Source organism: Cyclobacterium sediminis (genome assembly GCF_054781075.1).
On the sequence record NZ_BAAGVC010000022.1, the window covers coordinates 230687 to 288357 of the forward strand.

Annotated in this window: 48 protein-coding genes (2 of these 48 running past the window's edge); 16 read left to right on the forward strand and 32 right to left on the reverse strand. The window is 39.3% G+C overall.

What is annotated here, in order from left to right:
- From ACYVHJ_RS19085 to ACYVHJ_RS19100, 4 genes are all read right to left on the reverse strand, one after another.
- A protein-coding gene (locus ACYVHJ_RS19085; protein WP_460518010.1) for a universal stress protein crosses the window boundary here: on the reverse strand, positions 1-504 show its 5' portion. Its footprint begins 324 nt before the window's first position; the window shows 504 of its 828 coding nt (coding positions 1-504); the start codon lies at positions 502-504; its stop codon lies off the left edge, out of view.
- A gap of 170 nt (positions 505-674) precedes the next feature.
- Positions 675-1271 carry a 3-keto-disaccharide hydrolase gene (locus ACYVHJ_RS19090; protein ID WP_460518013.1) on the reverse strand — a complete coding sequence of 199 codons (597 nt, stop codon included), beginning with the start codon at positions 1269-1271 and terminating at the stop codon, positions 675-677.
- Positions 1272-1359: 88 nt separating this feature from the next.
- Entirely contained in the window at positions 1360-2106 is a 747-nt protein-coding gene (gene ppgK, locus ACYVHJ_RS19095) for a polyphosphate--glucose phosphotransferase (protein WP_339905239.1), read from the reverse strand.
- Between the two features lie 490 nt (positions 2107-2596).
- On the reverse strand, positions 2597-3325 hold the full coding sequence (locus tag ACYVHJ_RS19100) for a hypothetical protein (RefSeq protein WP_460518017.1): 729 nt from the start codon (positions 3323-3325) through the stop codon (positions 2597-2599).
- A 287-nt stretch (positions 3326-3612) separates the two neighbouring features.
- On the opposite strand from ACYVHJ_RS19100, the gene rfbA reads away from it, so the two are divergent.
- Together rfbA and ACYVHJ_RS19110 are read left to right on the forward strand one after the other, a co-directional pair.
- Complete coding sequence (gene rfbA / locus ACYVHJ_RS19105; RefSeq protein ID WP_339905235.1) at positions 3613-4476, forward strand: glucose-1-phosphate thymidylyltransferase RfbA; 864 nt, start codon at positions 3613-3615, stop codon at positions 4474-4476.
- A 177-nt stretch (positions 4477-4653) separates the two neighbouring features.
- Positions 4654-5013, forward strand: a complete 360-nt coding sequence (locus tag ACYVHJ_RS19110) for a response regulator (RefSeq protein ID WP_460518021.1) — start codon at positions 4654-4656, stop codon at positions 5011-5013.
- 151 nt (positions 5014-5164) lie between these two features.
- Here the strand turns inward: ACYVHJ_RS19110 and ACYVHJ_RS19115 are convergent, their stop codons facing one another.
- From ACYVHJ_RS19115 to ACYVHJ_RS19125, 3 genes are read right to left on the reverse strand one after another with little or no spacing between them, the layout of a single operon-like run.
- Positions 5165-6697: a Ppx/GppA phosphatase family protein gene (locus ACYVHJ_RS19115; RefSeq protein ID WP_460518024.1), complete on the reverse strand. Its 1533-nt coding sequence runs from the start codon at positions 6695-6697 to the stop codon at positions 5165-5167.
- Positions 6694-7422 carry a succinate dehydrogenase/fumarate reductase iron-sulfur subunit gene (locus tag ACYVHJ_RS19120; RefSeq protein ID WP_460518027.1) on the reverse strand — a complete coding sequence of 243 codons (729 nt, stop codon included), beginning with the start codon at positions 7420-7422 and terminating at the stop codon, positions 6694-6696. The genes ACYVHJ_RS19115 and ACYVHJ_RS19120 overlap by 4 nt, the downstream gene beginning before the upstream one ends.
- On the reverse strand, positions 7422-9356 hold the full coding sequence (locus ACYVHJ_RS19125) for a fumarate reductase/succinate dehydrogenase flavoprotein subunit (RefSeq protein WP_460518030.1): 1935 nt from the start codon (positions 9354-9356) through the stop codon (positions 7422-7424). The genes ACYVHJ_RS19120 and ACYVHJ_RS19125 overlap by 1 nt, the downstream gene beginning before the upstream one ends.
- Before the next feature lie 283 nt (positions 9357-9639).
- Between ACYVHJ_RS19125 and ACYVHJ_RS19130 the strand changes: the two genes are divergently transcribed.
- Together ACYVHJ_RS19130 and ACYVHJ_RS19135 are read left to right on the forward strand one after the other, a co-directional pair.
- The gene (locus ACYVHJ_RS19130; RefSeq protein WP_460518033.1) at positions 9640-10521 is read left to right on the forward strand and encodes a sterol desaturase family protein; all 882 of its coding nucleotides are present in this window, start codon (positions 9640-9642) and stop codon (positions 10519-10521) included.
- A gap of 397 nt (positions 10522-10918) precedes the next feature.
- On the forward strand, positions 10919-11419 hold the full coding sequence (locus ACYVHJ_RS19135) for a GreA/GreB family elongation factor (RefSeq protein ID WP_460518036.1): 501 nt from the start codon (positions 10919-10921) through the stop codon (positions 11417-11419).
- Positions 11420-11467: 48 nt separating this feature from the next.
- On the opposite strand, the gene ACYVHJ_RS19140 is transcribed toward ACYVHJ_RS19135, so the two are convergent.
- From ACYVHJ_RS19140 to ACYVHJ_RS19155, 4 genes are all read right to left on the reverse strand, one after another.
- Positions 11468-12508 carry a DUF3500 domain-containing protein gene (locus ACYVHJ_RS19140; RefSeq protein ID WP_460518039.1) on the reverse strand — a complete coding sequence of 347 codons (1041 nt, stop codon included), beginning with the start codon at positions 12506-12508 and terminating at the stop codon, positions 11468-11470.
- Positions 12509-12550: 42 nt separating this feature from the next.
- Positions 12551-13720 (reverse strand): FG-GAP repeat domain-containing protein, encoded by a 1170-nt coding sequence (locus ACYVHJ_RS19145; RefSeq protein ID WP_460518042.1) that lies wholly within the window; start codon positions 13718-13720, stop codon positions 12551-12553.
- Positions 13721-13799: 79 nt separating this feature from the next.
- Entirely contained in the window at positions 13800-14465 is a 666-nt protein-coding gene (locus ACYVHJ_RS19150) for an SDR family oxidoreductase (RefSeq protein ID WP_460518046.1), read from the reverse strand.
- Between the two features lie 212 nt (positions 14466-14677).
- Positions 14678-15517, reverse strand: a complete 840-nt coding sequence (locus ACYVHJ_RS19155) for a purine-nucleoside phosphorylase (protein WP_460518049.1) — start codon at positions 15515-15517, stop codon at positions 14678-14680.
- Positions 15518-15792: 275 nt separating this feature from the next.
- Between ACYVHJ_RS19155 and ACYVHJ_RS19160 the strand changes: the two genes are divergently transcribed.
- Positions 15793-16317 carry an NADPH-dependent FMN reductase gene (locus tag ACYVHJ_RS19160; RefSeq protein WP_339901673.1) on the forward strand — a complete coding sequence of 175 codons (525 nt, stop codon included), beginning with the start codon at positions 15793-15795 and terminating at the stop codon, positions 16315-16317.
- A 3-nt stretch (positions 16318-16320) separates the two neighbouring features.
- On the opposite strand, the gene ftsZ is transcribed toward ACYVHJ_RS19160, so the two are convergent.
- The 14 genes from ftsZ to ACYVHJ_RS19230 form a co-directional block, all read right to left on the reverse strand.
- On the reverse strand, positions 16321-17928 hold the full coding sequence (gene ftsZ / locus ACYVHJ_RS19165; protein WP_460518052.1) for a cell division protein FtsZ: 1608 nt from the start codon (positions 17926-17928) through the stop codon (positions 16321-16323).
- A gap of 47 nt (positions 17929-17975) precedes the next feature.
- The gene (gene ftsA, locus ACYVHJ_RS19170; protein WP_460518055.1) at positions 17976-19292 is read right to left on the reverse strand and encodes a cell division protein FtsA; all 1317 of its coding nucleotides are present in this window, start codon (positions 19290-19292) and stop codon (positions 17976-17978) included.
- Positions 19293-19303: 11 nt separating this feature from the next.
- Positions 19304-20071 (reverse strand): cell division protein FtsQ/DivIB, encoded by a 768-nt coding sequence (locus ACYVHJ_RS19175; RefSeq protein ID WP_460518058.1) that lies wholly within the window; start codon positions 20069-20071, stop codon positions 19304-19306.
- Positions 20058-21458, reverse strand: coding sequence for a UDP-N-acetylmuramate--L-alanine ligase (gene murC / locus ACYVHJ_RS19180; protein WP_339901668.1), 1401 nt, complete (start codon positions 21456-21458; stop codon positions 20058-20060). Before murC ends, ACYVHJ_RS19175 begins: the two co-directional genes overlap by 14 nt.
- Entirely contained in the window at positions 21455-22567 is a 1113-nt protein-coding gene (gene murG, locus ACYVHJ_RS19185) for a UDP-N-acetylglucosamine--N-acetylmuramyl-(pentapeptide) pyrophosphoryl-undecaprenol N-acetylglucosamine transferase (RefSeq protein ID WP_460518062.1), read from the reverse strand. The genes murC and murG overlap by 4 nt, the downstream gene beginning before the upstream one ends.
- Before the next feature lie 4 nt (positions 22568-22571).
- Entirely contained in the window at positions 22572-23741 is a 1170-nt protein-coding gene (locus tag ACYVHJ_RS19190) for an FtsW/RodA/SpoVE family cell cycle protein (RefSeq protein WP_339901664.1), read from the reverse strand.
- Positions 23734-25086, reverse strand: coding sequence for a UDP-N-acetylmuramoyl-L-alanine--D-glutamate ligase (gene murD, locus ACYVHJ_RS19195; protein ID WP_339901662.1), 1353 nt, complete (start codon positions 25084-25086; stop codon positions 23734-23736). The genes ACYVHJ_RS19190 and murD overlap by 8 nt, the downstream gene beginning before the upstream one ends.
- Positions 25087-26298 (reverse strand): phospho-N-acetylmuramoyl-pentapeptide-transferase, encoded by a 1212-nt coding sequence (gene mraY, locus ACYVHJ_RS19200; RefSeq protein ID WP_460518067.1) that lies wholly within the window; start codon positions 26296-26298, stop codon positions 25087-25089.
- Between the two features lies 1 nt (position 26299).
- Positions 26300-27766 carry a UDP-N-acetylmuramoyl-L-alanyl-D-glutamate--2,6-diaminopimelate ligase gene (locus tag ACYVHJ_RS19205; protein ID WP_460518070.1) on the reverse strand — a complete coding sequence of 489 codons (1467 nt, stop codon included), beginning with the start codon at positions 27764-27766 and terminating at the stop codon, positions 26300-26302.
- Positions 27763-29871, reverse strand: coding sequence for a penicillin-binding protein (locus ACYVHJ_RS19210; protein ID WP_460518074.1), 2109 nt, complete (start codon positions 29869-29871; stop codon positions 27763-27765). The genes ACYVHJ_RS19205 and ACYVHJ_RS19210 overlap by 4 nt, the downstream gene beginning before the upstream one ends.
- On the reverse strand, positions 29868-30248 hold the full coding sequence (locus ACYVHJ_RS19215; protein WP_339901655.1) for an FtsL-like putative cell division protein: 381 nt from the start codon (positions 30246-30248) through the stop codon (positions 29868-29870). The genes ACYVHJ_RS19210 and ACYVHJ_RS19215 overlap by 4 nt, the downstream gene beginning before the upstream one ends.
- 2 nt (positions 30249-30250) lie before the next feature.
- Positions 30251-31156, reverse strand: coding sequence for a 16S rRNA (cytosine(1402)-N(4))-methyltransferase RsmH (gene rsmH, locus ACYVHJ_RS19220; protein WP_339901654.1), 906 nt, complete (start codon positions 31154-31156; stop codon positions 30251-30253).
- The gene (gene mraZ, locus ACYVHJ_RS19225) at positions 31149-31598 is read right to left on the reverse strand and encodes a division/cell wall cluster transcriptional repressor MraZ (protein ID WP_339901652.1); all 450 of its coding nucleotides are present in this window, start codon (positions 31596-31598) and stop codon (positions 31149-31151) included. Before mraZ ends, rsmH begins: the two co-directional genes overlap by 8 nt.
- A 327-nt stretch (positions 31599-31925) precedes the next feature.
- On the reverse strand, positions 31926-32900 hold the full coding sequence (locus ACYVHJ_RS19230; RefSeq protein ID WP_339901674.1) for a polyprenyl synthetase family protein: 975 nt from the start codon (positions 32898-32900) through the stop codon (positions 31926-31928).
- Between the two features lie 118 nt (positions 32901-33018).
- Here ACYVHJ_RS19230 and ACYVHJ_RS19235 point away from each other — a divergent pair, with 118 nt between their 5' ends.
- The 4 genes from ACYVHJ_RS19235 (at position 33019) to ACYVHJ_RS19250 (ending at position 37550) form a co-directional block, all read left to right on the forward strand.
- The gene (locus ACYVHJ_RS19235) at positions 33019-34713 is read left to right on the forward strand and encodes a 1-acyl-sn-glycerol-3-phosphate acyltransferase (RefSeq protein ID WP_460518079.1); all 1695 of its coding nucleotides are present in this window, start codon (positions 33019-33021) and stop codon (positions 34711-34713) included.
- The gene (locus ACYVHJ_RS19240; protein WP_339902512.1) at positions 34691-35752 is read left to right on the forward strand and encodes an NAD(P)H-dependent glycerol-3-phosphate dehydrogenase; all 1062 of its coding nucleotides are present in this window, start codon (positions 34691-34693) and stop codon (positions 35750-35752) included. Before ACYVHJ_RS19235 ends, ACYVHJ_RS19240 begins: the two co-directional genes overlap by 23 nt.
- Positions 35753-35858: 106 nt before the next feature.
- Entirely contained in the window at positions 35859-36668 is an 810-nt protein-coding gene (locus tag ACYVHJ_RS19245; RefSeq protein WP_460518083.1) for a metallophosphoesterase, read from the forward strand.
- Between the two features lie 87 nt (positions 36669-36755).
- Positions 36756-37550, forward strand: a complete 795-nt coding sequence (locus tag ACYVHJ_RS19250) for a hypothetical protein (protein WP_339902510.1) — start codon at positions 36756-36758, stop codon at positions 37548-37550.
- Between the two features lie 64 nt (positions 37551-37614).
- Here the strand turns inward: ACYVHJ_RS19250 and ACYVHJ_RS19255 are convergent, their stop codons facing one another.
- From ACYVHJ_RS19255 to ACYVHJ_RS19265, 3 genes are read right to left on the reverse strand one after another with little or no spacing between them, the layout of a single operon-like run.
- Positions 37615-38403, reverse strand: coding sequence for a phytanoyl-CoA dioxygenase family protein (locus ACYVHJ_RS19255; protein WP_339902509.1), 789 nt, complete (start codon positions 38401-38403; stop codon positions 37615-37617).
- Between the two features lie 46 nt (positions 38404-38449).
- Positions 38450-39679: a M48 family metallopeptidase gene (locus ACYVHJ_RS19260; RefSeq protein ID WP_460518088.1), complete on the reverse strand. Its 1230-nt coding sequence runs from the start codon at positions 39677-39679 to the stop codon at positions 38450-38452.
- Between the two features lie 12 nt (positions 39680-39691).
- Positions 39692-40741 carry a PorP/SprF family type IX secretion system membrane protein gene (locus ACYVHJ_RS19265; protein ID WP_339902507.1) on the reverse strand — a complete coding sequence of 350 codons (1050 nt, stop codon included), beginning with the start codon at positions 40739-40741 and terminating at the stop codon, positions 39692-39694.
- A gap of 80 nt (positions 40742-40821) precedes the next feature.
- On the opposite strand from ACYVHJ_RS19265, the gene ACYVHJ_RS19270 reads away from it, so the two are divergent.
- The 3 genes from ACYVHJ_RS19270 to wecB all read left to right on the forward strand — a co-directional run bounded on the left by ACYVHJ_RS19270 (position 40822) and on the right by wecB (position 47994).
- Positions 40822-45912: a T9SS type B sorting domain-containing protein gene (locus ACYVHJ_RS19270; RefSeq protein ID WP_460518093.1), complete on the forward strand. Its 5091-nt coding sequence runs from the start codon at positions 40822-40824 to the stop codon at positions 45910-45912.
- A gap of 3 nt (positions 45913-45915) precedes the next feature.
- Entirely contained in the window at positions 45916-46668 is a 753-nt protein-coding gene (gene yaaA, locus ACYVHJ_RS19275; RefSeq protein ID WP_460518096.1) for a YaaA family protein, read from the forward strand.
- A 228-nt stretch (positions 46669-46896) separates the two neighbouring features.
- Positions 46897-47994 carry a non-hydrolyzing UDP-N-acetylglucosamine 2-epimerase gene (wecB, locus tag ACYVHJ_RS19280; protein WP_339903800.1) on the forward strand — a complete coding sequence of 366 codons (1098 nt, stop codon included), beginning with the start codon at positions 46897-46899 and terminating at the stop codon, positions 47992-47994.
- Between the two features lie 29 nt (positions 47995-48023).
- Here wecB and ACYVHJ_RS19285 read toward each other — a convergent pair whose 3' ends face one another.
- Entirely contained in the window at positions 48024-48788 is a 765-nt protein-coding gene (locus tag ACYVHJ_RS19285; RefSeq protein ID WP_460518099.1) for a class I SAM-dependent methyltransferase, read from the reverse strand.
- A 197-nt stretch (positions 48789-48985) separates the two neighbouring features.
- On the opposite strand from ACYVHJ_RS19285, the gene ACYVHJ_RS19290 reads away from it, so the two are divergent.
- From ACYVHJ_RS19290 to ACYVHJ_RS19300, 3 genes are read left to right on the forward strand one after another with little or no spacing between them, the layout of a single operon-like run.
- On the forward strand, positions 48986-50299 hold the full coding sequence (locus tag ACYVHJ_RS19290) for an efflux RND transporter periplasmic adaptor subunit (protein WP_460518102.1): 1314 nt from the start codon (positions 48986-48988) through the stop codon (positions 50297-50299).
- A 50-nt stretch (positions 50300-50349) separates the two neighbouring features.
- Complete coding sequence (locus ACYVHJ_RS19295) at positions 50350-51663, forward strand: ABC transporter permease (RefSeq protein WP_339903797.1); 1314 nt, start codon at positions 50350-50352, stop codon at positions 51661-51663.
- On the forward strand, positions 51656-53146 hold the full coding sequence (locus ACYVHJ_RS19300; RefSeq protein WP_339903796.1) for a TolC family protein: 1491 nt from the start codon (positions 51656-51658) through the stop codon (positions 53144-53146). Before ACYVHJ_RS19295 ends, ACYVHJ_RS19300 begins: the two co-directional genes overlap by 8 nt.
- Before the next feature lie 235 nt (positions 53147-53381).
- On the opposite strand, the gene ACYVHJ_RS19305 is transcribed toward ACYVHJ_RS19300, so the two are convergent.
- From ACYVHJ_RS19305 to asnS, 3 genes are all read right to left on the reverse strand, one after another.
- A complete protein-coding gene (locus tag ACYVHJ_RS19305; RefSeq protein WP_339903795.1) occupies positions 53382-53834 on the reverse strand; it encodes a hypothetical protein in 453 nt (150 codons plus the stop codon).
- A gap of 126 nt (positions 53835-53960) precedes the next feature.
- Positions 53961-55478, reverse strand: coding sequence for a hypothetical protein (locus ACYVHJ_RS19310; RefSeq protein WP_460518107.1), 1518 nt, complete (start codon positions 55476-55478; stop codon positions 53961-53963).
- Between the two features lie 304 nt (positions 55479-55782).
- Positions 55783-57234, reverse strand: coding sequence for an asparagine--tRNA ligase (gene asnS / locus ACYVHJ_RS19315; protein ID WP_460518110.1), 1452 nt, complete (start codon positions 57232-57234; stop codon positions 55783-55785).
- Positions 57235-57412: 178 nt separating this feature from the next.
- Here asnS and rpoN point away from each other — a divergent pair, with 178 nt between their 5' ends.
- On the forward strand, positions 57413-57671 hold the start of the coding sequence (rpoN, locus tag ACYVHJ_RS19320; RefSeq protein ID WP_339905060.1) for an RNA polymerase factor sigma-54. Its footprint extends 1196 nt past the window's final position; the window shows 259 of its 1455 coding nt (coding positions 1-259); the start codon lies at positions 57413-57415; the stop codon falls past the right edge of the window.

Genomic DNA, 57671 nt, shown 5'->3' on the forward strand with positions numbered 1-57671 from the left:
AATAAATGCCGGTTTGCTACTTTCATTAAAAAGAGAAGCAAAAACCAGTTTTTTCATGGCCCTACCATCTACAATGTTTTTAACTGCCAAAACTGGGCAATGGGCATTCCTAAAAACTTTTTGGGTAGTAGATCCTACAAATTTTCCGGGCTCCCGGTTTTTGCCGTAAGCACCGATAACAATTAAATCAGCATTTTGCTTTAGAGCTATATCAACAAGGACCTGATAAGGAACACCTACTTCCACTACAGCTTCTACAGGAGTATTTTTGATTTTATGAGTAGATACAAATGCTTTTAATTTATCCTTGGCCTCAGCTTCCAAGTCTATTATTTCTTGGTTTTTAATCTTCTCTGATTCCGAGAGATTTGCCCAATCCAGATCAGACTGAATTACGTTCAAACAAGTAATCGTGGCATCACCTTTACTTGCGATTTTCGCAGCGCTATAGAAGGCGTTTTCTGAATAGCGTGAAAAGTCAATAGGTACAATAATACGTTTCATGGTTATTTTGTTCTAAATCCTACATATTTTGTGGCTGGTGGTAAATGCTACATTGTAAAGTGCAGCATTTACCGTTTACTCAAAATAAATAAATTATATTCAGACAAAACATGATAAATATCACCTCAGTACTTGAGGTTTATCAGTTTTAAACCATAAGATTTATGGTATTATAGTTTCCCTATTTTTATATCTTTGAAATCAATACTCATATCATTGCCAGGGTGCAATTGAAGTCCAATAGGTCCTTTCTCCGGCATGTTTTCTGACTGGTAAGTCACCACTTCTTTGCCATTTAGCCATACTATGTAGCTTTGCCCAACCACTTTTACTTTCATGGTATTCCAGTCGTCTTGCTTTAGCAGGTCTTTGACACCATTGGCTTCTTTAGGGTAAGATTTTCCGGGGATATAAGGAGATCCGGTCATGTCCCTTTTTAAGGATCCGGATATACCAATTTGTATCTGGTCTTTATCGGACCTTAAGAAAATGCCGGAGTCAACAGTTCCTTTGCCCATTAAAAAATCTAATTCTAAAATGAAGTCCCCATACTCCTTCTTTGTCCACAAGGTGGAACCTGTATTGGTAGGGTCGTTTTCAGTGTGAATTTTCCCATCTTTAACTTCCCACCAAATATTCTCTTCAGGATTTACTTCCCATCCTTTTAGGTTCTTTCCATTAAATATGGATTTCATTTTTGCGTCTTGGGCAATTCCTTGTGTGGAAATCAGACAAATAATAAACAGAAAAGGGAGTAAGTTTTTCATTTTTTTTTGGTTTGGTTTTGGTTTATTCTGACACTTTTAAAATCATTCTATTGTTTATCTGAATACTTATTAGCAAGTAAACAGTAAATCATTCTTTTCCTTTGAGTTGAGCAGCAACTGCTGCTCCAATAATTCCAGCCTCATTTTTATTTTCAGCCACAATTACGGGGACGTTTATAGTAATTTCGTCTTCAAATCGCTCCATTTTTTTACTTGCCCCACCTCCTAAAATAAATAAATCAGGAGAAATAATTCTTACTGTATGCTTAAGAAACTTATTGAAGCGCTTGCCCCATTCGCTGTAGCTTAGGTTTTCCTTTTTCCTGGCCGAATCTGCAGCAAAATACTCAATGATTTCGCCTGTTTTATAATAAATTCTTCCCAATTCAAAATTTGGTATTAATACACCATTGTGAAATACCCCGGTACCTAAGCCTGTCCCGATGGTAACCGTAACCACTAAACCTTTTTTACCTTGGCCCGCACCAAAGGTCATTTCTGCTAAACCTGCTGCATCAGCGTCGTTGATTACCGTTACAGGAAGGTCTACTTTTTTAGAAAACAATTGATCTATTTGAACTCCTACCCAGCTTTTATGAAGGTTACTTTTTGTCATGCACTTCCCGTTATTCACTACGGTCGGAAAACCACAACCAATAGGTCCTGTCCATTTGAAATGGTCAACTATTTCTTTTACGGCTATTGCAATGCTTTCGGGTTTGCTAGGTATTGGGGTTGGTACTCTGAATCTCTCGGCTGTTAATTGTCCGGTTTCTACGTTGACAGGTGCTCCTTTGATCCCAGAGCCACCAATATCCAATCCTAATATTTCCATTAAGTCAATTTTTTTTAAACGAATTGTAATAGGTTCATTTTTGTTTTGATAATTAAAGTTAGCTAAAAAAATATGGAATTCTAACACCTTCGCAAAAAGTAAGCTTGGGTAGCAGGTTATAGAAAAGGTTTAGTCGGTATTTTTGCCAAAAAAGCAAAAGTCAAATTAGGAAATAGCAACAGGAAATGAAAATTACTTCTCTCAGTCCAATTGTATAGGGAGGAATTGCCCTAGCCAGTATATGCTTGAATTATTGCATTTGAAAAAAATTTGTAAGATGTCAAGGAAACCAGAAAAAAACATTGATTGTCAAATCGCTCCTACTTTTTATTAATAGTAATTTAACTCGAAGGACTAAAAGAGGGTCACTAAATTTACAGATCAACTTAATGACTGGAAAAAATGGCTCATAGAAAATTTTAAAAAGTATTTGGCTAAACCCACCCCTATTTTTTAACTTTTATGTTATATGGGATGTTTTTTGAAGCCTTTATTGTGAAGTAAATGGTTTGAAAGGGTGCAGGTATCTTCTAATAATAATTTGGCCGAAAATCGGGATGTCATTTAGTCTGTTAAAACCTTCATTCCCATCTAAGGTGTCTGAAAAAGTCATCATTAAGGTCCCCTCCAAAGCAATATCGGTATACAGATTATAGCTGTAACTTAAGCCTGCTCTAAATGGGATGTAAGCCACGGCTTGCAAATCTTTACTGTCGATAACACCATTAAAAGTAACATTGGTGGTTTCTTTGAAATTTAAAAGCATCCCTATACCAGTTCCTCCGTATGCATTTATTCTGGATCTAAAGGCATGATTATCAGAACCGAATAGATAGAAATTTGGCGCCACGTCAATGTAAAGCAAATTGTTTTTGCTTACAAAGGCTTGATTGTTATTGAACCAAGGCTGTGTTACTGTGGCAGGATAATAATCGATATCTTGGCTGCGATACCTTTGGTATCCTACATTTGCCTTGATGTCAAAGTGTTTGTGTATCTTTCTTCCATAGCTAGCAGAAATTCCCGGTCTCAATTTAAAATCTAATAAACGTAGACTCCCTAAATTGTCAGCGTACAGCGTACCTAAGCCTATTCCGACTTGCAAAAAATTATCTCTGGAAATTTTTTCTTTATAAAAGTTTTGCCCATAAGCCACATTAGTGTTGAGTACCATTGCGATAAAAGCAATGGTTAAAGTGGAAATCAGGTGATTTTTCATAATTTTATTTTAGAATTGATCAAAGAAATTCATAATCAAGTAAATCAATAAACGAACAAAAGTACCAATTCTTACATATAACTAATTATATTGATGTAATTAAATTAAAGTAATCACAAATTGTTTGCAAAATATTAATTAACTTAGAAAGTTTAATGTTTGTTTTAAAAGGAAATTTATTAGTTCGAAACTAGTTTTTTTATTTGTTTTTTGAAGTTTAGAAGTAAAAATCTTCTTTTTTATTTCTTGTCAAATTTCACTAATAATAGCAGTAAATAACAGTCTTTATGAAAGGAATAATTTTAGCCGGAGGCTCCGGCACCCGTTTGTATCCATTGACTATCGCTGTAAGTAAGCAATTAATGCCTGTTTATGATAAGCCAATGATTTACTATCCTTTGTCCGTTTTGATGATGGCAGGAATTAACGAAATTTTGATTATAACAACCCCTGAGGATAATGATGCCTTTAAGAAATTGCTGGGTGATGGAAGTCAAGTAGGGTGTAAATTTACCTTTGCCATACAACCTAAACCCGAAGGTTTGGCGCAAGCCTTTATTATAGGGGAGGAGTTTATTGGTAATGATAAGGTAGCTCTTATATTGGGAGATAATATTTTTTACGGAACAGGTCTCCATAAAACATTAAAGGAACATACCGATCCTGAAGGCGGGGTGGTTTTTGCCTACCATGTAAATGATCCACAGCGTTATGGAGTTGTTCAGTTTGATGATGAAAATAATGTTTTGAGTATCGAAGAGAAACCAAGCACTCCAAAATCAAATTTTGCGGTGCCTGGATTGTATTTTTATGACAATGAAGTCGTGGAAATAGCGAAAAATATAAAACCTAGCAGTAGAGGTGAACTTGAAATTACGGATATCAATATTGCTTATTTGAAAAAAGAAAAATTGAAAGTAGGTATATTAAATAGGGGAACCGCTTGGCTGGATACGGGAACCCATCAATCTTTACTACAGGCCGGACAATTCGTGGAAGTAATTGAAGAACGGCAAGGTTTAAAAATTGGTTGTATAGAAGAAATTGCCTATAGAAATGGATTTATTAATGCCGACGAACTTTTAAAAGCATCAGAAAAGTTGGGTAAAAGTGGGTACGGTACTTATTTGAGAGCTTTGCTTGAAAAATAACAATAACAAAACCACCATTTTCAAGTTTTTAACCATTATTTTGTGGTTAAATGCAAAAAACATTATTTGAGTAACAAAAAAATGGCAATAAATCACTCCTAAATTTGGGAGTGATTTATTTTTTTTATATTTTTACACCAAGTTAAATGTTTTTTAATATAAAGTAATTGTATTTCGATGCTAAATATTGTGATTATTGATGATGATGATGTGAGTACTTTTGTTACGGAGCAATATATTAGGAGGTGTTTATCCGTTCCTTTCAAAATACATAAGTTCTCCTCTGCTGTCGGAGCTTCAAAGCAAATTGCTAATTTAAATCCTAATTATTTGTTTTTGGATTTAATGATGCCACAAATGACAGGCTGGGATTTTTTAGAAGAGATCAAAGAATCAGGGCTAACATCTGAAGTTTATATATTGAGTGGTTCTCTTGATATCGCAGATGTAGAAAAGGCCAGTAATAACCAAATCGTAAAGAAATTTCTTCCAAAGCTTTCCGTCAAAGAAAGCATACTTGATATTTTCAGAAATTAAAAATTTTTGTAGGGTTTAAGATTAATTATAATCGCAAATGCATAGGCTTCTAACTTTGTTGGAAGCCAATGTTTTTTTAAGATTCAATTTTATGAAACTACCTTGGTTTATTATTGAGGCCATAGCAAACTGATTCAGCTATAGATTAAGTTTAGCCGGGTATGATTACAATCTCTTTTTTTAAATATTTCGCCAAAGTGTCAGCATAGCGTTGAGCTTCCCATATTTCAAGATCCAGATTTTCTTCTCCAAATACTTTTATTTGTAATTGCTCCTCTTTGTTTATACAATAGACATTTTGAACCCATTGATTTTTAGTTTTATCCAAACCAACTGCAATTCTCAAAATACCTGCTAATAGACCTAAGCGTTTTTTTTGATGTTTTTCTAATTTTCTGAATTTTTTGTGTCTTTTGGAAGGTCCTTTTTTTCTATGGTACCTCGCCAAGTGCCCTAATAAAAACACCTCCTCGTTGGTAAACCCACGTAGTTGACTATTCTTAATAAGGTATCTTCCGTGTTTATGGAAATCTTGAAACGCTACAAAAGAACCGATATCATAGATAAGGGAAGCATAGCCAATCAGATCTCTTTCATAATTGTCTGCGCCATGAAGGTCTTTGAGCTGGTCAAATAATTGCAAAGCAATTCCCATGACATGCCGTTTCTCAGAAAGGTCAGTGTCGTACTTCATTGCCAACCTGATGCAGCTTTTTTCTTTTAGATTTTTGCCTAGGCTTACTTCTTCTATTTTTAAGCCATGTTTATCTATATGATTGATAATCATCCCATCACGTAGAGATGCATCAGATACAGTGATGGAAGTAGCCTCAAGTTGTTGTAATATTTCAACCAATAAAAGTGCTCCCAAATGTATGGCATCAGCTCTGTTTTCACTAATCCCCGGAATTTCACCTCTTTCTTGAGGGCTAGCCTTTAGCAAGCGGTCGCGTAGCTTTATAAGTTCTTTAATAGGAATGGTTTCAGCATTTACTACTTCGGGGGCAGGGTTGTCTGCTTTTATTAGGCATGCCTCAGCCAAAGCTCTGATTGTTCCAGATGTTCCAATAACCCGATCAAAACCGATTTTTTTGATTTTATCCAAGATTAAAGTAGATGCTTGTTTGATATGGGATTTCAATTCTTTCTGAGATTTGGCGTCAATTTTTTCATGCCCTCCAGTATAATCTAGCAGACGTAAGACTCCAAGTTTCATGGAATTACCAAAATGAATATGAGATTGGTCACCTACTATGGCTTCTGTACTGCCTCCCCCAATGTCTAATACAAGAATGTTCTCCTTTTTTATTGCGATGGCCTCCCTGACTGCAAGGAAAATTAATTTAGCCTCCTCTTTACCGGAAATCAACTGGGGCGAAACACTCGCTTCATGTATCAACCGGTCTAAAAATTCTCTACCATTTTTTGCTTCTCTAGTAGCACTTGTGGCAGAGACAATGATGTCATCTACTCCATATTGATCTGCAAGTTGTACGTATCTTTGGACGGTGGCCACACCCAGATCCATGGCTTCCTGACTAAGCTCCTTATTGGCAAAAACCCCCACCCCAAGCTTCACCATGCTTTTTTCTTGGATGAGAATGTCAAAGCTTGTTCTGGTTTGCACCTTAACAATGATCATGTGGATACTGTTCGTACCTATATCTATGGCGGCTATGTTCATTTAAAGAAGGATTTGTTCATAAATGCGATGTGGCTAATGGAAATTCCTTGCGGACACTCTATCTCGCAAGCCCCGGTATTGGAACAAGAACCAAACCCTAATTCATCCATCTTTTTTACCATTTGATTGGTTCTACTTTTATGCTCAATTTTGCCTTGAGGTAATTGGGCCAAATGGCTGATTTTTGCTGCGGTAAATAGGGAGGCACTGCTGTTTTTGCATGAGGCAACACAGGCACCACAACCAATACAAGCGGCAGCATCAAAAGCGGACTCTACAGTGTCGCTGCTTATAAGGGTTTGATTGGCTTCCGGGGCCTGTCCTGTGTTGACACTAATGAATCCTCCCGAAATGATGATTTGATCTAAGGCACTTCGGTCTATTTTCAAATCTTTCTTTACAGGAAATGCCGCAGCTCTGAAAGGCTCTATATAGATGGTTTCTCCATCTTGAAAAGACCTCATATGGAGTTGACAGGTGCTGGTATGTGCATTGGGTCCATGTGCTCGTCCATTGATAAAGAGACCACATTGTCCACAGATACCTTCTCTGCAATCTGAATCAAATGATACGGGGCTTTGCCCACTGAGTGTCAAATTTTCATTGAGTTGATCAAGCATCTCTAAGAAAGACATATCCGGAGAAATGTCCTTTACCTCATAGCTTATTATTTTTCCACTACTGGACGATTGTTCTTGTCTCCAGATTTTAAGTTTGAATTCCATTATTTATAACTCCTTTCCGTAGGTTTTGTAAATTCAAAATCAAGGGTTTCTTTGATTAATACATGGCCATGGTCTGATTTCTGCCAGCAGGATATAAAGTTAAAATCCTTATCATCCCGAATGGCTTCACCCTCATTGGTCTGGTGCTCTGTTCTAAAATGTGCCCCGCAAGACTCCTCCCTACTTAATGCATCAATACACATCAATTCAGCTATTTCGAGGTAATCGGCAACACGTCCGGCTTTCTCTAGTTCTTCATTAATTCCACCAGTATTTTTTGGAATTTTTAGGTCTCTGTAGAAAGATTTTCTTAAATTTTTAATGGCCTCAATGGCGGTTGTCAAACCTTTTTCTGACCGGCTAAGTCCGCATTTGTCATATAGAATTTTCCCAAGCTCTCGGTGGAAATAATCCACTGTTCTGTTTCCATTTATTTCGCCAAATTCTTCTAGTTGCTTTTTAACCCTAAGCTCACTTTCTATGAAAGCAGGGTTATCAGTATTGATGGGGTCAGGTTTACCCAATTGGGCAAGATAATGGGGCAGGGTCTGTGGTAAAATATAATAACCATCCACACAGGCTTGTAGTAAGGAATTGGCTCCAAGTCTATTGGCACCATGGTCAGCAAAATTGGCCTCACCTATCGCAAATAGCCCAGGTATATTGGTACTCAGTTCATAATCCACCCAGAGACCACCCATAGAAAAATGAGCTGCTGGGGAGATTTTCATCGGTTCATTATAGGCATTGATCCCGGTGATTTTTTGGTACATGTCAAATAAGTTCCCGTACTTCTTAGCAATGGTTTCTTTTCCTTGTCTTTCGATGGCATCTTTAAAATCAAGATAAACCGCATTTTTTAAAGTGCCGACACCATGGCCGGCATCCACCCTTTCTTTGGCTGCCCGAGAAGCAATGTCCCTAGGCGCTAAATTCCCAAAGGAAGGATACCGACGCTCAAGGTAATAATCACGGTCTTCTTCAGGGATGTCAGCGGCTTTTCTGTTATCATTTTTGCTCAAAGGGACCCAGATTCTGCCATCATTCCGCAGGGATTCTGACATTAGGGTGAGTTTGGACTGGTAGGTGCCTGACTGCGGCAAGCAGGTTGGGTGAATTTGAGTCCAACTGGGACTAGCGACCCATGCGCCTTTTTTATGAGCCCGCCAAATGGCTGATCCATTGCAACCCATAGCTAGGGTTGATAAATAATAAATTTTTCCAAAACCACCGGTAGCCAACACGACAGCATTGGCAGTATGTCTAGTGATTTCACCGGTATCGAGATTTCTTGCAATAATGCCTTTGGCCACACCATTAATTAATACAAGGTCAAGCATCTCATGTCTGGTATAACTCTTTATTTTCTTAGCTTTTACCTGACGCATTAAGGCCTGATAGGCACCCAACAGTAACTGCTGGCCTGTTTGTCCTCTTGCATAAAAAGTACGACTTACCTGTACACCCCCAAAAGAGCGGTTGCTCAAATAACCACTGTATTCCCGGGCAAAAGGAACTCCCTGTGCAACAGCTTGGTCAATTAGATGGGCTGAACATTCTGCCAGCCTGTAAACATTGGCTTCCCGGGCCCTAAAATCTCCTCCTTTCAGAGTATCATAAAACATCCTGTAAATACTGTCCCCATCATTTTTGTAATTTTTCATGGCATTTACACCTCCTTGGGCAGCTACAGAATGAGCTCTTCTGGGGGAGTCCTGAAAACAAAAAACAGATACATTGTAACCAAGCTCAGCTAAAGAGGCCGCAGCAGAAGCTCCCGAAAGACCGGTTCCGACAATGATCACATTGTAATTCTTCCGGTTATTAGGACTGATGAGCTTCGCCTGATCTTTGAATTTGGACCATTTATCTTTAAGCTCACCAGCTGGGATTTTTGATTTGGGTATTAGCTTTTCGTCAGTACTAAAATACATGCCTGTGTAATTAATTTACTGTTTTTGATACCTAATAATAACAAATTTATATGTCGTTTTCATTAATTCTTTGGTTTAATACGGTGAATAAATACAAACTGTAACCAAAGTCACTAAATGACACTAATTATCAGCTTAATTTTAGGTAATCGTACAAGGTGTATTTATTCAATCCCCTAAACCAAAATTAAAATAAATAGGTTGTTAGCTTGGGACTATTTAAAAGTCGAAAAGCTATTCATAAGAATTTTAGCAATAGGTGGGCAGTTTTTGAAGAAGAGTTATGGAGAGATATTTGAAAATTATAGGGGATGCCTATTACGGCTACTTTAATTACCTGGTCAATGAGATCATGTATCCGTCTTGGGGAAATTATTTCTGGTGGTTGGTGGGACTTTCTTTATTCGTTTGGTTGTTAGAGTTGGTGTTTCCATGGAGAAAAGGTCAGCCGGCCCTCAGAAAAGATTTTTGGTTAGATGGGTTTTATATGTTTTTCAATTTTTTCTTATTCTCACTGATTGCATTCAATGCAATCTCTAATGTAGCTGTGGAGGCATTCAATGATTTCTTGGGTCTTTTTGGTATCAAAAATGTTGTGGCCATAGAAATAAGTTCTTGGCCTGCCTGGGCGCAGTTTTTAACGCTCTTTATAGTGGCTGATTTTATTCAATGGAATGTGCATCGCCTATTACATCGGGTGCCTGCCTTTTGGGAGTTTCATAAAGTACACCATTCGGTGGAGCAGATGGGCTTTGCAGCTCATCTAAGATTTCATTGGATGGAAACCATTCTGTACAAAACAGCTCAATACATTCCCCTTGCCATGATCGGCTTTGGTTTAACGGATTTTTTTATCGTCCACATATTTGCCACAGCGATTGGTCACCTAAACCATGCCAACCTGAGAATAACCTATGGTCCTTTTAAATACCTACTTAACAATCCCATTATGCATATTTGGCACCATGCCAAGGATCTACCCAAAGGCATCTATGGAGTCAATTACGGGCTCACATTAAGTGTTTGGGATTATTTATTTGGTACAGCCTATATTCCCCACGAAGGAAGGGACATTCCATTAGGCTTTGATGGAGTGGAGAAATTCCCAAAAACTTTTTGGCAGCAAATAAGCTATCCTTTTAAGAAAAATAAAGTAGAGGGATAATACTTTGAATGGGGAGTTCACCTTTCAATTTAAAACCAACCGGATTGATTCTTTCCAGAATTATGGATGGAGATAAGGTGTTTTTGAGTATTAAATGAAACTATTGATAAAAAGTCTTTTGAAAAATGCCTAATCATAAAGAGTACTTCTTGTTTTATGGCTTTGTTGTTTAATTTTTTCTAAATACTACGATTTAGGCTTCTTTTTTGTAAGGTTTTTCCTATAGTGAAATATTGACTGCCTATATTTTATAAAACCTTGGAAATAATGACTTCCAAAGTTTTTTGACAAGAGGGATCTTGATTGCTTTATGCGGTATTCTTGTTGTTATAATAGCTTTAAGGATACAAAAGTTGAGGATAGAGCGAAGTGAATTTTATACAAAAAGCTTAAAAAAATGAGTAGAGGATTTGTGAAAGAAGATGATCAGGAAGAAATCCCACTGGTTCCCCCTAGGGCGGACTTACCTGCGGGAGTAGCGAATTATGTAACGCAAGCGGGTATGGAAGAACTGTTAGCGGAGAAGACCAGGCTAATAACGGAACGGGAGCTATTGGATATCAATGATGATAAAGATCGGAGAATTGCATTCAATCATATCAATGCAAAATTGAAATTGCTGAATGGAAGAATAAATAATGCAATTACTGTTGACTTAAGCAAACAGCCGCCTAATGTTGTTCGTTTTGGTGCAAAGGTAACCCTCAAAATAGACAAGGCCAAAGAAAATACAATATACCAAATCGTAGGGGTGGATGAAGCAGATGTTTCAAAAGGAAAGATCTCTTTTGTTTCTCCAATAGCAAAGTTACTTATGGATAAGAAAATTGGAGACCATGCAATTCTAGAATTGCCGAAAACGGAAAGAGTGTTTGAAATTGTGGACATTCAGTATTAAACAATTTCTTGCCCCCTTTCCCATCCATCGGTTGCTATAAATTATTCTTTAATCATTAATGTGCGCCATATTATTGCCTAAATGGTCTTGGAGATAATGGCTTTGAAGTAGGTCTCCTCCAAAATCGTTTTCCAAGTCCCTCATTACCGCATGAACATGGTTGGCATTGTTTTGAACATTGTCATATTCTATCAAAAGTCCTGCACCTTGAATACTGTAATAATGCGGATTGCCCACTTTATTGGTTTGAGATCCTGCCCAGGCAAAGGACATGTTTTCCCAACCTGTGCTTTTGATTCTATTGATTAATTGGCTGTGGTACTCAGTTGTGTATCGAGAAAGATAGATGCCAACAAGTCTCTTAAGTAATAGCAACTGATCCGCTTTCAAATCACTCCCCTTGATACCGCTTTGACTAAGTAATTTTGCTTTTCTATCATTACTGGTAATGATATCAGCGGGAGCTTTGTCTGCAAATAGGGCTTTTTCTTTCTGTGAATCACTCAAGGAGTGCAATAATTCAAAACCCATATTGGTTTCATCCGCCAATACTTGCCTGTCCATTTGTGGCCCTGTCAAGACAATACCCGGGTTGGACCCCATAAAGGAGGGTGTGGCGGAGGTAATGGTTCCCTCTGCAGAGGAGAAATTCAGGGACAAATGATGGCCTTCTAACCTCCAGCCCCAAGGCTTATTTGAGGAGGGTTTGCCAAAAACGCTAAAATGATAATTCAAAGGGTCTCTATAGGTATCATTTTCAGGCCTGTTTTCTACTTCACGCAATACATTTTCAAGTTCGATAATGGCCGCGGCTTTTTCTTGGCCTACGGTGCCCAAGGAAGCACGCATCAAATCCAGCGCTTGGCCGGTTTGTTCCGCATTGAAGTCATGAAAGGTTGGTCCCTTTCTTTCTCTGGGTACAAAGTGCCAGTTGAAGCGTTCGCTGTGGTCAAAAGGAAAACAGGCTTGTTTTTTCAATTCAGGATCAAGACTTTCAATAAATTGATTGGCTATCGAAGATAGGTCTTGAGCTTGGTTATTGATGGTAATGGACAACAACAAAAGAAGGGTGAAGAAGACGGTTTTCATAGGATAAAGCATTTGGATCGTATAAAAGTGGCAATTATTTATTTAATAACTTTTATTCCAGTAGATTTTTAAGTTTTTACTGGCTCTTCCTGAGGCTATTATTTCCGGTTTCCCATCTCCATCCAAATCTGCAACTTTTAAATCCTCGCAAGCCATACCATTCTTGTCCAGCCAATGCTTTTCCCATGATCCATCCTCTTGTGGAACCAATATTTTTATTCCCAAATCTCCATTATCATTGGGCTCTCTCCATCCCACCACAATTTGGTCCATGCCCATATTTAATAGGTCTCCGGTGGCTAAACCATGTCCTTGTTTCATGGCAGCTGTAAGCACTGTACGGTTTAAATTTCCCAAAGCAAATGGTTGATCCTCTTCAGAAGTATATACAGAAAGTGTAGGTCCATGAAAAGGTTCTACTCCGGTAAGGAATGGCTTGCCTTTGGCACCCTTACCTATGCGTATTTCACCAAAACCATACTCATTGATTAGCCAGCCTTCTTTGCTTCCCGACCTCCAATCACCATCTTCATAAGTGAAAGTTTTAACACCTTCTTTACCTCCGATATGCAATGCTTCCCCTTTTTCTCCGGGAACCGGATCCATATTATGGGTTACGTGCATACTCTGGTCAATTACCCAATTTTTCCATTGTCTCCCTTTTTCGTCCTCCTGTTCATAAGCAATGACCTTGACACCTTCTCCCGCACCTCCTTTGTTTCCTTGGCCATGTAAAGGCAAAACTACAAGATGAAACAAATCCTCTGCAGCCTTTACCCAGCGCATGCGGTGAACGGTAGGTTCATGGTGCAATTTAACAGGTTCCCAAGTTTGAGTTGGGTCATCTGGCCTGATAAGATAATGTACGGAGCCAGATTTTTGCTTTTTTACCGTCTCACTAGGGTTCCATTGGGCTCCAACAGCTACTTCCACTTTACCATCTCCATTTATGTCTCTTGCAGCAATGCAAACATTGTCAAATTCTGTGAGGTTTTCCACCATTACAAACCTTTGCCAATCACCATTTCTGTACCAAACAAATTCTTTTTTATCGGCCAATAAAATGTCAGGCTTTCCATCACCGTTCACATCTCCTATAGCTAGGCCATAGCCTATCTCTATTTTGCTGTCCAGGGTTTGTTCTTGAAATTGTGGTTCGGGGGAATCGTTTATTAAAACAGTTGAAAATAAATAGGTGAGCCAATGTATCATAGTTATCTTTCTTGGGTTACTGTTCCAATAAATTTAACTAAAAAAATGATAAATGGCTAAATTCTAATAAATAAGAATTTTAGGTTACTGATTGCCCGGTTTTAAGGAATAAACGAATGGCATCAGGGATGTCCACCTTTCCTTCTAATATTTCAAAAACCTGCTTGCCATCAATTCCATGATCCAACATGTGTATCAAGACAGCTGCAACATCTGCCCTTGAAATGCCTCCCTTTTCATTGAAAATATCTGACACTTTTATTTTCCCTGTGAAGGGGCCGTCAGTTAAACTGCCTGGTCTAATAATGGCATAAGGCAGGTTGGTAGCTTTGAGGTATTCATCCGCAGCTTTTTTGGCCAATAGATAGTGCTGCATGGTCTCATCCGCTTTTTCGGCATTCTCTGCCCCTCTGGAGCTCAGCATGACAAACTTTTTAATGCCATGTTTAATGGAATAATCTACACTTTTTATGGCTCCCTGTTTGTCTACCAAGTCCGTTTTGTCTTTTCCTGTTTTTGCACCGGATCCTGCTGCAAAAATCACCTTGTCTATATTTTGAAGGGCATGCTCAAAATTTTCTTCCAGATCAGCAATGACCGTAGAAATGCCCTTGCTTTCAAAATAATCCTCTTGAGATTTTTCCCGAATCATGGCCACAGGTGAATAATCTGAATGTGCTGCAAGGTTTTCGGACAATATCCTACCTATGTTGCCATTTGCTCCAATTATCAATACTTTTTCCATAGTTGTTTTAGTTTATTTGGAAACCGTCCAATAATTGTTCCAATCCTACCAATTATTTCGGATAGGGACTCAATATGCTGAAAATCTATTGCCTATTTCCATGGATTGGTGCCATGAAAAAATATGGGTTGTTGATGAGTAGCGTGAAATGTTGGTTTTAATTATGGAAAAACAATTGTCAATTTTTAAAAGGCTAATTAGAATAAGTGGATTTAGATTTTTTTTACTAATTCTAGGATGATTTTTTGCATTAAAGGTTCCGCTTTGGCAGCTGCCTGAAGAATATCTGTTAGGGCGATTTTCTTAATATTTCCCGGTGTGCATAGGTCCGTAATGGCGGAAAGAGCAAAAATTCTCATGCCTGATTGGACGGCAACGATTACTTCAGGGATAGTGCTCATTCCTACTGCATCTGCGCCAATTGTTCTCAGGTACCTGTACTCTGCCGGTGTTTCTAGGTTTGGCCCTTGAACTCCAGCATATACTCCTTTTCGCAAAGTTGTATGGTTCTTTTGATTTACTTGAAAGGCCAGTGAAATCATTTCTTTATCGTAGGCCTCACTCATGTCAGGAAAACGGTCCCCAAAAGCTTGCTCATGCCTTCCTCTCAATGGGTTTTCAGGAAAAAGATCAATGTGATCTTCTAAGACCATGACATCACCAATCTCAAACTCGGGGTTTAGTCCCCCTGAAGCATTAGATATCAACAAATGTTGAATACCTATCCTCTTCATCACTCTAATTGGGAAAGTGACTTCTTTCATCGTGTAGCCTTCATAGTAATGAAACCTGCCTTCCATAGCCAGTACAAGCTTCCCTCCAAATCTTCCAAGTATTAATTTGCCTTTATGAGAAGTGACTGTGGAGGTAGGAAAATGAGGTATTTCTTGATAAGGAATCTCTTTGATTAGCTCTATGTCATTGAGCAAACCTCCCAAGCCAGTTCCTAAAATAATCCCTATGAGCGGCTTGTCCACCAAAAATTCTTCTAAGAAATTTGCCGACACTTTGATTTTGTCTGAGTAATTGGTTTCAATACCTTTGTTATGCATAAACTTGTAAAAGATGAGAAGGTGAAAGTTGAAAAGTAACCCCTGTAAATATAGGTATAAGCCTTAAATATTTCTTTCTCAAAAAGGTGATTTCAATAAGAATGCTCCTATTCAGTGATTTAAAAAAGAAATAACTTTTGTGTTAATTTTTATTTGATTCACCCTCCAAGGAAAGTGAAAAGCTTTGGATGATCAGGTTTAGCATTGAAAATAAAACAGGAAAAACAGAAACTTTATAAGGAGCTCAATTGTAATATTGTATTAAATAAGTTTGTATGATTAAAATTATTGTCGGGACCAACCGTAAGAATGCGATTTCCGGTATCATTGCCAAAATATATCAGCAACTGTTGGCCCAGCATGGTGCCAAAGCAGAAGTTATCAGCCTTGCAGACCTTCCTGAAGATTTTGTTTTCACAGCCTTGTATGAACACAATGGTAAAAATAAAGCCTTCAATACCATTCACAATCAGATTAAAAGCGGTGATAAGTTTGTTTTTATTGTACCAGAATACAATGGTTCATTTCCCGGTATTCTAAAGTCATTTATTGATGGCATGACTTACCCAAATAGCTTTAATTCAAAAAAATGTGCTCTGGTCGGTATTTCTTCAGGTATCGGAGGCGGTGGCATTGCACTTAGCCACCTTACCGACATCTTCAATTACCTGGGTATGCATGTACTGGCCAACAAGATTAAATTGGCCAAAATAGAGGAAAATATGTCAAAGGAACATGTTACCAACAGGTTATATATGACCTTATTGAATGAGCAAGCAAAAATGTTGATTGACTTTTAAAAGTCAATCAACATTGTCATGCAAAAACCTGTTATTGCTTATGATTTCATTGTCATCATTCAGGTTGAATTTAGAAATACTTCTTTCTGAGCTGTGTTGCACCTCTTGAAGCTTCACCTTTTTCCTTAAATAAGCCGGCACTTCGATTTTTTCCTTAAATTCTTCCGGCGTCTGGTTTACAGATCGCATATGTCTCAATTTCTCAAACCTATCATGTGCTCTTTTTAGGGCTTTTGCCTTAATTTGCTCAAAATAATCAGATTGATTAATTGTTTGCGTTTCGGGTTGCTTGGCCTCTTCTTGTTTGGGTTCGGGTTTGTCAAATAAGGACAAAACCTTTTTTGGCTCAGCTGTGGGCTGGGGACTTACATATTCAAAATCTTCTGAATCCTCTGGACCTGCAGCATCCTTCCTGGTTTTCTCATTGGCAGGGTTTTCTGTTGGGGTTACATTATTGATCTCAGGCTCCTTTGTTTGGGGTGTTTCCTGGGCAGGTATGGTAGATTGTTGTACAGTAAAAGATACGGATTGTCCGGGGCTTGTGTTTTCCTCTTCTTTAGAAGTTTTACCGGACTCCAAATCAATTACCTTTTTGGTCTCACTGTCGTCTTTTTTATTACTATTGACTTTATCAGCTAGGGAATTGGTTTCAAAACCCGTAGCAATGACAGTAACCCTAATTCCTTTCTTAAGGTCTTGGTCGATGCCTTGACCAAAGATTACATCAGCCATGTCTCCTGCACGTTCCTGAATGTATTCAGTGATTTCCACAAGCTCGTCCATAGACAATTCTTCTTCCTCTCCAGACATGATGGAAAGTAGAATTTTTTCTGCGCCTTTGATGTCAACATTGTTGAGTAATGGAGAAGAGATCGCTCTTTCAGCGGCTTTGATAGCCCTGCCTTCTCCTTCTTCCATGGCTGAGCCCATCACTGCAGCTCCGGCATCTTTCATCACAGTTTTTACATCTTCGAAATCTACGTTAACATCTTGTGTTTCTGTGATGATTTCAGCGATGGATTTTGCCGCGGTACTCAATATATTATCTGCTTTACCGAATGCCTGACGAATCGGTAAATTTCCATAAATGTCGCGTAATTTATCATTCAGGATTACCAAAACGGTATCACAACTCTCCTTTAAAGATTCAATCCCTGCTTGGGCAGAAAATGTTTTTTTTCTTCCCTCGAAGATGAACGGGGCAGTAACAATACCTACTGTGAGGATATCCATGTCCTTGGCAATTTTTGCAATTACCGGCGCTGCTCCGGTACCAGTACCACCACCCATACCAGCTGTGATAAATACCATTTTCGTATTGTCCTCAAGAAGCTTTCTGATATCATCCTTGCTTTCCAGAGCAGCATTTTTTCCCCTTTCAGGATTGGCACCTGCACCTAATCCTTCGGTCAGGTGAGCTCCAATCTGAAGTTTTAATGGAACCGGACTGCTTTTTAGAGCCTGAGAATCCGTGTTGACTACCACAAATTCCACATCCTTTATCCCCTGATTAAACATGTGATTCACTGCGTTGGAACCACCTCCTCCTACACCGATGACCTTAATGATCGACCGGTGGTTTTTTTGAATATCAAATTTATAATCTTTCATGATGCTTGACATTTTTCCTCTATTGAATATATTTTTTACTTCTGATATTAATAATTCTCGGACTCGTCTCCGATATCATCAGTAATGAATCTCTTTAGCTTTTTGGTAATTGAACCGAAAATATCACTTCCACTTTGGTCTACACGGAAACTTTTCTTTTCTGTAGTAGGTTTTAAGCTTTCTTTTTGTCGGTAATTGTCTTCCCTGTCATCCAGCCCTCTAAAGCCTGCCAATACCAAGCCAACCGTGGTTGCATACATTGGACTTTTCACATCCTCTACCTTAGATTTACCTAGGTGTTCATTGGGATAACCTATCCTGGTGTCTAATCCGGTAATGTATTCGAAAAGTGGTCCTACTCCATGCAATAAAGAACCTCCACCGGTCAATACGATGCCTCCGGCCAGTTTCTTGTACACCCCACTGGTTGCAATCTCGGATTGGACCATTTCCACAATTTCTTCCATCCTTGCCTGAATGATTGAAGCAAGGTTTTTAACTGAAATTTCTTTAGGAGGCCTGTTACGCAAACCCGGTATCGATACGATTTCATTTGGATTGGCTTCCTCCGCTATGGCTTTTCCAAATTTGGTTTTCAGCAATTCTGCCTGATGTTGCATCACCATGCAGCCTTCTTTGATGTCTGCGGTAATTATATTTCCTCCAAATGGTATTACAGCCGTATGTCTAATAATATTGTCATAAAAAATGGCAACATCAGTGGTACCGCCTCCAATGTCTACCAGGCAAACTCCTGCTTCTTTATCCATGTCGCTAAGCACAGATAAAGAACTTGCCAAAGGCTCAAGGATCAAAGCTTTGGATTGTAAGTTGGCACGTTTTACACATCGGTCAATATTATTGATAGCGGCAGATTGAGCAGTGATGATATGGAAATGAGCTTCCATTCGTGCTCCGGACATCCCCACAGGGTCCCTGATGCCTTCCTCATAATCTATGGTATAGTCCTGAGGCATTACATGAATAATCCTGTTTCCCGGAGGTACCACTATGTTTTCCATGTCATTGGACAACCTGCGCACATCCTCAACTGTTATTTCTTCATCATTAGGGCTTCTAATGATTACACCGTGGTGAATCGAGCTACGTATGTGTTGGCCCGCAATCCCTACAATTACTTCCCCAATGTCTACATTAGACATTTCTGAGGCTTCATTTACTGCTTTGGTAATGGCATTGACAGTTTTGTCTATGTTGGTAACGATGCCCCTGATTACGCCATCAGAAACTGCTTTCCCCATTCCCAACACCTCTAGCTTACCATATTCGTTCTTTCGACCTATAATGGCACATATTTTCGTGGTGCCGATATCCAGTCCTACAATGAGTTTTTCGTTTTCCATAGCGCTAACAATTATTCACAAATAATTTGATCCTTATATTTTACATTTACCCTTGAATAAGTATTCCATCCTTTTTCAGGAAGAATTTGCTTATAATAGGTTTTGATTTTTCTAAACTTTAATTCAATCTCTTCCGGCTTCCCAAATTCAATGACCTGTTTTCCTACTTGCTGGTGCATATTGATATCTCCATTGGCAAGCAAATCCAAAGCACTTATTTGGGCGGACCAGAAAGGGTCTGTACTAATAAACCTAATCAATTCCAACAATGGTTTGTGTTCTACCGAAAGGTCACCTTCCTTTAATAATTCCTCAGCTTTTCTACCGGTTAGGATCAAAACCCTAGTGGTATAATTGGATGAGGTGGGAAGTATTTTTCCCGAGGAACTAATGTAGCCATCTGCTGCCATAGGCCGGACTATTCTGGCCATGGGAACGTGTTGACTTACTTTTACCATCAATGTCCCTTTCAAATCTTCATATGCCTCTGCCTTCTTCACAAAGGGATGCGCCTCTACCTTTTTTTCCACCTCATGAATGGAAACTTTCCCTTTTGTTGAATGGCCAAGTAATGCGGGAAAAGCATTGGTCAATAGTGCAGCGACTTCTTGTTCATCCACAAAATAGACATCGCTTACAGCCTCTACATAAACGTCGAGATTGGCAAGCGCACGCTCTTCTGTCTTATGCTCTGTAAAAGCAATAAACCCCAGCAATGTCATCCCCAATAATATCATCAGGAAGGACTTTTTAAATTTCCATCCCTTACGCTTTATCATTTTTTATCCAATTTTCAATTGGTTTTACCAAACGATCAATATCACCGGCACCTATTGTTACCAAAACTTCAGGCTTGTGCTGGTCCAAATGATCCAATAATTTATTCTTGCTCACCACTAACTTATTTGGGCTTGTTATCGCAGGAAGTAACATCTCTGAAGTTATTCCTTCAATAGGTAGCTCTCTGGCTGGGTAGATGTCCAATAGTATTACGGTATCTGCTATCGACAAGCTTTCTGAAAAGCCTTCCGCGAAATCACGAGTCCTGGTAAACAAATGGGGCTGAAATACAGCCGTTACTTTTTTATCCGGGTACATGGCCCTGATGGAAAGCAAAAATGCTTTAATCTCCTCCGGATGATGCGCATAATCGTCTATATAAGTAATATGTTCATTCGTGCAAATCTTTTCAAATCTTCGCTTTACCCCCTTATAAGTGGCAATACCCTCAATTATAGCTTCTTTTGAAAGTCCATAATGAATGGCTACAGCTACTGCCGCCAAAGCGTTTTCAATATTATGAAAGCCCGGAACACTCAATTCCAAACCGTCAATCCTAATTCCTTCGGCCACATAGTCAAAAGAAAATGTCCCTGTGCCTACCTTAATATTGTCAGCATGAATATTTCCTGATTCCAAGCTGTATTGATAGACTTGTGCTGCCCCCAAGTCTGCATGACTTATTTTTTGATAGGCATCTTGGTGAATGATTAATTTCCCATCGGGATGGGTAAGCCTGATAAAAGAAGCAAATCCCTCTTTCAGTTGTTCGGCATCACCATAAATATCTAAATGATCAGGATCAATACTGGTGACAATGCTTAAGTCAGGGTGGAGGTGAAGAAAGGAACGATCAAATTCATCTGCTTCCACTACTACCACCGGAGATTCAGTACTACCCTCATCGTGAAGGATTAAGTTGTTGCTATAATTTTGCGTCAGACCGCCTAAAAAAGCAGCCGTATTGTGACCTGAATTTTTTAGCAAGTGTGCTACCATGGAAGAAGTTGTGGTTTTCCCATGGGTGCCTGCTATGGCCACCGATTCCATGTTTCTAGTAATCAGTCCCAGTACTGCCGCCCGCTTTTTAATGACAAACCCATTGTTGTCAAAGAATTTGTACAAAGCGCTGCTTTGAGGTACAGCCGGAGTCCATACGATTAGTTTGTCGGCTCCGGAAGTCTTAAATGCTTCTGGCAGGGTTTCAACCCCATCAGTATATACAATTTGCATCCCTTCCTGAGATAGGGTTTCTGTAAGAGGTGATGGAGTTTTGTCGTAGCCGTAAACGGGTACTCCAATATGATTGAACCACCTGGCAATGGCACTCATTCCTATACCTCCTATACCTAGAAAAAAGACGCTATGTAAGTTTTTTAAATTCATTGGATCAATTCTTCCATTACTTTAACAATATCCTTGGCTGCCTCAGGCTTGGCCAGATTTTTTATGGCTTGAGACAACTGGTCTCGCTTTTCTTGGTTTTCTAGCAATGAATGTACCATGGATCCCAATTGGTCAATGGCTTGATCATCCTTCAAGAGCAAAGCGGCATTTTGAGAAACATATGCCATGGCATTTTTAGTTTGATGGTCCTCTGCTACGTTCGGAGATGGAACGAAAATTACAGGTTTTCCCACCAAACTTAGTTCAGAGACGGATAAGGCGCCGGATCGTGAAATCACCACGTCTGCTGCGGCGTAAGCCAAATCCATTTCCTTGATAAACTTCAAAGGATAAATACCTTTTACTTCGGCATCCTTTACTTGCCCCATTACTTTTTCATAATAGTATTTACCTGTTTGCCAAAGCACTTGGTAGCCTTTGGATTCAAAATCTTCCATTGAATGAAGCAAGGCTTGGTTGAGGGTTTTGGCACCCAAACTCCCTCCAATAGAGAGGAGGATGGGTTGATCAGGCCTAAGGCCAAAATGAGCCAAAGCTTTTTCCCTTTTATCTGCTACAGCCAAGATGTCTTTCCTTACCGGATTTCCTGTGTATTTGATTTTTGAAGCCGGAAAGTAACGCCCCATTTCAGGGTAGGCTACACAGATGGCTTCAGCATTTTTAGCCAGTAATTTATTCGTCAAGCCCGCATAACTGTTTTGCTCTTGGATCAGCGTGGGAAGTCCCTTACGCTGTGCCATAAAGAGTACAGGACCACTTGCATACCCTCCAACACCTACCACCAAATGCGGTTTAAAATTTTTTATAAGTTTTTTGGCTTTTTGTAAACTGCCTAATAATTTAAATGGAAAGTTTAAGTTCTCTAAAGTCAACCTCCGCTGGATCCCCGCTATCCTTAAGCCTTCTATTCTATAGCCTGCCTCAGGAACTTTTTGCATTTCCATCTTTCCTTCAGCACCCACAAATAAGACTTCACTTTCGGGGTATTTTTCATTCCATGCCTTGGCAATAGCAATGGCAGGATAGATATGGCCACCGGTGCCACCTCCGCTAATAATGATTCGATATGTTTCTTCAGCTTTATTCAATGTTTCAAGCTACTTTAACTTTTCTAGGAACCGATTTTTGTTCATTTATAAAGGCATCTTCATGATCACCCCTGCTAATACTCAATATAATACCAAGTGAAATGCCTGTGAATATTAAGGAGGTTCCTCCCATACTCACCATGGGCAATGGTAAACCTGTAATGGGTACCAGTCCCACCGCTACTCCCATATTAATCATGGCTTGAATGACCAGTGAGAAGCTCAAACCTGCCGATAACAAGCCGCCAAATGGTCTGGTAGATATGGCAACTACACGCATGCCGCGATAGAGCAATGCCAGGTAAAGAAAAAGGACAAAACCGCCTCCAATCATGCCGTATTCTTCCACGATGATGGCATATATAAAATCTGAATAAGGGTGGGGAAGAATGTTCCTTTGTTCACTGTTTCCCGGACCTTTGCCCGAAATACCTCCCGTGGCAATGGCTATATAAGAATGCTTCGCTTGAAAAGGGATCTCTGCAGGATCGTCATTCATGAATCTTTCAATCCTTGAAAAGAAAACCCCACCTCTTTGCCCCATTAAAATGGCCGTGGTAAGCACTAAGGCACCTACCATACATACGACCAAAAGATATTTTAAGGGAACACGACCAATAAACATAAGCAATAGACATGTGGACAGTAACATGACAGCTGTAGACATATTGGCTATGGCAATGAGCAAACAAATGGTGCCTATCCAAATGATAATCGGGATAAATGTTCCTTTAATATCTGTAATCCTTCTTTGCCTTTTTGCCAACATGCCTGCTACGGCAGAAATAAGTGCCAGTTTTGCCAAATCGGATGGCTGAAAGGCTTGATTGATAATAGGAACAGTAAGCCATCTGTTGGCCTCATTAATAGTAGATCCAAAGAGGTAAGTGATCATAAGCAAAGGAACACTTACCCAAAGTGCAAAAAGGCTCAACTTTGAGAAATACTTATAAGGAATGTTATGCACGGCCCACATAACCACTATACTGGCAAAGATCAAGGCACTGTGCTTGAAAAGGTAGACTTCTGTATTGCCTCCCATTTTTCTATAAGCAAGGGAACCTGTAGCTGAATACACAGCCAAGATGCTAATCAAAGACAATAGCAAGACGATTCCCCAGATTACCGGGTCGCCTTTTAAATTGTCTTCTAGCCAGATTTTTACTTTAATCATTTATATTTTTTTTTAATGTAATTACGGCCTCCTTGAATTGATCCCCTCTGTCCTCATAATTGTTGAACAAGTCAAAACTGGCACATGCCGGAGATAGTAAGGCCACATCTCCTGCACTCCCATTTTCCAATGACCACTGCACCGCTTCTCTGATATCTTCAGTAGTTAAAATGCGTGGTATTTTCCCGGAAAAAGCAATCTTCAGCTTTTCGTTGTCCTTACCCAAACAGATCAGCAGCTTGACATGATCAATAACTTTGTCCTCCAGCAACTGATAATCATTTCCTTTGTCCACGCCGCCGGCAATCCAGATGATTGGTTCCTGAAAAGCCCCAAGGGCAAATGCCGTAGCATCAACATTGGTGCCTTTACTGTCATTGATAAACTTTATTCCCTTTATGGTGGCAACCTGTTCCATTCTATGGGATGCATTGACAAAATCTTTGAGTGAGGGACCGATTTTTTCCATTTCGACTCCCGCTAATAATACGCACATTGTTGCTGCGAGAGAATTGATAAAATTATGTTCTCCTTTAAGCACCATTTCATGGGTAGGCCAAGACCAAGTAAGTCCATTTATTTTTAAATTCAATTGATCACCTTCAATGTATCCCTTAGTCCCCTTAAGTTTTTCAAGTCCGATTGGAACCTTTTTTGGCTTGCCTTTTTGGCTTTTCATGGCCTCCGAGATGTTGATGTCAGGCTCAAAGAATATGAAATGATCTTGTGCATCCATCTTGTCGGTAAGCTTCATTTTTGCTGCTGCATATTCTTCAAGAGAATAATGATACCTGTCCAGATGGTCCGGGCTAATATTCAATAGCACCGCTATGGAAGGCTTTAATTTAATAAAACCTTCAATTTGAAAACTACTTACTTCTAACACCCACCAGCTATGATCTGTATCCACTAATTGCAAGGCCCAGCTTTGTCCAACGTTTCCCCCTAGTCCTACATCCATTCCAGCACTTTTCATCATGTGATAAATGAGTAAGGATGTGGTGGTTTTTCCATTGGTACCTGTAATGGCAATTACTTTTCCTTTTGAAAAGCGATAAGCAAACTCCAGTTCATCTATCACAGGAATACCTGCCGCCATTAGCTTCACAACTAGAGGAGCACTAAATGGTATACCCGGGGATTTGATGACCGTTTGCGCATCCAAAAGAAGGTTGATGCTATGCTGTCCTTCTTCAAAAGCGATCTTTTTTTCATTAAAGGTCTTCTTTTTGTCAGCAGCAATCTTTCCTGCATCAGACACAAAAACCCTGTGCCCATGCTTATGGGCCAATAAAGCAGCGCCAAAGCCACTTTCACCGGAGCCTAAAATAACTGTCTTCTGCATTTACCTTAACTTTAATGTTGCCAATGCCATGATCGCAAACAAGATTCCCAAAATCCAAAACCTTACGGTAATCTTTGCTTCAGGAATATTCATTTTTTGATAGTGGTGGTGCAATGGGGACATCAAAAAGACCCTTTTGCCTTCACCAAATTTTTTCTTGGTATATTTAAAATAACTGACCTGAATTATGACTGAAAGTAATTCAATAAGAAATATGCCACACAATACAGGAAGTAGTAATTCTTTTCTTAAAGTGAGGGATAACACGGCGATTACTCCTCCAATCATTAGGCTTCCGGTGTCACCCATAAAAACTTGTGCCGGGTAAGAATTGTACCATAAAAAGCCTACGCATGCTCCCACAAAGGCAGAGCAGAAAATCACCAGTTCACCCGAATAAGGGATAAACATCACATTTAAGTATTGGGAAAAAGTGACATTTCCACTGATATAGGCATATATGGCAATAGTTAGTCCAATTATGGCCGATGTTCCTGCTGCCAAACCATCAATTCCATCTGTTATGTTGGCTCCGTTAGAAACGGCCGTTACCACAAAGATCACAAGGATGATATACAATATTGGTGTAAAATTGTCTCCCAAGAATCCGAAAACCACATCATAATTGAGCTCATTGTTTTTGAGAAATGGTATGGTCGTTTTCATGGATTTCACATCTTCATAGGAAGGGGTAGCAACAACTCCTTCTTCAATAGATACACTTTCCTGAAATTCCCTAATCACCACATCTTCATGAAAGTATAAGGTGATACCAACGATAATTCCTATGCTAACCTGGCCTACAATCTTAAATTTACCGGCCAAACCTTCTTTGTTTTTTCTAAAAACCTTGATATAATCATCCAAAAAGCCAATTCCTCCCAACCAAAGTGTAGTCACCAGCAAAAGGATAATGTATACATTGTAGATATCAGCAAACAAAAGGGTAGGGATTACTATGGCAGCCATGATCATGATTCCTCCCATGGTAGGTGTGCCCTTTTTTTCAAGTTGGCCCTGAAGCCCAAGCTCTCTTACCGTTTCTCCAATCGATTTTTTCCTAATCCAATCGATAATGGTTTTTCCAAGGGTAATGGTGATTAGCAGGGAAACCAATGCGGCCATGCCTGCCCTAAAGGAGATGTACTTGAATACACCTGCTCCGGGCAAATCAAAAGTTTGGTCGATATAGTCAAAAAGGTGGTATAGCATCTTAATCCCTGGATAAAAGCTTTAAAAATTCACTCACTATTTTTTTATCGTCAAAGGGATGTTTCACCCCTTTTATTTCTTGGTAGGTTTCATGACCTTTTCCTGCAATCAGCACGATATCTCCCGGTTTAGAAAGGTGGCAAGCGGTTTTAATAGCTGACTTTCTGTCTTCCATTGACAATATTTTCCTTTGGTCTATAGGGCTTAATCCTTCTTCCATTTCATGTATGATGGTCATTGGCTCTTCGTCCCGTGGATTGTCAGAAGTAAGGATGACCTTCTCACTAAATTTACATGCAATTTTAGCCATGATAGGTCTTTTGCTCTTGTCCCGATTGCCTCCACAGCCTATTACTGTGATGAGGGTCTCTGTTCCGGTTCTCAGTTTTTGGATGGTTTTCAATACATTCTCCAAGGCATCGGGTGTGTGGGCATAATCTATTATGGCTGTGATACCTCCTTGCACAATAAGGTCAAATCTACCTACAGCGCCTTTTAACATGGATAGCTGCCGCAAGACCTCATCTTCATTTTCCCCTAACAATTGGGCTACACCCAAAACTCCCAAAAGATTATAGGCATTGAATTCTCCGGAAAGCCTGAACCATACAGGCTTCCCATCCAAGTCCATCTCCAACCCTTGTATGGAATTGTCAATGATACGGGCTTTAAAGTCCGCAGGGTATTTCAAAGCAAAAGTGTATTTTTTTGCTTTGGAGTTTTGCACCATCACCAAACCTCTTTTGTCATCCGCATTGACAAGAGCAAAAGCTTCTTTCGGCAACTCATCAAATAATTTTTTCTTGGCTGAGATATAATGACTGAAGTCACCGTGATAATCCAAATGATCATGGGAGAGGTTAGTAAATAAGGCGCCTGCAAACCTTAGTCCGGCAGTTCTTTCCTGAACGATGGCATGTGAACTCGCTTCCATAAAGCAATGAGAACAACCTTCATTCAGCATCTCCACTAGTAATTCATTGATAGAAATCACATCAGGAGTAGTGTGGCTTGCAGGAATAATTTTATCCTTTATTTTATTCTCAACCGTGGAAATCAAGCCGGCAGAATAACCCATTTCTGTATACAATTGATGCAACAAAGTAACCGTGGTTGTTTTACCATTGGTACCCGTAACGGCAACAACTTTTATTTTTTCAGAAGGGTGATCATAAAAGTTGCTAGCCATTAATCCCAAAGATTTTGCTGCATCAATTACCTGAACATAGCTGACGTCATCTACCAGGTTTTCCGGGAGCTGCTCACATACTATCGCCTTGGCCCCTTTTTCAATTGCCTTCTCTATATAAGCATGACCGTCTACCTGCGTCCCACGTATGGCAATGAAAACAGCACCCAAGTTGACATTCCTACTATCAAATGTCAATTGGCTGACCATTACTTCCATATTTCCTTTGGTGGAGACTAGGGAGACTTTGTACAATATGTCCTTTAACTGTTGGCTCAACTCAATGATAATTTTATGATTTGGTCATTTTTAAAGGGAGTGCCTTTGGATAAGGATTGAGCGCTAACTCTTCCTGAACCTGAAAATTGCACTCTCAGCCCTTTGTTTTCTAAAATATATAAGGCATCTCTTAAGGTCATGCCGGTAACATCAGGTACCAAGGGTTTTTCGACTGTATTACCAACCCATTGAATGGACTTGTTGGAAATACTCGATTTTACCCAGGTTTCACTGCCTGAATAATGGTTGGATATACCCATGCTGTTGCAGATCATTTGCAACTCAGCAGCTTTCCCGGCTTTGATATAAGGGAATTCCCCATTGTCTGCATGTTGAATATTTTCATCCTTGGTTTCAATTTGCTGGATGTTCATGTCTTGTGCATAAATTTTATCTGCAATTTCCTTAAAAACCGGAGCCGAAATATCCCCACCATAAGCATTGAAACCTTTGGGGCTATCAATGACCACTATGGCGCTGTATTTAGGTTTTTCTGCAGGAAAATAACCTACAAATGAAGTGTAATATTTTTGGGTATACCTGCCGTTGATTAATTTCTGTGCAGTTCCCGTCTTACCCGCAATAGAATAAGTCTCGGTAGAAATATTTCTAGCGGTACCTTTTTCAACCACTCCTTTGAGAAGATCCTGAAGAGTATTGATCGTTTTTTTGGAGGCAATACTTTTAGTCAATGTTTCAGTTTCAAATTCTTCTTCAATGCTATTGCCTCTTGAGATTTGTTGCACAATCATTGGTTTTACCATTCTCCCTCCATTGGCAACGGCATTGTATAAGGTTAGCGTCTGCAGTGGAGTGATTTTAATTTCATAACCAATAGACATCCAAGGCAAGGTGGTACCGTACCAATTTTTATCATCAGGATGCTTGAAATAGGGGACACCCTCACCTTTAAGTTGAAACCCAAGAGGTTTGTCAAGCTTTACTTTTTCTATATAATCGATAAATCTTTGGGGCTGATGACCAAAATGTCCATCTACCAACTTAGAGATGCCAACATTTGATGATTTTTCAAATACTTCCCGAATACTTAGCATGCCATAGCCACCACGCTTGGCATCTCTCATGTACCGATCGTAAAATTTATAACTGCCATTTCCGGTATCCACACTGTCGTTTAAGTTGATCTTGCCTTCTTCCAACAAGGCCATCATTGATAGCAACTTGAAAGTGGATCCCGGCTCTGTCAATCCTTGTTCTCCTACGGCATAATTGTAATATTCACCATAACCGTAAGACTGTTTGTTTTTCTCCAAATTGGCAATGGCTTTAATATGCCCGGTGGCTACTTCCATTACAATCACTGAGCCGAAGGCAGCATCTTTGTTGATAAGCTGTTTTAAGAGCACAGATTCTGCTACATCCTGAATATTGACGTCTAGGGTGGTGACTATGTCAAAGCCATCCGTAGGTTTGATGTCATCTGCATCATGTAGAGGCTTCCAACTTCCACCAACGATCTTTTGAAACAAAGCTTCTCCGTTTCTTCCCTGTAAATATTCATTAAAACTGTATTCCAAACCCGCTCCATACTGATCTTCATTTAAAAAGCCTACTGTTCTTCCGGCTAAATTTTTAAATGGACGATATCGTTTGTCATTCTTCTCGAATATAACACCACCTCCCATTCTTCCTTTTTTAAAGATGGGCCAAGTGGACATGGTCAATTTTTCTTGATAGTTTATTTGTCTCCTATTAAGAATCAAGTACTTTTTACCATCATTCCGAGCGTCTAGAATCATTCTTTTGTAAGCATTCGCAGACCGATCCTTGTAGAAGGCAGCCAAGTTTCTGGAAAGTGAGTCTACACTTGATTTCCAGTCAGGGCTTTTATCAATGGAAGGATCGAGAGCCACTCTATAAAAAGGAAGGCTCGTAGCCAAAAGGCTACCCTCTGCACCATAGATATTTCCCCTGGTGGCTTTTACCGGCCGGTATTGCAAATTGATTTCCTCAGACAATTGTGCCCACTTGTCACCCTCAACAACTTGTATTACACCAATTCTATAAAAAATAGAAATGGCAATAAGTGTTACTGCCAAAAAGGAAAGCCTTACACGGAGCAATATGGATTTTTTAATGTTCACTTTTCCAATATTAATTTCTGAGGCGGTTCTTCAATTTCTATGATGCCTAGGGGCTGAATTTTCTTTGCTACTTCAGACTGTTTGCTTGCATACATGTATTCTGCTTCCAAGGTGGTAACATCGGCCCGAAGGTCTTCTACTTCTTGTTGGAGTCGATCTATTTTTCTAATGGTATTTTCTGCTTTATAATTACTCCATATATAAAACATGGCCAAAAAAGAAGCATACAGCAGGGGGAGAACCAATTTTATTGGAACATTTTCTCCCACGATCGAACGCATATCAAGCTTTTGCTCTATAAAAGCAAAAGGGTTGAATTTTGATTTTTTTTGTTCCCGGGAGGACTTAATCGGCTTTTTGAATGTATTTCTTCCCATGATCAAAGTTTTTTAGCGATTCTCAACTTGGCACTTCTTGCTCTTTTATTGGTTTCTATTTCTTCCTGAGCTGCTATGATTGGCTTTCTACTGACCGGCTCAAGTGGTCGGACAGGGTTGCCATAAAAATCTTTTTCAAGTTCACCATGAAGTTTTCCTTTGGTGATGATGTTTTTAACCAAACGGTCCTCCAGGGAATGATAACTCATGATGACCAATCTCCCGTCTTTTTTTAACAAATTGGTACTTTGTTCAAGCATCTCTTCCAACGCAATCATTTCCTGATTTACTTCTATCCGCAATGCCTGAAACACCTGAGCTGAATATTTAGCATATTTTCCTCGGGGAGCATATTTGTCCAACAAATTTTTAAATTCCTGAATGGATTCAAAAGGTGTATTGGCTCTGGTGGAGACAATAGCTCTGGCAAGGGTTTTGGCATTTTTTATTTCCCCGTAAATACCGAAAATCTTATGAAGAGATTGCTCATCATAGGTGTTCAAAATACTGGCAGCAGAAAGATCGCCTGATTGACTCATCCGCATGTCTAGTTTCCCCTCAAATCTTGTGGAAAAACCCCTTGAAGGCTCGTCTATTTGATGAGAAGAAACTCCCAAATCTGCCAAAATACCATCTACTTTATCTATGCCATATATTTTTAAGTACCGACGTAAATCACGAAAATTCGCCATGACAAAAGTAAAGTTTTCATCATCCGGAGCATTTTTTTCTGCATCAGGATCCTGATCAAAACCATACAAGTGTCCCTTGTCCAGCATTTTCAAAATCCCACGAGAATGCCCTCCCCCGCCAAAGGTCAGGTCTACGTAGATGCCATTGGGGTTAATGTTTAACCCTGAAAGGCATTCCTCAAGCATTACGGGAATATGATATGCTGTATTATGCACTTCTACCTAAGAACTTTTTGTTTAAATCACTGAATTTTTCTTCCTCTTTACCCATGAACTCATCATAACATTCCGGGTTCCAAATCTCAATCTTTGTTCCTATGCCGATCACAATGGCTTCCTTTTCCAGTTTAGCGTGACGTAACATGGTTTTGCTGATAACAAATCTACCTGTGGCATCTAAGTCTACCGGAGATTCTCTTCTAAAAAAAGATCTCTTGAAAAACCTTACCTCATCATCTGTGTCGTCTAGGCTAGCAAGTTTGTTATGGTCTTTCTTTACTTCGACCATTGGGATCAATTCAAGACATGGCTCCAAACCTTTGCGCAGCATCATCTCCTGACCCAAGGATTCAGGTATTAATGCCTTCATTTTTGAAGGCAAAACCAACCTGCCCTTGGCATCTAGTTTACACTCAAACTCACCGGTGAATGATGCCATATCTGATCTTCCTGCTAATTGATTACAAAAGTAGTAAATAGCTAAACACTTTTTACCACTTTGCCCCACTTTTTACCACATTGCTATAAAAGTATCCAAAACTAACTAGAAACACAATTATTTTACAAAAAAATAAAAGCATTGGTGGGTGCTTGCAATTGGCTAAAAATCAGCCGTTAATAGGGGGGTAATCCTAAGTTAGATGTAATTTAGGTCGGATTTTAAGGAAGTTCCGAACTTATAAATTGATAAGAAATTGACATTACATTAAAGTGGGAGGAATTCCCGTAAGTTTTCAGTTTTTTTAGGATAGGAAGGCTTTAAGCCTTATTTTTTCCTTTCAATGGTATAGGTCACCAGTGTTGTCAAAGAATTTTTGAAAGGAGACTCGGGAAAGTTTTCCAAGAGGGCCAATGCTTCTTGATAATAATTGTTCATTATTTTCTGTGCATATTCAAGGCCACCGGATTTTTTTACAAAATCTATAATTTCGTTGATCGTCCCTTTGTTCTCACTCTTATTCCTGATTTTGTAAATTATTTTTTTTCTGTCTACCCAAGAAGCATTTTGCAAGGCATAGATAAGGGGGAGGGTCATTTTTTTCTCCTTAATGTCTATTCCAACAGGTTTTCCAACCACATCTTCCCCATAGTCAAAAAGGTCATCCTTGATTTGAAAAGCCATGCCTACTTTTTCTCCGAAAAGCCGCATTTTTTCGATGTTTTCTTCGCTTGACCCGGTGGTGGCAGCGCCCACTGCACAACAAGAGGCAATAAGGCTGGCAGTTTTTTGACGGATGATTGTGTAGTAAACCTCTTCAGTAATGTCAAGCTTTCTGGCTTTTGAGATTTGTAAAAGTTCACCTTCGCTCATTTCCTTAACCGCATTGGAAACAATCTTAAGTAGGTCAAAATCACCATTGTCTACACTCAATAGTAGACCCCTTGATAAGAGATAATCTCCTACCAAAACAGCAATTTTATTTTTCCATAAGGCATTGATAGAGAAAAATCCTCGTCTATAATTAGCATCATCCACCACATCATCATGCACAAGGGTGGCTGTATGCAATAACTCGATTAAAGCGGCACCTCGGTAGGTAGATTCTGAAATCGAACCACTCACTCCAGCCGTCAAGAAAACAAACATCGGACGCATCTGTTTTCCCTTTCTTCGGACGATATACTGTGTGATATGATCCAATAATTTCACTTTACTTTGCATGAAAGTGCGAAATTTCTTTTCAAAATCGGCCATCTCGGTGGCTATCGGGGCTTGTATCTGCTTTAAATCTTGATTCATTTGAGCTTTAGATGTTGCAATAATACAATCTATTCCACCATTGACAAAGCCGGTCAAATGATAATTCTGCAAATGAATTCTATTTTTGGTTATCTTTGATCAACTAAACTACATAAACTTGACCGACGACTATATCAAACACCAGTATGAACCGATACTTCCGAAGAAGGATGAATGGCCTGTGGTAAAATTAAGTAAAAGCCGCAAAGCATTTATCCAACAGGTAGTGGGGTCTAGTGTTAGAAATATTAAAGGGCTTACCGGCAACCAGTTACCGGCAATAAAAGAAGGGCTTGAAGTCACTCTTTTTAGAGAAAGGATGAGGATCAAACAGAATTCCTGGGCAGTAGACCCGGAAGATGAAGAGGAATTTTGGGCGGAAGTAAAGGCCTCTCTTCTGGCCATGGATGCCGACCAACAGCTTGATGATCAAAAAAAGAAAGCCCGGTATTATGAAGTGTTAACTCGCATCACCACCAGGTATGCTGAAGAAATAGCAAGCAATTTTAAACACAGCCATTACAAATTGACAAGGAGGCTGGTCTCCTTTGGCTTTTCCCGTTTATTGAATACTTCGAGAGTTAAAGGTTTCAAATCCATTTTTAGTAACCAATACAGGCTTCAGGATAAAATTCAAATCATTGGAGAGACTGATCAAATAAGAGATTTGGCATCTAAGGGTACCATTGTTATGGTGCCTACTCACTTTAGTAATTTAGATAGCATTTTAATTGGTTGGACCATTAGTACCTTGGGATTGCCCCCATTTATTTATGGTGCTGGATTAAACCTCTTCAATATAGGGATTTTTGCCTACTTTATGAATGCCTTAGGTGCCTATAAAGTGGACAGGAGGAAGAAGAATCAAATCTACCTTGAAACTTTAAAAACGTATTCCAGAGAAGCCATTCAATTTGGCTGTCACAGTCTCTTTTTTCCCGGAGGAACACGTTCACGAAGCGGAAATATTGAATCCAAGGTTAAACTTGGTTTGCTTAGTACAGCTATTGAAGCACAACGTTCAAACTATCAGAAAGGGAATAATGACAATGGAAAAGTTTTTATTGTACCCGTCACGATCAACTACCATTTTGTCTTAGAAGCCCCAAGTTTAATCAAGGAGCATTTGGATTATACAGGACAGGAAAGGTATTATAGTGAATCGGATGAGTTTTCTACCTCCTACAAAATTTCTAAGTTTTTGGTGAAATTTTTTACTAAGGGGTCAGATATATCTGTTTCCATAGGTAAAGCCATGGATATTTTAGGTAATTATGTGGATTCAGAGGGGAACAGCAGAGATGAGCATGGGAGAAGTATCGATTGTAAGGATTATTTTATGCTGGATGGGAAAGTAAATGTGGATTTGCAACGCGAGGAAGAGTATAGTAAGAAATTAGGTACGCGAATTGTTGAAGAATTCCACAAAATAAACAGGGTTTTTAGCAGTCATATAGTTGCATTTACCGCATTCCGATTGCTGAAAAAAGAAAACAATAAATTGGACCTTTTTAGTTTGCTTAGGCTTCCGGAAGAGGACCTTTCTTTACCTTATGACACCTTCAAAGAGGCTTGTTCTCGGGTTTTGGAGAGAATCAAGCAGCTGAGAGAGGAGGGTGCAGTGCACATGGCGCCTCACTTAAATGCCGACTTGGAAGAAATCATTCAGCACGGTTTGCGAAATGTGGGTATGTACCATGCAAAGAGACCCCTAAGGAAGAACGAGGAGGGGGATATTGTTACTGAAGATATAAGTTTATTGTACTATTACCATAACAGACTTGATGGATATGAATTGGAAAAAATCATCTGAAAATAAACCGGTAGGCGTTATTGGAATCGGTAGTTTCGGAACGGCAATTTCTAATTTGTTGGCTGAAAAAAACAATGTTTTGGTTTATGCCAGAGACGAGGCGGTGGTGAAAGCCATTAATGAGACCCACATGGTAAAAAACAGGAAATTAGCTGAAAGTGTTCGCGCGACCACTGACCCGGAGATGATTTGTGATTCCTGCGATGTCATGTTTCCAATGGTACCTTCTGCAGCTTTCCGAGAAGTGATGATAAGGTTTGCCCCTTTTCTTCATCCTTACCATTTTTTAATCCATGGCACCAAAGGACTTTCACTTAGTCTTCCGGAGGGTAAAGATTTGGGCAATATCAAAAAAATCAGGCGAAAGAATATTTCGACCATGAGTGAGGTGATTTTGGAAGAGACTGTGGTGGAAAGAATAGGGTGTTTGGCCGGGCCAAATCTGGCCAAAGAACTCTTGGAAAACCAGCCGGGAGCCACCGTAATTGCAAGTAGATACAATGAGGTGATTAGGGAAGGACAGCGACTTTTGCGTTCTGATAATTTTCAAGTTTACGGGAATTCAGACATTGTAGGGGTAGAACTATCAGGAGTTTTAAAGAATATTATAGCGATTGCTTCAGGTGCTTTGTCAGGTCTAGGATTGGGAGATAATGCCAAAGGGCTTTTAATTTCTAGAGGTATGGTGGAATTGGTTTATCTAGGTAAAGCTATGGGAGGAAGCACCCAATCATTTTTAGGGCTAGCAGGTGTGGGTGATTTAGTTACAACTTGTAATTCCACTCTTTCAAGAAACTATACCTTAGGCTATCGATTGGCCAAAGGAGAAAAGCTTACAGATATTGTGGCAGATATGGAGGAGGTTGCGGAAGGTGTCAATACTGTGAAATTGATAAATTTATTCCTAGAATCTACCGATCTGAGGGCCCCCATCGCAGAAAACCTTCACAAAGTTTTATTTGAGGATTTAAAAGTAGAAGATGCACTGCAAAACCTCATGAAAATCCCGATCTATACGGATATTGATTTTTTTAATTAAAACCTTTCACCATATCATAGATGAGAATTGGTTAATTCTTTTGACTATATTTGTTTAAAGACAGCAAGCTGTTTTCTACATGATCCTCCCTTTAAATAAACTTAGGATGAGTATTCGATTGAGTTTTTATTGGTTTTTTGTGGTGCTTGCTTTTGGAATTTCATGTTCGGAAAAAGAGCAAGCGTCTTTTAGTTTTGTGCAATTGTGTGACACTCAATTAGGTATGGGAGGCTATGCTCATGACCAAGAAACTTTTAGGCAGGCGGTTAAACAAATCAATGAAATTAACCCTGATTTTGCTGTAATATGTGGTGACTTGGTTCACAATGCAAGTGACAGTTCTTATGCTGATTTTTTAGAAATCATGGAAGGTTTTAACGTGCCTTGCCATGTGGCTCCCGGAAATCATGATGTAGGCAATGTGCCCAATGATAGTACTTTAAGCTATTATAGAAGAACCATTGGAAAGGACTATTTCGATTTTGAAAACAAAGGTTATTCATTCCTTATTACCAATACCCAACTATGGAAAGAAGATGTAGCTGACGAATCACAAAATCATAATCAATGGGTTGTTGAGACTTTGGAAGCCCAAAAATCCAAAAATGCCCCCGTTATTGTGGTTGGTCATTATCCCTTGTTTTTGGAGCGACCGGATGAGGAAGAAGAATATTTTAATATACCTCCTACAAAACGAACAGAGATATTGGATTCATTCAAAAAGAATGGTGTAGTAGCCTATTTATCCGGACATACCCATGAGTTGGTGGTTAATCAATATGAAAACATTCAATTTGTCAGTGGAGAAACCACAAGCAAAAATTTTGACAAGAGGCCTTATGGATTTCGAGTTTGGGAAGTTTCCAAGGATTCTCTCCAGCATCATTTTGTCCCACTAACTGATATAGATCAATAAGGTTTTAGTGCTGGTAAGGGTTTGGTTGAGGGAGATTTATTAAGGTAAGACCATATAATTCCACTAAAAGAGTTAAAAAAAAGCCCTATGAGCCAACCGAGGTACAATCCATTTTTGACCATTGAAATCGACCATCCCTATTTTAATGGAGGGAATAAAGCTCCGATTTCAATTTCACCAACTATAAAAACCACTCATTTTTTTTCCCGGTATGGATTATTGATGAAACAAGCGCAAGGAACGATTGTACTATTTGCGCCATCTACCGTCCCTTTGGTAGGGTTATTTGAAAAGGTTGTCCATGATGTTGAGATGCATTCTTTAGATTTTGAGATGAGACCAGAAGATCCATTTTATAGTAATTATACGAATTTACCGAAGCCTTCCTATGTGTGTTCAATTTATTCAACCGCAAGAACTTTGGATCAAATTGAACATGAGTCTATTGACCTTTTTCCGGAGTTTAAAGCTGTTCAAAGTTTTGACAGTATAGGCAAAATTCACATCGAGTTAATAGTCCTGATTAGGATTTTGAAAACGAATAAGGCTGCAAAGTTTATTCCCAAAATGGAAGCGCGTTCAACCCTTTGGCAGTATAATATAATCACACGAATCGCTTTCAATGAATTGGCCATTGTAAGCGATTCGGATGTCCAGTTTTCAGAACCAACTGAAGTTTTATTACAAGACGGGGTGAAAGCCTGCCAATTCGCTAGTAAGGTGTTGATTCCCTGTAGGGCTATTCCTGAATATTCATTTAGATTATCACAAAATGGAAGCCTAGTAATTAACGAGTTGCCAAGTCCATCCTTGGGATCAATTGAAATCAGGTTATTAGATTCAGTACCGATTGCTTATTCTCCTATTTTTGTTTATTTGTAGTAGGTTCACGCGTTTATTAGCTACCAAATGATTTATAGTTTCCTCCTATAGGTGGGGCGTCCTTTTACTCACCTTCTTCTAAGCCTAGAATAAATGCGGCTTCTTTGGAAATTCTATCCAGCGTACTTTTCTTGATATATTTTCTTTGGTCGGTTTGTTGGACTTGGTCTCTTTTACAAAAATAACTATGAATGGCCCTTCTTGGCTGGGTGCTATGATTAGTGGTGCCACCATGCCAAGTATGGGAATTGAAGATAACAACAGACCCGGCTTCAGCTACAATGATTTTTTCATCGGGATGTGAATCCATCGGGTCATTCATGACTTCTGCAGGCAATGTAGGTTTCAAATGAGTTCCCGGAACTACTCTTGTTGCGCCATTTTCTATATAAAAATCATCTAATAGCCAAATTGAATTACAAACCATAAATTCCTGGTTTTGAATAGACTCAGGCCAGTCTACGTGAAGCTTCTGTAAGCCTGCGCCCGGAAGTGCAGCCCTGTAATTGAGTGAGGAAAGTTTAAATTGCTCTCCAAGCACCAGTCTGATTGCTGCCATAACTTTAGGATGGGTATAAAAAATATCAAAAGCCGCTCCTTTATTGACTAAATCGCCAAGTCTGCTTGCTCCGGATTCTTTGGGATGTTTTATACTGGGAGATTGCATTAATTCAGCTCCTGCATTATCACCTTCTTCTTCCAGAATTTCATTGACTCGATTTCTTACGACTTGAAGGCTGGCATTGTCCAGTAGTTTCCCTAGGTTGAGGTAGCCGTTTTCCCTTAAAAAGTCTTGTTCTTCTTGGCTCAACAAGTTAGAAGAGACGCCCATTTTTTGGAGGATATTTTTCATGGTTATATGGGTTTGTTTTTTTTGTTTGCTACAAATATTATCCGGCTTATTCAAGCTTTTCCAATCGCTTTAATAATGGAGGGTGAGAATAATGGATAAAAACATATACAGGGTGAGGATCTATATCAGAAAGTGTTTTGACGGAAAGGGTTTTCAAGGCTGTGGCTAATGGCGGACCACTGAAAGTGGTTTTTGCAAAATCATCTGCCTCAAATTCATTCTTTCTGCTTAAATAGTTCATGCCTATGCCAATAATCAAAGATATTGGCGAAAATAACATGGTGAAGCCAATGATATTAAGATGAATCGCCATTTGGTTTGCCCCAAGGGCCATGCTTAAAGGTTCACTGAAAATAAAAAGTGAAAGTATATAAAGCAACAGTCCTGTTTGAAGGACTCCTGCAAGAATTCCGGTTTTTATATGCCCTTTTTTGTAGTGTCCAATTTCGTGAGCCAAAACAGCGACCAGCTCTTCCTGTGAATGTTGATCGATCAACGTGTCATACAATACCACTTTTTTACTTTTGCTAAAGCCTGAAAAAAAGGCATTGGCTTTTGATGAGCGTTTACTCCCATCCATCACAAATACATTCTTTAAAGAAAAACCAACGGATTGGGCGTAACTGGTAATGGTTTCTTTCAACTCGCCTTCCTCCAAAGGAGTCAATTTATTAAACAAAGGCAGGATGAGTCCGGTATAAAATAAATTGGCCAATAACATAAAGAGGGCGGTTACAATCCAGAAAATCCACCAGAAATCCTGCCCCAACTCCAAGATTAACCACAATAAAAGAAAAAGTAAGGGGCCACCAATAATGATGGAAAGGAGGTATCCCTTTACCTTATCCATAAAAAACGTTTTTACTGTACTCTTATTGAACCCAAAGTCATTCTCTATTTTGAAAGTTTGGTAATAATCGAATGGAAGAGAGAGAAGGTCTGATCCGATAAAGACTATGGCAAAATAGGTCAATGTAAGGGCCATTGGAGATTGAAGGTATTGCCTCAACCAGTCATCCAACCAGCCAAATAAACCAAAAACAATCAAAAGAAATGTCAAGAAAAATGAAAAAGTGTCGGAAAACAATCCGAAATTATATTTGGTACGCTGGTAGGCTTTGCTTTCTTTTAGTTTCTCTCTATCCAAGTAACCATCTAGATTTGCCGGGATAGTTGTTGTATTTCTATTTACATTGAGGTAGTCAATGATTTTTTCAAAGATAAAATTAAAGCTTATAACGAGCAGTAGGAGGTATTTGATAGTCTCTTGATCCATTCGGTAAAATTATTAAAATTTTGGACATGGAAGAATCGTATCTCTTTTTCTAGGTGCACCGGGGTTTTTTGGTGGGAAGATATAAGAAAGGCTCACTTCGTGCGCACCTCCGGATTGAATACCTAGTTTGGAAACTGTATAATCAAAACTGTACCCCATGTTTAGTCCGGAGGGTAAATTGAAACCAAGCATCAATACGATAGCATCTCTATTGCTCTGTTTTTCTACCGGTTTGTATGGAAGTCCTCTGTACCATAATCCAAGTACAACCGGCTCTAAATAAAGGTATCCACCTAGGTCTAGTTGCTCAAAAGGTCCTTGGCGTTTGTAATTGATGGTGGGGGTGAAGTACCTTTCTCTGTAAGTGTGTGTAAAATCATTACGTGGTGCCCCTCTTCCCAAAGATATCCGGTACCCGGTATGGATGGAATACTTAATAGGAAGTCGGCTAATATTTTCGTCCAGAAAACTTTGGTTGGGGCGATTGACATGATGCGTGGAGAGTCCGAACCAAAAATTGTCAGTAAATAGCAAGCCGCCAAATGAGGCAGAAAATAAACCTATAGGGTCTCCTAAGCCTACAATATCATTTCCTGGTAGAATTGGTCCAAATGGATCCGAAGGGTTAATTTGATTGGCAAAGACCAGATTTTCATAGAATCCAATATCTCTGCGGATATAACTCGCTTGAAAACCTGGCTTAAAATAAAGATTATCTCCTAATTTGAGTTCATAGGACAAGATCCCGGAAATAGTTGTGGATTGCAAGCCTGAAACTCCTTCGGTATCATTGGTGACCAAAAATCCAACGCCAACATTGTACTCTTCCAGAAAAGCATCTCCATAAGCGGAAAAAGTTGAAAAGTTAGCATTCATTCCAGGCCATTGATTTCGGTAATTTACACCTACTCTCGTGGCCAGCTCAGCACCTGCAAAGGCAGGGTTTAAATAAAGAGGAGCAGCATAGTATTGGCTGTATTGGGGGTCCTGGCTATAGGCGTTAAATCCGAAGACCATAAGGACAAGCGTTAAAAAAACTGTATTTATTTGTGTTTGAAACAAAGATTTATTCGTTTATTGAATACCAAACAGTTTATCAACGTATAGCTATTAAAAACTGTATGCAAAGTTGTGTCTAATTTATGAATTCTAATCATTTTAAATGCATATTTAATTTATTTATTAAAGTTATACCTTTGATATGGTGTTTGGGTTTCCCTATGAGCTCGGATGCTCAAAGCTATAACAACAATGAATGGATTTTTGGATATTGTGAAGGAGGAGACAATAATTACATCTCTTTTGGTAAGGATGGTAAGGCCAATGTTGAAAGCCTTTCAGAAAATATAACCTTTGGTAAGGCCAATTCGGCAATGGCCATAGATCCGATTTCCGGAGAAATACTATTCTATACAGATGGGGCTTTGGTTTACAATTATTTAAACGATGCCATGCAAGGAGTAGTGGGGGAATTGGGTGGTGTAGAAACAGCCAAACAGTCCGTGGCCATATCAGCTTTGGATTATGATGTCGATCCCAATGGAGCCAAAGATTTTTATATTTTTTATATCAGTGCTGATGGCCAGTTGCAATACAGTTTGGTGGACATGAATGATCAGGGAGGAGCTCCGGCAAATCAACCTCCAGCAGGGGCGGTTAGTCAAGGGGGAAGCATTGGGAATGCTCAAGGTGCTATTTTAACAGTAAAGTCAGGTAGTTCTCCGGACTATATCATCAGTTATGATGATGGGAATTTAACAGCAAAACGGCTTGAAGACCAAGAAGGCCAGTTTACAGATACGGATACTTTGTCTTTGTCCTCAGCACCTCAAAACATGATATTTGATGAGGAAAGTGGAATATTGTACATCGTTTCCGACATTGTCGGAGAGGATATTTTGTCCATTCCTTTCGATCCTGATACTGGCACTTTTGGGGCGTCTGAAACTTTGCAGGGAACAGGGGGAGCTGAATTAGTAACAGGGCTGGAAGTCTCCCCGGAAGGAGATTTCCTGTATTATGCGCAAGGGGATGACTTGATGAGGTTTTTTATTAGCGATGAAGAAATAGACCCGGAAATTCCGGAAAGCCAAATCCCTTCCGATACGTCAGTTGCCATGCCTCTTGAAGCTGAAATATTTAAAATTTATGATGTCAAGGTAGGGCCAGATGGGCAACTTTATTATATATATGAAGAAGTAGAAGGAGGTCCTCAGTATGTCGGCAGAGTGTCCAATCCGGATGAATGGACATTGGTAGGCTTGGGTATAGAAGAGCTACCATTTAACGGAAGTGATTTTTGTGGTACAGTATTTCCCCAATTCTCACCCAATATTGATTTGGGGCCAACGGTTGATTTTACATGGCAACCCGAAATGCCTTGCATGAATACCTCCATTCAATTGACAAGTGAAGTGACCCCTTTGAATTATCGACCAGTAAGTTTTGAGTGGGAGATTTTACCCCCGCTTACTGATGAGAACGGAGATGAGATTGAAATGGATCTAACTGTTGAGCATTTGTTATTGCCTCAAGAGGCTACAGCAGAGCAACAAGTAACAGTTAGCTTAACTGTCACCTATGCCAATGGGGAAACGGGGAATGTCACCAAAAGTATACCATTAACAGAAAACAATTTAACTGCCCAATTTAGCCCTTCTGATACTACCTTATGTGAACCTTCTTGTATTGATTTAATGCCATTAATTGAAGCACAGAGTGAAAGTGAGGATGGCGGCCAAGGTGGGCAACAAGGAGGAGGATTAGGTGGAGGTACAGGAGGCCAGGGACAAAGTGGTCAGAATTATGAATATTTTTGGTCCAATAAGCGGGATGAAGGCTGGGGGCCCGAAGCTCCGAATGAGGTTTGTGAACCGGGATATTATTGGGTATTGGTAAGGGAACAAGGATCCAATTGTTATGCTTATGCAGGAATTAGGATTAAAATATGGGATGTAGAAGATCAAAGCAATAATATTTGGTATTTTGGAGATGGTGCAGGTTTGGATTTTAACAGAGATCCGGATGATCCGGATGCTCCTACCCCTCGTCCTATAGAAACTCCACATCCACAGGATATTCCTGCAGGAGTTACCACGGTATCAGACCAAACAGGACAGGTGTTGTTTTATACAGATGGACAAACAGTCTGGGACTTAAATGGCGACCCTATGCAGAATGGGGAAGACATAGGTGGAGACAACCTTTCGAGTAGCAGTGTCCTTGCCGTGCCAATTGCGGCAGATGAGACCATGTATTATTTATTTACCACCCAATTGGGAGCCGGAGGGCAAAATGAAGTGAAGTACTCACTTGTAGATATTAAAGGAGATAACCCTGAGGGGATAGGGAATGTTGTTACCAAAGACAATTTGTTGTTTAGTCCCAGTACTCAACATTCGGCAGCGTTTAATTCAGGAGACACCATTTGGGTGGCTTTCCATGAGCAAGGGAACAACACCTTCAGATTGTACCCGGTCAGCGATGAAGGGATAGGACAGCCGGTGTTGAACTCAGTAGGAAGTAATTTTGACTTTGGAAATGGTGTAGGGACAATGAAATTCTCAAATGATGGCAGCAAGGTGGCAGTGACATTTCAAGTTGGAGGGGAGAATAAAGTTGAAATCTTTGATTTTGATCAAGAAACTGGAGAGATGACCACCTATGCCCAACTGGATATGGGCTCAGAAGGAGACATATATGGATTGGAGTTTTCGGATGATTCCAACAGGATATTTGTGTCCTATACCGATGGAGGGCCAGGGATAGAAGAGTATTTTATTCAGAGCCTCGAGGAAACCGATAACAGTGATCCGGAAAATCCGGTGACTACCGTGTGTCCGGACTGCTTTGAAGATGCCGGAAGTCAAGAGGAAATTCAAACTTGTATACTGTCGAGTAAAGAAGTGATTAATGATACAGAGAGTCTTTCTTTGGGCGCACTTCAAATGGGGCCTGATGGGCAAATTTATGCTGTAGTGGTTGGATCAAATCAGATTGGGCAAGTGCAAGTAGGGAGTAGTTGTAATCCGTCCACTTTTACCCAGTCAGGAGTGGAAGCCATGCCAGGAACCAGCAATTTGGGCTTGCCGTCTTTTGTGCAAAATTCGGGTAGCTCCATTCCTGATCCTGCACTGGATGGTCCGGATAGGCTATGTTTGAGCAATGATGTTGGTGCCTTAGGAGAATTTGAAGCAGGAGGGGAGCCAGATATTGATATTTACAATTGGACCATATTCAATGAGGAAGGGGAGGTTGTGGATGAATTCTTAAATGGAGGGGAGGACCTACAAGCGTTAGAATATTTCTTTCAAGAAGTCGGTATATATACTGTTCAATTACAGGTAGACCGATGTGGGACACCTTGGGAAGAAGTGTTCAGACATGAGGTGGAAGTTGTTCCTTCCCCTGTAATTACCCTGCCTGATGAAATATCACTTTGTGGCGAGGAGATATCATTGGTAGCTGTTGACCCTGATGATCCCAGATTGGATGAATATTTGTTCAGGTGGGTAAATGCAGCTGGAGAAGTAGTTGGCAATAGCAATGAATTGCTAGTGACAGAAGAGAGCATTTACACCGTTTTTGTAGCCTATGATATACCGGAAGACTATGAGGGGGATGAGGAATACCAAACCTGTCCTGCCAGTCAATCGGTTTTTGTTGGCCCACCTTTTGACTTTACAATTGAGCAGTCATCAGCTACAGTATGTTATGGCGATTCAGTCCGTTTTTCGCCGGATACACCCGTGTCCGGACTTTGGTCAATCCGTTTGGGAACCAATGGTGAATATTCGGAAATCGGCGAAACTCAGGAGTTAACTTTAAGCACCGCTGACCTTGATGGGCCGGGAGCTTATGAGTTACTATTCCAGACAGCTGATCCGCTAAACAGTGATTGTTTGGTCGAAAGAACAGCCACTTTACAAGTAACCGGATTGCCTGAATTTTCTTTAACAGAAATAGAACCTTCAGAAAGCTGTACGGTGACCAGCGGAAGCATAGTAGTGGAGGCGAATTCTCCATTGGATAGTTTGGTATTGGAAGAAACAAATCAAGTCTTTGCAGAAGTACAAGAAAATGCCCAAATAACATTTGATGGCTTGGCGCCAGGAACATATACTTTCATAGGCTATACTGGTACTTGTGAAAACACCCTTTCAGCGGTTGTGGAAAACAATAGCCCACCCGATGATGTCACTTTCACGGTGTCTACCTTACCCGAGTCATGTAGTGATGTCGGACCTCAGGATGGTGCCATTGTTATTGTTTTTGATGGAGAGCCTGTTTCCGGTGAATACTCGATAACCAATGTGGAAACAGGAGAAGAAGTAACGGCTACTTTTACAGATCAGACCAGCATGAATATTCTTCTTCCTGCCGGAACCTATATAGTGGAAGTTTCTAATGAATTGGGTTGTGTGGTTCCTGCTCCGGGTACTTATGATATTGCATCGGGAGAAGAAGAAATTTCATTAAGCAGTCCCGGGTTTTGTGGAGGCGTGCTTACTTCAGAAGTTTCATTGGACAATGAAATTTCCGCTACAGATCGAATTGAATGGTACAGGGTAGTTGGCGCTACTAAGAATTTGATCGCCGGTGAGGAAAACCCTGTATTAATTGTTAGAAACCCCGGAACTTATGAGGTTCGACTGCTCAATGAAGCTGGCTGTCTATTAGGTACTGAACAAATTACCATCAATCAATCTGATGCTTTACCCCCGGTATTGTCACCAAATTATATTATTTGCGCTGCATCAAATGATTTGGTTACACTCGATGTGGGAGTTTGGGACACTTATGAATGGAGCAAGGATGGGGCTTTGGTAAGTACCACACCTACATTTACACCTACAGAAGAGGGAGACTATGAATTGTTTGTAGTTGATTCAGAAGGATGTGATTATACCATTGAATTTAGAATTACGGAGGTTTGTGAAGTGAATGTGACTTATCCCAATGCCATAAGACCAGGTGATCCGGACAGAAATTTCCTGATTTATACTACCGGGGATATTGACATGCTTTCTGTTTTAATTTACAATCGCTGGGGTGAATTGATTTATTTCTGCGAGCAAGAAAATATTTCAGAAAACCTTTCTATCTGCGCTTGGGATGGCATGGTAGACGGTAGAAAAGTGCCTTCGGGAACATATCCGGTGATTGTTAAGTTTACCAATGAACAACAAAATATTAATAAAGTAAAAAGAGACGCAATTGTCGTAATTGAATAGTATATGATAGTATTGATTTCCCCTGCCAAAACCCTTGATTACAACCCCACAGCTATTTCTATCAAAAGTCAGCCTGTGTTTAAAAAAGAAATTGCAGAACTGGTTTCAATTATGAAAAAAAAATCCGGCAAAGCGATTCAAGATTTAATGGGAGTAAGTGAAAACTTGGCAGACTTAAATGTAGAGCGGTATAAGCAATTCTCAGATGTTTTCAATGAAGAAAATGCCAAACAGGCGCTGTTAGCTTTCAAAGGAGATGTGTATACCCACATAGATGTGGCGTCCTTTTCTGAAGAAGATTTTTCCTTTGCCCAAGAACATTTAAGGATTTTATCCGGGCTTTATGGACTATTGAGGCCCATGGATATGATTCAGCCCTACAGGTTAGAAATGGGGGTAAAATTAAAAAACAAACGAGGTAAAAACCTCTATGAATTTTGGGGGGATAAAATTACCAAGGCACTTAATGAAATTGCAGATGAGCAACCTGTAATTAATCTTGCCTCCAAAGAATACTTTAAAGCAGTAAAAAAGAAAGCCTTAAAATCTCAGCTGGTAAGTCCGGTATTTAAGGAGTATAAAAACGGTTCTTATAAGAACATTGGCATTTTCTCTAAACAGGCAAGAGGCTTAATGACAGATTTTATCATTAAAAATAAAGTAGAAGATCCTGAAATGCTGAAAACCTTTAATGAAGGAAAGTATGAGTATTCAGAAAGTAAAAGTAGCTCCGATGAATGGGTGTTTATTAGGTGATAATTAATTGTCTACTCATTCTTTTTTTTGGAGGAAGTTTTTCTATTGTCGTCCTTTGTAGGGTAAAACAATTTATATAAAATTTGAATGAGCTGAAAAGATGGAGATTTAATTAAAAGTTTTACTTTTTTTAAATTGTTTTATTTATATTATTCGAAATATTTAAGGGGTCAAATTCTCTTTTTTTCATATTTATTTGGTAAACTTGATAAATTTAATTTTTGAAATATGATAAGCGTAGACTTGATTGCAGGGGCTCGCCCTAATTTTATGAAAATTTCTCCCATAATAGATGCGATAAACGCAGCTGCAGGAGAAGGAAAAGCAATAAACTTTAGACTGATCCATACTGGGCAACATTACGACAAAAACATGTCCGGAAGTTTTTTTGAACAGTTGGGGATTCCTGAACCGGATGTCAATCTTGGCGCAGGTGGGGGAACTCAGGCTGAGCAAACAGCAGCCATTATGATTGGCTATGAGAAATTGCTGATGGAAGGAAATAAACCTAACCTTTGTCTGGTGGTGGGAGATGTGACATCTACAATGGCCTGCACCATTACAGCCCAAAAACTTCATGTAAAAGTGGCTCATGTGGAGGCAGGGATAAGGTCCGGTGATTGGTCCATGCCCGAAGAGATTAACCGTATGGTTACGGATAGTATCACGAATTATTTTTTCACTACTTCAGAAGTGGCCAATGAAAGCTTAAGGAAAGCTGGTGTTGAGGAAGAGCGAATCTTTTATGTGGGCAATACCATGATTGATACTTTACTAAAGCATAGACCTAGATTTCAGAAGCCGGAAGTATGGGATAAAATCGGCTTGGAAAAGGGAAAATACATAGTAATGACTTTGCATAGGCCTGCCAATGTTGACCAGGAAGAAAAACTGAAAGAATTGATTCAAGAAATTATAGACCATTCAGGTGGCTTGCCATTAATTTTTCCTGTTCATCCCAGAACCAAGAAAATGCTACAAAACCTGGGTATATCTCATGAAAGACTGCATATGATTGATCCTCTGGGGTACTTGGAGTTTAACTTCCTTGTTGAAAGTGCAAAGGCGGTGGTTACCGATTCAGGGGGGATCACTGAAGAAACCACAGTTATGGGTGTTCCTTGTATGACCTTGAGAGACAATACGGAGCGCCCTGAAACCATCACAGAAGGAACCAATGAATTGCTTGGAACTGATCCAAAAGCCATAAAGCCTTCCATGGAGAAATTGTTTTCCGGGAATTGGAAGAAAGGGCAAATCCCTCATTTATGGGATGGCAAAACGGCTAAAAGGATTGTAGATATATTGCTCCAGAAGTTGGGGTAATGCCTTGACCTAAAGTAAATAATTTCAATTTATTGCCCTTTCTGACAATAGAAAATTATTTCTTTTTCAGGAAGGGCATATTTTTTTATTATTTCTTCCGGCAACTGCTTAACAAAGTTGTTTTCAGATACCATTAAACCAGATTGACTCAACCTTTTGGCATAATCTTTACCATATTTTCGGACATGATCACTTTGACCAAACACCCGTTCCCTTTCTTTCGGATCTGTAATGCTTTCGTCTTCCAGCGTCACTTCTTGTTCGTATACCGGCGATTGGATAATTCCCCAACCATTGGGCTTCAGAACTCGATTGATTTCGGTACAAGCTTTTATGTCATCCTCTACATGTTCCATAACATGGTTGCAAAAAACAACGTCGAATGAATTGTCTTCAAAGGGGATTTGATGAATGTCCATTTTTACATCCGCCAAAGGTGATTCTATATCGCCGGTAATATATTCCAGGTTTTTCAATTTTTTAAAGCGACCAAGAAAACACAACTCTGGCGCTACATGTAAGACGCTTTGTGGGGCTGTAAAAAAGTCAGTTTCCTTCTGTAAAAAAAGCCACATCAGCCGATGTCTTTCTAAACCCAAGCAGTTGGGACACAGTGCATTTTCTCTAGCTTTTCTTCCATAGGGTAAAAATTTGCGAAATCCTTTTTGACAGATATTGCAGGTTACAGTTGATCCTTTATAAATCACTGCAGCGATCTTTAGAAAGAAATGGCTAAAGAGTTGTAAATATTTTCTAGGAATATGGCGTATTGTCCAACTAATCATTGATTTCATATTGCAAATATATAAGGTAGCTTGGAAATGGCACTTCCTTAAGCGAAAATGATTATTTAACCAGTTGGAAGCTTTTTACTTAAATTTAAATGTTAACTGAACACTTAAATTATTATTCTAGTGGCTATATAAAATGCTATGTGGAGATGTTTTAGGTTTCACAATGGCTAAATTTGAATGTATTTAACACAATCAATATGAAAAGGAATCTAATATACGTCGCTCTTGGAAGCCTATTGGTCATCGGAGCCTTGTATTTTTTCTTTGCTTCAGGAAGTACCGGAGTAGAAAATAATATTTTGGCAACCGTTGATGAAGGGGAATTTCGTGTAGAGATCACTACTTCCGGAGAATTAGAAGCACTTCGTTCTGTTCAGGTATTTGGTCCGGCTGAGGCAAGGAGATTTCGAATTGGAAGCTTTACCATTGACAAAATGGTGGATGAAGGAACGGTAGTACAAAAAGGAGATTTTATTTGTTCTATAGATAAAACTGAATTGTTCGGCCGTTTAGAAGATAGAAGATTGGACTTAGAACAAACAAAAGCACAATATGAACAAGTTCAGTTGGATACCTCTTTGAATTTACGTGTAGAACGAGACAATATTCTAAATCAGCAATACATTGTTCAGGAACAAGAATTGATTTTAGAGCAATCACAGTTTGAACCACCTGCCATTATCAAACAGAATGAGTACAATGTAGAAAAAGCCAAAAGAGAGCTGGATCAAGCCAAAGAAAGGTATAGAATTAAAACCCTTCAAGAAAAAGCCCGCATGATGGAAATTGCAGCCAAACTCAGAGAGGATGAGTTGGAGGTGAAGCAAATGGTGGAAGTTTTGGATAAATTTGTAGTAACAGCTCCTCAGGATGGCATGGTGATTTATGTGGATTATAGGGGCTCAAAGGTGAAAGAAGGCTCCCAAATCAACTCTTGGAATCCTGTTGTAGCTACTTTACCGGACCTAACCACCATGCAAAGCATTACCTATATCAATGAGGTGGACATCAGAAGGGTTAAGGTAAACCAACAAGTTGAAGTGGGAATGGATGCATTTCCGGATAAGAAATACACAGGCGAGGTGAAAAAAGTGGCTAATGTAGGGCAGCAAAGACCAAACTCTGATGCTAAAGTTTTTGAGGTAATCATAGAAATTAACGAAAGCGACCCGTTGCTGCGTCCTTCCATGACCTCTAGCAATACCATTATTGCAGATAAATTAGACGATGTGCTATACGTACCATTGGAAGCGGTAAATGTGGCCAATGATAGTATCAATTATGTTTACCTAAGAAATGGAGTCAAGCAAGAAGTATTGTTAGGGATGACCAATGCCAATGATGTAGTCATTGAAAAAGGGTTGAGTCAGGGACAATATGTTTATTTAAATACCCCTGATTGGGGAGAAAACATTGCCATAAATTTACTAGAAGAATTGAATGGTAAAAGAAATCTTGACCAAAAAGAGGAGGAGGAAGAGCCATTGGCTACAGTGACAGATACTTACTAAACTGGATTTTTTAAATTTTAACAATCTCCTTAAAAAACCAACCAAGATTTATGTTCAATGAAAGGTTATTAGCAAATTTCTACATTGCTTTCGAGGCTGTATTGGCCAATAAGGTTCGGTCATTATTGACTGCTTTGGGAATTATTTTTGGTGTGGCAGCGGTAATAGCCATGCTGGCGATTGGAACCGGAGCCCAGCAGGAAATTATGGAGCAAATCAAGCTTGTTGGGGTAAATAATATTGTAGTCGAACCTATTGTTGAGCAGATTGAAGAGCAGGTAGATCAAGATAGCGGAATGGAGCGCGAGAAAAGTAAATTTTCTCCAGGACTGAAGTTGGAGGATGTACAAGCCATTCAAAACGTTATTCCGGGAATCAATCGCATTAGCCCTGAAATTGTCATGGATACTTATATTGTAAAAAGTGGCATTCGCCGTTCTGCGAAGTTAGTGGGGGTGGATGTTGCTTATTTCGATGTGTTGGATTTTCAATTAAGAGAGGGTCGCATGTTCAGTAAGAAGAATCTTGTTGAAGGAAACCCTGTTTGTATCATTGGCAGAAATGTGGCAGCCAGATTTTTCCCCAATGAAAATCCCATAGGCAAACGAATAAAAAGCGGAAGCCAATGGTTGGAGGTAATCGGAATCTTGGAAGAGCGACTTGTTTCTGAATCCAGTATCTCCAAATTAGGGATAAGGGATTTCAATATGGATGTTTATATTCCTATTCAAACCATGTTGATCCGATATCGAAACAGAGATCTGGTCACTGAATCCAGGTTAAATGATTCCAATAGTAACAGCTCCGGCAATTATCACCAAATTGATAAATTGGTTATTCAAGTTTCAGAAAGTGAGCTCCTTAATCCTACAGCAGAGGTTTTAGCAAAAATGCTGGAAAGGAGACATTTTAATGTGGTTGATTTTGAGATCACCATCCCTGAGCTATTACTCAAACAGCAGCAAAGAACTCAGAATATTTTTAATATAGTCCTTGGAGCAATCGCAGGTATCTCTCTACTAGTGGGAGGAATAGGGATAATGAACATCATGTTGGCTTCTGTGATGGAAAGAATAAAAGAAATTGGCCTAAGACTTTCGTTGGGAGCAAAAAAGAACGATATTGTAAATCAGTTTCTGTTCGAGTCAATTATGATCAGCGTAAGTGGAGGACTGTTAGGTGTTATATTAGGTGTGGTTTTGGCACACCTTGTATCCACTTTCGCAGATTTCCCTACAGTGATTACTTTAAGTTCCATCGTTTTGTCTTTTGGTGTAGCAGCCACTGTTGGATTGGTTTTTGGGATCACTCCGGCAAAGCGCGCTGCAAGTCAAGACCCTATAACTTCTCTACGTTATGAATAAAAAATATTTATCAATTACAATTGCCCTTCTTTTTCAGATTGCTTTTTCTGCCTCTGCCCAAGAAGTGGTAAGTTATACACTTGAAGAAATTATCGAAAGGGCTAAAAACCAATCCCCCGCAGCCCTAAATGCGGATACCAGAAGGGAAAATAATTATTGGATTTATAGATTATTTCAAGCTGATTATAATCCTCAATTGCGTTTGGAAGGGACACTCCCGCGTTACTCTCAATCCTTCACTAATGTTACCCAGCCGGATGGTACCATTGAATTCAGAGAAGTGCGACAAAATTTCGCGGATCTTGAGTTAGGGTTGAGGCAGGTTATAGCCCCTACCGGCGGTACCTTATCAGTCAATAGTTCAACGAGTAGATTTGATAACTTTCTGTCCTCAGACGCTGAAAACCAAACAAGATGGAATGGGGTACCTGTGAATGTTCGTTTGACTCAACCTATATTTGCTTACAATCGCTACAAGTGGGACAAAAAAATTGATCCTATTAGGTATGAAGAAAGTAAGCGGGAATATGTAGAAGAAATGGAACAGATTAGCAGGGTAGTGACCCAAATGTTTTTCCAATTTCTTGTTGCCCAAGTGAATTTGGACATTGCAACCAAAAACTTACAGAATTCAGAGGCCATACTAAAGATTGAGCAAGGCAGGTATAATATAGGGACCACTTATGAAGATAAATTACTTCAGGTAGAATTACAGGTACTTGAAGCCAGGCAGGGAGTTGCCCAGGCAAAGTTGGATATGGAGTCATCTTCTTTATCACTAAAATCTTATATTGGCTTGAATGAAAATACCAAGCTAAATTTGGTATTGCCCAGTGTAATTCCTGATTTTGATGTCGATGTACAAAAAGCCATTGAATATGCTTTTCAAAATCGATCGGATGCGATCAGATTTGAAAGGCAAAGAACGGAAGCTGAAGCTCAAGTCGCTCAAGCAAGAGGGCAAAGGTTTCAAATGAGTTTGAATGCCAGTTATGGTTACAATAAAGCAGACCTAATGTGGTCAGGCATTTATTCCAATCCAAATACCCAAGCCTTGGTAAGTTTAGGTATTAATGTACCCATTCTTGATTGGGGTAGAAATAAAGCCAGAATGAGTATCGCCAAAGCCAATCAAAAGCTGACCGAATTTGAAATTGAGCAGGACATTATCAATTTTGAGCAGGAAATTTTCACCAAGGTGAGGAACTTTATCATGCTTAAAGATCGGGTGGAAATCACAAAAACTTCTGATTTGGTGGCCGATAAGCGTTATGAGATTTCATTCAGAAGGTACCAAAGTGGAAATGTGACGATTACAGATCTAGGCATAGCCCAGCAAGAAAAAGATAAAAATAGAAGAAGTTATGTTGAATCCTTGAGGGAATATTGGGTGGCTTATTATGAGCTCCGTGAGCTTACCTTATACGATTTTGAAGCAGATAATCTTTTGTATACCCCTGACATGGGCTTTATGGAAGATTAATTAAATAAGTAGGCTGTTGTGCTTATTAAAGTTTGGATTTAGTTTTTTTTCACTAACTTAAATAGGTGACATTAACAATTTTCTGTTCTGTGAAATTTCCCTTAGAAGGCCTGTAAAATAAAAGACTAGAACTATAAAAAAGCATCCGTTTTAAGGATGCTTTTTTATTTATGGCCGGCTAATCCGGAAAGAAGCATCTAAATTTAAATAAAATCCTTGTTCAAATAATTTACTCTTAATGCGGCCAAGGCTTGGTAATTCTTTCTTTGATATAGGCTTTATAAGAATTTCCCAAACAGTAAATTCCTGCCCCAAATAAAAGGGCAATATGAAAAAGGCCGTTGTTATATACACCTAGGATGGCGCCGAAAGCATCTAAAAAAGAATGGGACCGTAAAATATGATCTCTTACCCAGCCTATTGAAAAAACAACCCGTAAAAAGATGGACAGTATAGCCAATACCCCGGCAGCTATACCAATAACAGGTTTTTTGTAGTGAATAAGCAGACCAAAGGCAGCAAACGTTTCGATAGCGGCCAAAATTATTGACCAAAATAGGTTGTATTCCAATGCTCCTATTAATTTTAGCTTAGTGAAGCCTCCAAATAATAGCAGACAGGCCAGAGATATTCTAATAATATGACCTCCTATGGCCTCAACTTTCAGATATTTTAAGAATGTTTCCAAGTAATCAATATAAGAATTATAGCGAAGTAATGCATAAAGGATGCCATTTTTATTCTCTTTTCCGATTAATTGATTTAATCAGAAAGAGAAATACCATAATGCTCCTAATTTGAGACTTTATTTCGATCATTTTGCCAGTATCAATGCCAGGTTTCCTGCGTTAGTCGGTGGTTGAATGGAATGTTTAATACCTCCTTTTAACGATATGGACTCTCCCCATTCTGATTCTTCTAAGCTTATCCATGACAATTCAAATTCCTTGGTGTGTGGGTTTAAATCTAATTTCACCTCTCCCTCTGCAGGAAAATATAGCAAGTACGACTCACCGGTCTTACCTATAAGGTAAGCTTCATTTTCTTCTCTGTCAGATAAACGATCCATCATGGGTTTTAAATTCCAAAATTTTACCTTTTCCTCTATTTTCCTTATCGTTTTGATGCTTTGTATGGGCCAATGACTTAACCCCAAACCATGAGGGGGTCTGTGAAATCTGCTGGAAGCAAAGCCACCTAAAATATTTCTAATGAATGTTTGCACGGCATGTTGGGTAGTAATTCCTCTGGAAAGCCAAGCTCCATGGGCATCACTACCATAAATTTTGACGGAATTAACCGGCCTGGGTTTGCCCTTGATGTAATTGAAGACATATTGTGCATTGTTCCAGTTGGTTTCACCTGTTTGGTGACTGTTTTGGGAGATATCTATAAAATCATACCGCTCCGGATTGTCTAATGTTCTTTTATGTTCCGCTGATTTAAGGTCCCAATGGTCCCACATTTCTGTTAAGACAATAGCTTTGTCACCTGATTTCTCCCTAAGGAATGAAGCCCAATAGGTGGCCCATTCTTCCCTTCCGCTTGTTTCATTGTCCAAACAGTAAAGTACGTTTCTATAGGCCAAAGAAATTGAAAGTAATTTTTCAACAAATGCTTGCTGGTATTTTAAAAGCAACTTATTGTTTTGAAGGCTGGGAGGAGTGAAGAAGAAGGGTTGTTTGTTTTGGCCCGGATGATCAGGATAGAGGCTATCCAACTTAGCTTCTTCGTAAGTGTAATTCACATTGTTTTTGGGATTGAAAGGATCCGTTAGCCATTGTTCCCTAGCATGGTCAAAACGATCCCAGATTTCAATCTGTACGATGATATTTCTTTCCTGCGCCAAACTTAACAGGTCTTCAAATTTTTGCCAGTAAGTGGAATTCCATTTTTTAAGGTCATACTTTCCACCCTCATTTTTGGAGAAGGCTTTTTCATCGGTTTCATCCCTATCACTCATGGTATTTCTGACATAATTGCCACCAATCATAGAAATGCTATCCAGGTGAGATTTTAAATTTGGCAACTGAAATAAGTTGTCATTGTCTGAAGCACCTAGTAAGAGTACAGGTTTTCCATTGTATTCCCAGTAGCTGGGGTTTTCTGACCAAGGTTGGATGCCTGAGGCTGAATTTTCTTCACTGTTTTCTATTTTACTATCGCATGCGTTGATTAAGAAGAAAATAGATAAGGGGTACAAATAGCTAATGCCTGTGTTTTTTTTAGAATGGCGACCCTTTGAATTGTCGGCTGAAATAATAGTAGTAAAAAAGTTAAGTATTTTACTAGAGAATTGACTCCTGAAAATGGCTTTTTTCATAGGGTTCATGGGAATATTGTTTGCAAGGGAGATAAATGATTAGGTGAATTTTACATCTTAATGGGATTACTTACTGGCTTCCACCTTAATCGAAATAGGCAATACCCTTCTAATATCAGCTATTTATTCCACAAGAAGAATTATTCCTATCGAAATTTTAAAAGAAGTTTAGGTATTATATTAATCAAATAGCTGTTCTCAATCGTATAATTGTTTAGGTATAGCGATGATGCGATATATTATTTGTTAAACAAAAGAGGCTCAAAATTTGATTTTTGAGCCTCTTTAACCTTAGTTATACATACAAATCAAATTAAAACTCCGCATTTCCCGGAGTTCTTGGAAATGGTATTACGTCACGAATGTTTCCCATACCTGTGACAAATTGTACCAGCCTTTCAAATCCTAAGCCAAAGCCGGCGTGAGGAGCAGTGCCAAATTTCCTGGTATCCAGGTACCACCACATTTCTTCTTTGCTTATTTCCAATTCATCCATGCGTTGGGTTAGTTTGTCAAGATTTTCTTCTCTTTGCGACCCCCCAACAATTTCACCTATACCGGGGAATAAAATATCCATGGCTGCCACTGTCTTGTTATCCGGATTTAATTTCATGTAAAATGATTTGATTTCTTTCGGATAGTCAGTGATAATCACAGGTTTTTTAAAATGCTTTTCCACCAAAAACCTTTCATGTTCAGATTGCAGATCTGTTCCCCAATCTTCTATGGGATAGGCAAATTTTTTCTTTTTATTTGGTTTGGAAGCCTTTAAAATATCAATAGCTTCTGTATAAGTGATCCGTATAAATTCATTTTGGGTAACAAAGGAAAGCCTTTCCAATAAGCCCAACTCACTGCGTTGGTCAGCTTTTTTGCCCTTCTCTTCATCTGCGGCACGTTTGTCCAAGAAAGCAAGATCTTCTTTGCAATGTTCTAAAGCATAACCTATGACATATTGAAGGAAATCCTCAGCAAGATTTTGGTTGTCTTCGGCGTCGAAAAAAGCCATTTCTGGTTCAATCATCCAAAATTCTGCCAAGTGTCGGGTGGTATTGGAGTTTTCTGCCCTAAAAGTGGGCCCAAAGGTGTAAATTTCTGACAACGCCATTGCCGCAAGTTCACCTTCCAATTGTCCGGAAACGGTTAGATTGGTGGCTCTTCCGAAAAAGTCTTCTTGAAAATCGATTTGTCCGGCTTCGTCTTTGGCAGGATTCTTCAAGTCCAATGTGGTTACCTGAAAGGTTTCGCCAGCACCCTCAGCATCAGAAGCAGTGATGATAGGAGAGTGTATATAGACAAAGCCTTTTTTGTGGAAATATTGGTGTATTGCAAAAGAAAGCTGGTGACGGATGCGGAAGATGGCACCAAAGGTATTGGTTCTTACCCTTAGGTGTGCATTTTCCCTTAAAAACTCAAGTGAGTGTTTTTTAGGTTGAATAGGGAATTTTTCCGGATCAGCTTCTCCCAAAACCTCGATGGAGGTAGCTTGTATTTCTGTAGATTGTCCTGAACCTTGAGAATTTACAATTGTTCCTGTGATTTTTAAACAAGCTCCGGTATTAGCTTTCTTAAGAATATCTTCAGAAATTAATTGTGGATCGGCCACACATTGGTAATTCTGGATACAAGATCCGTCATTAATGGCAATGAAAGTTACATGTTTGTTGCTCCTTTTGGTTCTAACCCAACCCATTAGGGTTGCTTTTTCATCCGGAGTAGGGTTCTCCAGTAAATCTTTTATTTTAATTCTTTTGTTAAATGACATGACGATACCTTGTTATAAAGTAAAAAACCCAAAAGGGGGAACATTTAATTTGAATGCAAAAAAACGATATAATAAGCTTTTTATCAAAATTTTGATCTTATTTCCTAAATTTGAATTCCAATTGAGTTTATTGGAACACAAAATGGAAATAACTTAATACCGTAATAGGTTTTAATATATGCAGAAACTGAATTTAAACCAGATATTATCTCAAAAATTATCCCCTCAGCAGATACAATTTATTAAATTGTTGCAGGTTCCTACAGCTGAACTTGAGTCCAGAATAGAGGAAGAGTTAGAGATTAACCCCGCCTTGGAGGAGGGGAAAGACGTGGAAGCTGAAAACCCAGCGGAGGAGTTTGCAGACAGTGCGGATGTTGCTGAATCAAAAGATGACAAAGACATCAATATTGAAGATTACCTAAATGAGGAGTATG

Excerpts from the sequence above, each read along its gene's own strand:
- ACYVHJ_RS19300 (WP_339903796.1), top strand. The coding sequence starts at position 51,656 with ATGAATAAAAAATATTTATCAATTACAATTGCCCTTCTTTTTCAGATT.
- yaaA (WP_460518096.1), top strand. The coding sequence starts at position 45,916 with ATGATAGTATTGATTTCCCCTGCCAAAACCCTTGATTACAACCCCACA.
- ACYVHJ_RS19215 (WP_339901655.1), bottom strand. The coding sequence starts at position 30,248 with ATGGGAAGAAATACATTCAAAAAGCCGATTAAGTCCTCCCGGGAACAA.
- ftsA (WP_460518055.1), bottom strand. The coding sequence starts at position 19,292 with ATGGAAAACGAAAAACTCATTGTAGGACTGGATATCGGCACCACGAAA.
- murC (WP_339901668.1), bottom strand. The coding sequence starts at position 21,458 with ATGAATTTAAAAAACTTACATAGCGTCTTTTTTCTAGGTATAGGAGGT.
- ACYVHJ_RS19260 (WP_460518088.1), bottom strand. The coding sequence starts at position 39,679 with ATGGATCAAGAGACTATCAAATACCTCCTACTGCTCGTTATAAGCTTT.
- ACYVHJ_RS19255 (WP_339902509.1), bottom strand. The coding sequence starts at position 38,403 with ATGAAAAATATCCTCCAAAAAATGGGCGTCTCTTCTAACTTGTTGAGC.
- mraZ (WP_339901652.1), bottom strand. The coding sequence starts at position 31,598 with ATGGCATCATTCACCGGTGAGTTTGAGTGTAAACTAGATGCCAAGGGC.
- ACYVHJ_RS19140 (WP_460518039.1), bottom strand. The coding sequence starts at position 12,508 with ATGAAAACCGTCTTCTTCACCCTTCTTTTGTTGTTGTCCATTACCATC.
- ACYVHJ_RS19100 (WP_460518017.1), bottom strand. The coding sequence starts at position 3,325 with ATGAAAAATCACCTGATTTCCACTTTAACCATTGCTTTTATCGCAATG.
- ACYVHJ_RS19310 (WP_460518107.1), bottom strand. The coding sequence starts at position 55,478 with ATGAACCCTATGAAAAAAGCCATTTTCAGGAGTCAATTCTCTAGTAAA.
- ACYVHJ_RS19150 (WP_460518046.1), bottom strand. The coding sequence starts at position 14,465 with ATGGAAAAAGTATTGATAATTGGAGCAAATGGCAACATAGGTAGGATA.
- ACYVHJ_RS19115 (WP_460518024.1), bottom strand. The coding sequence starts at position 6,697 with ATGAACATAGCCGCCATAGATATAGGTACGAACAGTATCCACATGATC.
- ACYVHJ_RS19245 (WP_460518083.1), top strand. The coding sequence starts at position 35,859 with ATGAGTATTCGATTGAGTTTTTATTGGTTTTTTGTGGTGCTTGCTTTT.
- ACYVHJ_RS19250 (WP_339902510.1), top strand. The coding sequence starts at position 36,756 with ATGAGCCAACCGAGGTACAATCCATTTTTGACCATTGAAATCGACCAT.
- ACYVHJ_RS19285 (WP_460518099.1), bottom strand. The coding sequence starts at position 48,788 with ATGAAATCAATGATTAGTTGGACAATACGCCATATTCCTAGAAAATAT.
- ACYVHJ_RS19125 (WP_460518030.1), bottom strand. The coding sequence starts at position 9,356 with ATGTATTTTAGTACTGACGAAAAGCTAATACCCAAATCAAAAATCCCA.
- ACYVHJ_RS19120 (WP_460518027.1), bottom strand. The coding sequence starts at position 7,422 with ATGGAATTCAAACTTAAAATCTGGAGACAAGAACAATCGTCCAGTAGT.
- ACYVHJ_RS19190 (WP_339901664.1), bottom strand. The coding sequence starts at position 23,741 with ATGATTAAAGTAAAAATCTGGCTAGAAGACAATTTAAAAGGCGACCCG.
- ACYVHJ_RS19230 (WP_339901674.1), bottom strand. The coding sequence starts at position 32,900 with ATGAATCAAGATTTAAAGCAGATACAAGCCCCGATAGCCACCGAGATG.
- ACYVHJ_RS19135 (WP_460518036.1), top strand. The coding sequence starts at position 10,919 with ATGAGTAGAGGATTTGTGAAAGAAGATGATCAGGAAGAAATCCCACTG.
- ACYVHJ_RS19290 (WP_460518102.1), top strand. The coding sequence starts at position 48,986 with ATGAAAAGGAATCTAATATACGTCGCTCTTGGAAGCCTATTGGTCATC.
- ACYVHJ_RS19155 (WP_460518049.1), bottom strand. The coding sequence starts at position 15,517 with ATGCATAACAAAGGTATTGAAACCAATTACTCAGACAAAATCAAAGTG.
- ACYVHJ_RS19160 (WP_339901673.1), top strand. The coding sequence starts at position 15,793 with ATGATTAAAATTATTGTCGGGACCAACCGTAAGAATGCGATTTCCGGT.
- ACYVHJ_RS19110 (WP_460518021.1), top strand. The coding sequence starts at position 4,654 with ATGCTAAATATTGTGATTATTGATGATGATGATGTGAGTACTTTTGTT.
- asnS (WP_460518110.1), bottom strand. The coding sequence starts at position 57,234 with ATGTCATTTAACAAAAGAATTAAAATAAAAGATTTACTGGAGAACCCT.
- ACYVHJ_RS19295 (WP_339903797.1), top strand. The coding sequence starts at position 50,350 with ATGTTCAATGAAAGGTTATTAGCAAATTTCTACATTGCTTTCGAGGCT.
- murD (WP_339901662.1), bottom strand. The coding sequence starts at position 25,086 with ATGCAGAAGACAGTTATTTTAGGCTCCGGTGAAAGTGGCTTTGGCGCT.
- ACYVHJ_RS19240 (WP_339902512.1), top strand. The coding sequence starts at position 34,691 with ATGAATTGGAAAAAATCATCTGAAAATAAACCGGTAGGCGTTATTGGA.
- mraY (WP_460518067.1), bottom strand. The coding sequence starts at position 26,298 with ATGCTATACCACCTTTTTGACTATATCGACCAAACTTTTGATTTGCCC.
- wecB (WP_339903800.1), top strand. The coding sequence starts at position 46,897 with ATGATAAGCGTAGACTTGATTGCAGGGGCTCGCCCTAATTTTATGAAA.
- ACYVHJ_RS19130 (WP_460518033.1), top strand. The coding sequence starts at position 9,640 with ATGGAGAGATATTTGAAAATTATAGGGGATGCCTATTACGGCTACTTT.
- ACYVHJ_RS19145 (WP_460518042.1), bottom strand. The coding sequence starts at position 13,720 with ATGATACATTGGCTCACCTATTTATTTTCAACTGTTTTAATAAACGAT.
- ppgK (WP_339905239.1), bottom strand. The coding sequence starts at position 2,106 with ATGGAAATATTAGGATTGGATATTGGTGGCTCTGGGATCAAAGGAGCA.
- rfbA (WP_339905235.1), top strand. The coding sequence starts at position 3,613 with ATGAAAGGAATAATTTTAGCCGGAGGCTCCGGCACCCGTTTGTATCCA.
- ACYVHJ_RS19175 (WP_460518058.1), bottom strand. The coding sequence starts at position 20,071 with ATGATAAAGCGTAAGGGATGGAAATTTAAAAAGTCCTTCCTGATGATA.
- ftsZ (WP_460518052.1), bottom strand. The coding sequence starts at position 17,928 with ATGAAAGATTATAAATTTGATATTCAAAAAAACCACCGGTCGATCATT.
- ACYVHJ_RS19270 (WP_460518093.1), top strand. The coding sequence starts at position 40,822 with ATGAATTCTAATCATTTTAAATGCATATTTAATTTATTTATTAAAGTT.
- ACYVHJ_RS19090 (WP_460518013.1), bottom strand. The coding sequence starts at position 1,271 with ATGAAAAACTTACTCCCTTTTCTGTTTATTATTTGTCTGATTTCCACA.